Genomic DNA, 55,039 nt, shown 5'->3' with positions numbered 1-55,039 from the left:
GAGACGGAGGAGGCGCTCGAGGCCGGCGCCGACGAGATCGACCTCGTCCTGCCCTGGCGTGCCGTCCTGGCCGGGCAGCTCACCGCAGCGGGCGCCATGGTCCGCAACGTCAAGATGGGTTGCGGCGACAAGCTGCTGAAGGTCATCCTCGAAACCGGCGAATACCCCGATCTCGACAAGGTCCGGGTCGCTTCAGAGCTCGCCATTGCCGCCGGCGCCGATTTCATCAAGACCTCGACGGGCAAGACCGCGCGCTCGGCCAGCATCCCGGCGGCGCGCGCCATGCTGGGCGTGATCGGCATGACGGCGCGCCCGGTCGGGCTCAAGCCCTCCGGCGGCATCCGCACATTGGCCGACGCGAAGAGCTACCTTGCTCTCGCCGATGCGATGATGGGGCCGGACTGGGCGACGCCCGCGACTTTCCGTTTCGGCGCGAGCGGCCTCTATGCCGCTCTCGTCGAAGAGATCGGCGGCGCTGCGCCCGGGGCGCAGCTGTCCGGGAGCTACTGAATGCGCCTGACCCAGGAAATCATCGCCGCCAAGCGCGACGGGGCCGAATTGCCCGATGCCGATATCCGCCAGATCATCGCAGGATTGACTGACGGCTCGGTAACCGAAGGACAGGCGGCGGCCTTCGCCATGGCGGTCTATTTCAACGGCATGAACGAGAAGGAGCGCGTCGCACTCACCCTCGCCATGCGCGATTCCGGCACCGTGCTGCGCTGGGACGATCTGCCCGGTCCGGCCCTCGACAAGCACTCGACCGGCGGCGTCGGCGACACGGTCAGCCTGCCGCTCGCGGCTGCGGTCGCAGCCTGCGGCGGGTATGTCCCGATGATCTCCGGGCGCGGCCTCGGCCACACCGGTGGCACGCTCGACAAGCTGGATGCGGTGCCGGGCTATGTCACCCAGCCGGGCATCAACCTGTTCCGCAAGGTCGTGCGCGAGACCGGCTGCGCCATCATCGGCCAGACCGCGGATCTCGCTCCGGCCGACAAGCGGCTTTATGCCATCCGCGACGTGACGGCGACGGTGGAAACCATTCCGCTGCTGGTCTCCTCGATCCTGTCGAAGAAGCTCGCTGCCGGCCTCCATGGCCTCGCCATGGACGTGAAGTTCGGCTCCGGCGCCTTCCTGCCCGATTATGCCAAGGCCCAGGCTCTGGCCCAGGCCCTGGTCAGCGTCGCCAACGATTCCGGCCTGCCGACGCACGCGCTGCTGACCGACATGGACGAGCCGCTTGCCTCGGTCGCCGGCAACGCGCTCGAGGTCGCCTATGCGCTCGACCATCTGACCGGCCGCCGCCGCGAGGAGCGCTTCCACGAGGTCACGGTCGCGCTGGGCGCCGAGATGCTGCTGCTCGGCGGGCTTGCCGCCGATCTTGAGGCGGCGCGCGCGAAGATCGAGAGTGCTTTCGCCTCGGGCGCGGCGGCCGAGCGCTTCGCCCGGATGGTGGTGGCGCTTGGAGGACCGGCGGATTTACTGGAAAAGCCGGCAAAGCACCTCGCCGCCGCGCCGATCGTGAAGCCGGTCTTCGCGGAGACCGCTGGGTCTGTCGTCGCGGTCGACACGCGCGCGGTCGGGCTTGCGGTCGTCGCGCTCGGTGGCGGTCGCGTCCGCCCACAGGATCCGATCGACCATGCCGTTGGCATCGTCGAACTGGCTGGCATCGGTGAAGCGGTTGGCCCGGAGCGTCCGATCGGGATCGTTCACGCCCGCGACGAGGCGCACTTCGCTGCGGCGAGTACGCGCTTGCGCAAGGCTTATCGGATCGGCGAGGGTGCGGCGCGCGGCCCGCTGGTCGCCGAACGGATCACGGAGAGGGTGTCGGCATGAGTTTGCTTCTGGCCATGACGGGCTGGCATGTCGAGGATTGGCGTGCCCGGTTTCAGGCGATGCTGCCTGAGATGCCTATCGTGGTTCTCGGCGAGCCCTTCGACCGCCGCGCGGTCCACTATGTCGCGAGCTGGAAGCACCCGGCCGGCAGCCTGACAGGCCTGCCCAATCTCGCCGCGATCTTCTCGCTTGGCGCCGGCGTGGACTTTCTCTTCGCCGACGACAAGCTGCCGGCCGTGCCGATCGCCCGCGTCGTCGATCCCGATCTGACCACGCGGATGAGCGAGTACGTCGTGCTGCACTGCCTGATGTATCTGCGCCAGCAGCACCGCTACATCAGCCAGCAGCGCGAGAAGCTCTGGGAGGATGACCGTAACCAGCCGGCGGCCCGCTCGGTTCGTGTCGGCATCATGGGGCTCGGCGAACTCGGATTGGATGCGGTGGCCAAGCTCAAGGTCATCGGCTTCGACGTCGCCGGCTGGAGCCGCTCGCCGAAGCACATCGAGGGGCTGCGCACCTTCTCGGGCGAAGAGGGCATGAAGGACTTCCTCGCGCGGACGGACATCCTCGTCTGCCTCGTGCCGCTCACGCCGGAGACGCGCGGCATCATCAATGCCGCGCTGATCGCTGCCCTGGCCCAGAATGGTCGCCTCGGCGGTCCGTTCGTCATCAATGCCGGGCGCGGTGGGTTGCAGGTCGAAGAGGATATCCTGGCGGCACTCGACGCGGGGACATTGAAGGGCGCGACGCTCGATGTCTTCGAGACCGAGCCGCTGCCGACCGCCTCGCCGCTCTGGAGCCATCCGGGCGTGACGATCACGCCGCATAACGCGGCGATGTCGGAGCCGGAAGCGATCGCTTCGCTGATCACGGCGCAGATCAGGCGGCTGGAAGCCGGCGAGCCTCTGCAGCACTTGGTCGATCCGGCCAGAGGATACTGAGCGCCTGCGCTGCGACCGTCACCGAACGGTCGCAGCGCTGTCGTTGGGTCGCAATCCCGGCGCGCGAAGCGGACTGGTCTTTTCCAGTCCGGAGGATTTCATGCGCTCGTCGCTCGCCATTGCCCTGCTTCTGTCCTCGACCATGCTCGCCGGGGCCCAGGACGCCCAGAAGGAATTTCCGTCCAAGCTCGTCGGCCAAGCCCTGCTGCCGGCAAACACGATCATTCCGGCGCCCGCCGATGCGCCGGCCGATCTCAAGGTGTCCGGCAAGTTCGTCACGCCGGGCAAGCGCGTCGAAGCCGTCGGCACGGTGGTGGGCACCTCGGGCGGCCGCCCGACCGGCCTTTCCACCCCCTTCGCCGGCCAGCCGGTCCAGGGTTTCTCCGGCATCCGTTCGCTCGGCAACGGCGAGTTCCTCGTGCTGACCGATAATGGCTTCGGCACCAAGGTGAACTCGCCCGACGCGATGCTGTTCTTCCATCGTCTCAAGGCCGATTTCGACAAGGGCGCGATCGAGCGTCTCTCGACCACCTTCCTGCACGACCCCGACAAGAAGGTGCCGTTCCGCATCGTCCATGAAGGCACGGAGAAGCGCTATCTGACCGGCGCCGACTTCGACCCGGAATCGATCCAGGCGATCGGCGGCAAGTACTGGATCGGTGAGGAGTTCGGGCCCTACCTCATCCGCGTCGATGCCAACGGCAAGGTCGAGGCGGTGTTCGAGACCACGGTCGATGGCAAGCCGGCCCGCTCGCCCGACCATTACGCCGTGACGACGCCCGGCGCACCGAACCAGTCCGTCGAATTCAATGTCCGCCGCTCCAAGGGCTATGAGGGCATGGCGCAGTCTCCCGACGGCCGCTTCCTCTATCCGCTGCTGGAGGGGCCGCTCTGGAACGCCGAGACCAAGGGCAATGAAGAGGTCGACGGCAAGGAAGTGCTGCGCATCCTCGAGTTCGATGTCGCCAACGAGAAGTGGACCGGCCGCTCCTGGTTCTTCCCGCTGGAGCAGAAGGGCCTCGCCATCGGCGACTTCAACATGATCGACGCCACGACAGCGCTGATCATCGAGCGCGACAACGGCGAAGGCACGGCCGACAAGGCCTGCGCCGCCAGCCAGAAGGGCCCGGACTGCTTCCACGACCTCGCCAGGTTCAAGCGCATCGTGAAGATCGAGATGACCGACGCCAATGTCGGCAAGCCCGTGCGCAAGATCGGCTTCATCGACCTGATGAAGATCGCCGACCCCGACAAGAAGGCGAAACAGGGCGCCATCGACGGCGTGCTGCCCTTCCCCTTCTTCACCATCGAGAACGTCGATGTCGTCGATCGCGCCAAGGGCATCATCGTCGTCGGCAACGACAACAATCTGCCGTTCTCCTCCTCGCGTGATCCCAAGAAGGCGGATGACAACGAACTCGTCCTGCTCTCTGTGAAGGAACTGCTCGACGCGAAGTGAGATCGCCCGCACCGCCGGCTGGGTGGGGCGCGGCCGTGCGGCTCACATTATTCTGGCCGGCAGCCGGTTGGACCGGTTGCCGGTCGTTCTTATTCTGTTCTTGAACTATTGCTACCCTGAGCATATAATAAAAACAGCCAAGCGCCTCGTGTGCGAGGCGTAGTGGTTGGATGATCGTCACCGATGGAGGTGATCATGTTGACCGTGAATACGAACGCCAGGCGACCACAGGACTGGTGTAATCTGATTCTGGCCGGGCTGCTTTTCTTCTCACCATGGTTCATGGGCTTCGTCGGCGACTTCCTGCCGACGCGCAATGCCTGGATCGTCGGCATGGCTCTCGCCGTGATTGCGGTCGCCGCGCTTTCGGCGTTCGCCGAATGGGAGGAATGGCTGAATCTCGCGCTCGGGCTCTGGCTGGTAGCCTCTCCCTGGGTGCTCGGCTTTACCGGTAACCTCCGCGCCTTCTGGCCTCATATGGTCGTCGGCCTGCTGACTGCGGCGATCTCGGCCTGGGCGGTCTGGGATTATCGGCACGAGCCGCATGCGACGGCCTGAGGAGCCTTGCGCTCCTGCCGCTCCAGAAGGCTCCGGTGCGGTCTAGCTACGCAGCGCGCCGGGGCCGGCCACAGCGGCCGGCGGGCATTTGCCCGAGATGATCATGCCCAGCACCTCGTCCTGGGTGACGTCGGCGGTGCGCGCCGTGCCGACCACCTTGCCGTTCTTCATTACCGTGACGCGGTCGGCGAGGTCGAAGACATCGTGCAAGTCATGGCTGATCAGGAAGATGCCGATCCCCTGCTTCTTGAGCTGCAGGATCAGCTCGGCGACCTGCTTCGTCTCGGCTGGGCCGAGGGCGGCCGTGGGCTCATCCATGATCAGCACGCGCGCGTTGAAATAGATGGCGCGGGCGATCGCGACCGATTGGCGCTGGCCGCCCGACAGCGCCCTCACCGGCTCCTTGAAGCGGCGGAAATGCGGATTGAGCCGGCCCATCACCTTGCGGGTTTCCGACTCCATCGTCGCGTCGTCGAGCGTGCCCCAGCCGGTCAGGAGTTCGCGGCCGAGGAAGATGTTTGCGGCGGCGTCGACATTATCGGCGAGCGCGAGCGTCTGGTAGATTGTCTCGATACCGTGACGCTTGGCGTCGCGCGGGCTCGCTATTGCGGCCTCCTCGCCATTCACGTGGATTGTGCCGGCGTCGGCGCGGTAGGCGCCCGACAGGATCTTGATCAGCGTCGATTTGCCGGCTCCGTTATGGCCGAGCAGGCCGACGACCTCGCCCGGCATCAGGTCGACGCTGGCTCCATCGACCGCCTTGATGCCACCGAAGGCGATCGAGATGTCGCGCATCGCGATCAGCGGCGTCCCCTGGCCGGGATGCGTCTCGGCGAGATCAGTTGGTTCCGCGATGCTCATCGCTCCCTCCTCAGCTCAACCGCTTGCGGTAGACGCCGTCGAGCCAGACCGCGAGGACGAGCACGATGCCGACGACGATGTTCTGCAGCGGCGCATCGACGCCGATCAGCACCATGCCGGACTGCAGCGACTGCATCACCAGCGCCCCTAACATCGCGCCGGCGATGGTGCCGACGCCGCCGGCCAGCGAGGTGCCGCCGATCACCGCGGCAGCGATGACATAGAGCTCGTCGAGCGTGCCGGCGGAGTTGGTCGCGGCGTTGAGGCGCGCCGTCGAAATACAGGCGGAGATGCCGACGAGCACGCCCATTAGCCCGAAGACCAGCATCAGAACCTTGCGGGTGTTCACCCCGGAAAGCTGCGCCGCCTCGGGATTGCCGCCGATCGCGAAGACATAGCGGCCGAAGCGCAGGCGATTGGCGAGGAAGGTGATGACGACGCCGACGCCGAGCGCCATCAGCACCGGCACGGCAAGCCCATGGCCGATGATGAGGCCGCCCGCCGGCCAGGTTCCGCCCTTCGCCTCGGTAAGGCGCCGGGCGATGCCGGCCGGCAATGCATAGGCATTCGCCACCATCACCATCGCCAGCACCGCGGCGCAGCCGAGGCCGGCGATCGCGATCTCGGCCCAGAGCGGGCGCAGCACGAAGCCGAAGCGCTTGCGCCGGCGCCGGATCAGCGCCGCGCCGGCGCAGATCGCCGCGCAGAGCGCGATGCCGATCGCCCAGGAGGCGCTCGTGCCGATGGCGCCCTCGACGCCGCCGCCGAGCGGCCGGAAGCGCGAATCCATCGGCGCGATGGTCTGGCCTTGCGTGACCCACCAGGCGGCGCCGCGCCAGACCAGAAGCCCGCCGAGCGTGACGATGAAGGAGGGGATGGCGAGATAGGCGATCAGCGCGCCCTGCAGCAGGCCGACGAACCCGCCGAGGCACATCGCGACGAGCAGGCTGACCAGCCAGGTCAGCGGATGTTCGAAGCCCCAGATCTCGGGCAGGACGCGGACCTGCACCAGCCCCACCACCATGCCGACGAAGCCGAGCATCGAGCCGACCGAGAGATCGATATTGCGGGTGACGATGACCAGCACCATGCCGCAGGCCATGATCGCGATCGAGGCGGTCTGGACCAGCAGGTTCCACAGGTTGCGCGGCGTCAGGAAGGCGCCGTCCGACAGCCAGTTGAAGCCGAGCCAGATCACCGCGAGCGCGGCGACCATGCCGATCATGCGCGGATCGAATTCGATCTCGCGCAAACGATCGGCAAGGCTGCGCTCATCCTGCACCGGACTGGCCGGCGCGGGGGTGGCTTCAGTCACAGGCCTTGACCTTGCCCGCCGCCACGCCCTGGCACACCGCCGATTTCGGCGCCCAGCCGGCCTCGATCACGACGCCGAGGTTGTCCTTCGTCACGGGCACGGGCTTGAGGAAGAGCGCCGTCATCTTCTGCTTGGAAGGGCCCTGATCCCAAGCGGCCGAACCCGGAATCTCGGAGAGCTTGGCGCCGCCGGCGAGCTTGAGCGCGATCTCGGCGGCATTGCGCCCGAGCTCGCGCGCATCCTTCCAGATCGTCACGGTCTGCGTGCCCAATGCGACGCGGTTGAGCGCCGCGCGGTCGGCGTCCTGGCCGGAGACCGGCACGGAGCCGGAGAGGCCCTGCGCATCCATCGCCGCGATGGCGCCGCCGGCGGTGCCGTCATTCGCGGCGATCACCGCATCGACCTTGTTCTGGTTGCGCGTCAGGATCTGCTCCATGTTGCGCTGGGCGTTGGCCGGCAGCCAGCCATCGGTGAAGGCTTCGCCGACATTCTTGATCTTGCCGCCGTCGATCGCCGGCTTCAGCACCTCGATCGAGCCCTGGTAGAGGAAGTTGGCATTGGGATCGGAGCTCGAGCCCTTGATGAAGACGTAGTTGCCCTCCGGCTTTGCCTTCTGGATCTCGCGCGCCATCATCCGGCCGACCTCGACATTGTCGAATGTCAGGTAGAAGGCCTGCGGGATTTCGATCAGCCGGTCATAGCCGACTACCACGATGCCCTCGTTCACCGCCTTCTCGACGGCCGGGCGAATGGCCTGCGCGTCCTGCGCCAGCACGATGATCGCCTTGGCGCCGCGCGCGATCAGGCTCTCGACATCGGTGAGCTGCTTGGCCGGCGAAGACTGCGCATCCGCCGAAAGATAGGTGCCGCCCGCCTTCTCGACGGCCGCCTTGATCGCGGCTTCGTCGGTTTTCCAGCGCTCTTCCTGGAAGTTCGACCAACTGACCCCGACGACCGGGCCTTTCGATTGCGCGAAGGCGCTTGCGTGAATGGAAATGGCTGCAACGGCGATGCTCGCCGCGAGGACGAAACGCTTCATCTCGATGACCTCCTGAGCTTCCTCTGCCGCAGACTCTCAGGCTTCTCCGAGCCCCCAAGGCATCCGGCCCACGAAGCTCAGCCCAGCGGTGGAAGGCTGTCAAGCCGACCAGGGATCAAGCCGGAGGTTCAGACGACGCGCTTGTCGGGAGAGTCGCAGAGATCGTTCTGGATGCAGCGCCCGCATTCGGGCCTCAGCGCCTTGCAGGTGTAGCGCCCGTGCAGGATCAGCCAGTGATGGGCATGCCGGCCGAACTCCTCCGGTATCGCCTTCTCCAGCCCGAGCTCGACCTGCAGCACATTCTTGCCGGGCGCGAGCCGGAGCCGGTTCGAAACGCGGAAGACATGGGTGTCGACGGCGTGGGTGATTTCGCCGAAGGCGATGTTGAGCACGACATTCGCCGTCTTGCGGCCGACGCCCGGCAGGCTTTCCAGCGCTTCGCGTGTCGTCGGCACCTCGCCTCCGAACTCGGCGATCAGCTTCTCGCAGAGCGCGACGACGTTCTTCGCCTTGTTGCGGTAGAGGCCGATCGTCTTGATGTAGTCGCGGACCTTGTCTTCGCCGAGCGCCAGCATCTTCTCCGGCGTGTCGGCGATGGCGAAGAGCGGGCGCGTCGCCTTGTTGACGCCGGCATCGGTCGCCTGCGCCGAGAGCACGACGGCGACCAGCAGCGTGAAGGCGTTCACGGATTCCAGCTCGCCCTTGGGCTCGGGGTTGGCGGCGCGGAAGCGCTCGAATATCTCGCGGATCTCGGCCGGCTTGCGGGCACGCGGCAACGTGATGCGTTTCGCCGGGGCGCGGGCACGCGCGGGCCTGTTCTGCTGATCCATGACGGCGTTATAATGCCACTATGGACCCCGGCAAGAGCCCAGTCAGCGACAGCGCAGACGCCGCGCGGCGGCCCGTATTCGACGCGACGATCACACCGCATCGTTCGCTCGGCCGGAATGGTCTGCGCATCGTGATGACGCTGGTCTGCCTGGCGAGCGTGATCTCCTCGATTCCCTTCGTCGTGCTCGGCGCCTGGCCGGTCGCCGGCTTCTTCGGCGTCGACGTGTTGGCGTTGTTCATCGCCTTCCATGTCAATTTCCGTCATGCGCGCGCCTTCGAGCGCATCGTGGTGACGCCCTTGGAGGTCTTGCTGCGCAAGGTCTCGCATCACGGCCGCGAAGCGGTCTGGCGCTCCAACCCTGCCTGGACGCGGCTCGAACGCCAGACCGATGAGGATTACGGCCTGCTCGGCCTTACGCTGGTCTCGCGCGGCCGGAGTGTCGCGGTCGCGACCGCGCTCTCGCCGCAGGAGCGCGCCGGTTTCGCCGATGCGCTGGGAAAGGCACTGGCGAGCGCGCGGCGAGGCCCCGATTACGGCGCAACCTGAGACGATCAGCCCTTGCGGGCGAGCCAGATCGTGTGACCGCCGCAGCTTGCATCCTCGACGACATGCGCGACGACGGAAAAGCCATGCTCCGCCAGAAGCGCGCGATACTCCTCCGGCGCCAGGCTGCCGTGATAGAGCGGCTCGCCCTCGAAGGAGCCAGTCGCTTCGCCATCCGACGGCCCGCTGGTGAACATCAGCGCTGCAGTCGCGGCGGCGTGCGCGGCAAAGACCGGGAACATCGCCCGCTGATCTTCCGGCGTCAGGTGGAAGAAGCTGTCCCAGGCGATCAGCCCGTCGAAACGGCGGCCGAGTGTGAGGTGGCGCATGTCCTGCACATGCCATTCGGCCTGCGGGAAACGTTGGCGGCAGAGTTCGATCAGAGAAGGGGCGGAGTCGATGCCGGTGACGGCGTGACGCTTTGCGAGGACATGGCGCGCGATCGGCTCGCCGGAGCCGCAGCCGATGTCGAGGATCGTGGCATGCTCCGGAACAAGCGCGAGGAAACGGTCCAGCCATGCGCCCTCGAACAACGTCTTGCCGCGCAGCCGGTCGAAGGCCGCGGCGTGGCGTTCGTAGAGATCGACGATGGCGCTTGCGGCAGTCGGCATGGTCAATCCGGTTCGGTCTCGCTGCTCGGGGCAGGAAAGATATAGCGGAGGCAAGCCCGCCCTTGCCAGCTTTCGGGTGGGAACGGCATGGTCGGCGCCCTAGATTCGCATCATGACGAATGATGCGAGGTTTCAAGCCATGAACGCTCATGCTCCGATGAAAACGGCGATGACCCCGACGCGCTTTTCCAATGCGGTGCTGGCGCGGGCCGCCGAAGCCATGCCGAGCGAAGCCGATTTCCCGGCCGTGGCGCCTGGCTCGGATTACGATACCGTCCGCCGCATCCTGGCCTTCATCACCCATAACTGGCGCGAGCAGCCGACGATCGAGGCGATCGCGGATGCGGCCGGCGCCACCCCGACCGATGTCCACCATCTCTTCCGGCGCTGGTGCGGCCTGACGCCCAAGGCCTTCCTGCAGGCGATCACGCTCGACCACGCCAAGGGCCTGCTCGCCTCCTCCGCCAGCATCCTCGACACCGCGCTCGAAGTCGGGCTTTCCGGTCCCGGGCGGCTGCACGACCTCTTCGTGACGCATGAGGCGATGTCGCCCGGCGAGTGGAAGCTGGGCGGAGAGGGGCTGAAGCTCTCCTACGGCTTCCATGCCTCTCCCTTCGGGGAGGCGCTGATCGTGGTGACAGACCGCGGGCTCGCCGGGCTCGGCTGGGTTTCGAACAGCGTCGATGGCGGCAAGGTCGTCGGCGGGCGCGCCGAGGCTCTGGCCGACATGATGCGCCGCTGGCCCCATGCCGACTATCGCTACGATCCCATGCTGACGGCGCCCTATGCCGGCCGCATCTTCGAGCCCAAGGCCTGGTCGGCGGAGACGCCGCTGCGCGTCGTGCTGATCGGCACCGATTTCGAGGTCAGGGTCTGGGAGACGCTGCTGCGGATCCCGGTCGGCTGCGCGACGACCTATGGCGACGTCGCCAACCACATCGGCAAGCCGAGCGCGGCGCGGGCCGTCGGCATGGCCGTCGGCAAGAACCCGATCTCCTTCGTGGTGCCTTGCCATCGCGTCATCGGCAAGTCCGGGGCGCTCACCGGCTATCACTGGGGCCTGACGCGCAAGCGCGCCATCCTCGGCTGGGAGGCGGGCCAGGCTACGGCCGGCTGAGCCTGCTGCTACTCAACGCGTCATGCTCGTCCTTGTGGCGAGCATGACGCGTCTTGAACACAGCCTTCGACGAAGCGAAGACGTGGATGGCCGGGGCAAGCCCGACCATACGGGTCTGTCGCGGACTGCGCTCAGAGCAGCCCGCGTTTCGCCAGATGGCGCATCAGATGCGAGGCGCCGAAGGTCCAGGGCTCGCAGGCATCGGTGCGCTTCATCCGGTTGACCAGGCTGCCGAGCTCGGGCGCCGCGATGGTGACGATGTCCCCGTATTTGTGGGTGAAGCCGCCGCCCGGCGCATCGCGATCCTTGATCGGCGCGAACATGGTGCCGAGGTAGAGCGCCGCTCCGTCCGGATACTGATGGTGCGGGCCGATCATCTGCGCCGCGAGGTCGGCCGGGTCGCGGCTGATCTTGGCGATCGAGGACGAGCCCTCCAGCGTGAAGCCGTCCTCGCCCTCGACCGTCAGGGTCACTGTCGTCTTGCGGACATGATCGAGCGTGAAGCCGGCGTCGAAGAAGCGGATGAAGGGGCCGACCGCGGCCGCCGCATTGTTGTCCTTCGCCTTGCCGAGCAGCAGGGCCGAGCGGCCCTCGACATCGCGCAGGTTGACGTCGTTGCCGAGGGTGGCGCCGACGATGCGCCCATCCGAGGCGACGATCAGGACGATCTCGGGTTCCGGGTTGTTCCAGCTCGATGCCGGATGCAGGCCGGCGTCAGTGCCCGTGCCGACCGTCGACATCGCCGGGGCCTTGGTGAAGATCTCGGCATCCGGCCCGATGCCGACTTCGAGATACTGGCTCCAGGCGCCCTGCGCGATCAGCACCTCTTTGAGATGCATCGCCTCGGCCGAGCCCGGCTTCAGCTTGGAGAGGTCGTCGCCGATCAGCTTGCCGATCTCCTCGCGGATGGTCGCGGCCGCAGCCGGGTTCCCGCGCGCCTTCTCCTCGATGACGCGCTCCAGCATCGAGACCGCGAAGGTGACGCCGGCCGCCTTCACGGCCTGCAGGTCGAGCGGCGACAGCAGCCAGGGGCGCTTCGGATCGCGGCCGTCCACAGGCGTGTTGGCAAGGATCTCGGCGAGCGAGCCGAGTGCCTCGCCTTTCGTAGCGCGCAGTGCGGCCGCCGGATCGGCGCTCTCGCAGAGGTCGCGGCTGGTCGGGAAGGTGGCGGTGATGTCGACGAACTGCCCGTCGCGCAGCGTGACCACCGCCGGGCCGCCGAGATCGGGGCGCCAGACGCGGCCGGCCAGCGCGGCGGCACCGGCATCCTGCGGCAAGGTCGTTGAGACGGAAAGGGCGAGGCTCGTCATGATGCGGTCCGGAAAAGGCGAGTCAGGATGCGCAGATCAGCTGTTTATGCGTGAATGCGCAAGCCGGGCCGCGGCCATAAGTGCCTTGCAAAAACTGTCATCGTTTTGTCATTGAAATGTCGCCTGCGCTTCATGCTAGCTTGCGCACCAACGACAAGAACCGCGGCGCCCGCCCGCCCGCGGAAGGGAGACACTCCATGAGCATCAAATCGCGCATCCTGATGTCGGTCGCCGCCTTCGCGCTCGTCGGCGCTTCGCCGGCCCTTGCGCAGACCGAAATCCAGTGGTGGCACGCCCTGACGGGCGCCAACAACGACGTGGTGGTCAAGCTCGCTGAGGACTTCAACGCCTCGCAGAAGGACTACAAGGTCGTCCCGGTCTACAAGGGCTCCTATCCCGACGCGCTGAACGCCGGCATCGCCGCTTTCCGCGCCGGCCAGGCGCCGCACATCCTGCAGGTCTTCGAGGTCGGCACCGGCACGATGATGTCGGCCAAGGGCGCGATCAAGCCGGTTCACGAGGTGATGAAGGAAGCCGGCGAGAAGTTCGATCCGAACGCCTATCTCCCCGCCATCACCGGCTATTATTCGACGGCTAAGGGCGACATGCTCTCGATGCCGTTCAATTCGTCCTCGATGGTGATGTGGTACAACAAGGACGCCTTCAAGAAGGCGGGCCTCGACCCGGCGAAGCCGCCGAAGACCTGGCCCGAGACCTTCGAGGCCGCCAAGAAGCTGAAGGCTGCCGGCTACGACAAGTGCGCCGTCTCGAACGCCTGGGCGACCTGGGCCAATATCGAGCAGTTCGGCGCCTGGCACAACATCCCGCTCTCGACCAAGGTCAACGGCATGGCCGGCTTCGACGCCGTGCTGAACTTCAACAAGAGCCCGGCCTTCCTCAAGCACTGGACCAATCTGGTCGAGCTGCAGAAGGACAAGACCTACGATTATTCCGGCCGCACCAACAACGGCGAAGGCCGCTTCACCTCGGGCGAGTGCCCGATCTTCCTGACCTCCTCGGGCTTCTTCGGCAACGTCAAGGCGAATGCCAAGTTCGACTGGGGCAATGCGGCGATGCCGTATTATCCGGATGTGCAGGGTGCGCCGCAGAACTCGATCATCGGCGGCGCCTCGCTGTGGGTGATGGGCGGCAAGAAGGCGAACGAGTACAAGGGCGTCGCCAAGTTCTTCACCTTCCTCTCGGATGTCGACCGTCAGGTGAAGCTGCATACCGAGTCGGGCTATCTGCCGATCACCAAGGCCGCCTATGAGAAGGTCAAGGCGTCCGGCTTCTACAAGGACAAGCCCTATCTCGAGACGCCGATCCTCGAGCTGACCAACAAGACCCCGACCGACAACTCGAAGGGCCTGCGCTACGGCAGCCTCGTCCAGATCCGCGACATCTGGTCGGAGGAGCTGGAGGCGGCGCTGAACGGCCAGAAGTCGCCGCAGGCGGCGCTGGACGCGGCGGTCGAGCGCGGCAACCAGATGCTGCGCCAGTTCGAGCGCACGGCCTCGCGGTAAGCGCGTAGGCTCTTGCATCTCTAGGGCCATCCCGGACAAATGCGTCCGGGATGGCCGTTTCGTTCAAGGAAGCCGATGCAGAAGAACGCGTACTTCAAGGGGCTGACCATCCCCTTCCTGCTGCTGCTGCCACAGCTCGCAATCACCATCGTGTTCTTCTACTGGCCGGCGAGCCAGGCGGTCTGGCAGAGCTTCCTGCTTGAAGATGCCTTTGGTACTTCGACCGAGTTCGTCTGGTTCGAGAACTATCAGCTGCTCTTCGCCGACCCCGGCTATCTCAAGGCCTTCATCAACACCGCGGTGTTCTCGACCTTCGTCTGCATCTTCTCGCTGTCGATCGCGCTGCTCTTCGCGGTGATGGCCGACCGGCAGGTCCGCGGCGCCGAGATCTACAAGACGCTGCTGATCTGGCCCTATGCGGTGGCGCCCGCCATTGCCGGCGTGCTCTGGCTGTTCATGTTCGACCCCTCGCTGGGCATGCTTGCGCGCGGGCTGCAGGTGCTCGGCATTCCCTGGAATCCGCGGCTCAACGGCAACCATGCCATGCTGCTCGTCATCCTGGCCGCGACCTGGAAGCAGATCAGCTACAATTTCCTGTTCTTCCTCGCCGGCCTGCAGTCGATCCCGAAGAGCGTGATCGAGGCGGCGGTGATCGACGGCGCCCGGCCGATGCGCCGTTTCTGGACCATCGTCTTCCCGCTGCTCTCGCCGACGACCTTCTTCCTGCTCGTCGTCAACATCGTCTACGTCTTCTTCGACACCTTCGGCATCATCGACGCGGTCACCGGCGGCGGCCCCTCGGGCGCGACGGAAACGCTGGTCTACAAGGTCTTCGCCGACGGCAAGGGCGGCTCGAATCTGGGCGGCTCGGCGGCGCAGTCGGTGATCCTGCTGGTCATGGTCATCGGCCTCACCGCGGTCCAGTTCCGCTTCATCGAACGCAAGGTGAGCTACTGATGGCCTCCGTCCTCTGGCAAGACCTCACCGCCGAGGAGCTGCGCGCCAAGGCGGCGAAGGATACGATCGTCGTGCTCCCCGTCGCCTCGATCGAGCAGCATGGGCCGCATCTGCCCGTTGGCGTCGACACCATTCTTTGCAGCGGCGTCTGCAAGGCCGCGGCCGAGCGGGCCGGTGATGTCGAGGTGGTCGTCGCGCCGACGCTGTGGTGCGGCATGGCCGAGCATCACATGGCCTTCGGCGGGACCTTCACCTTCGACATCCCGACCTATCGCGCGGTGCTGCTCGCCTTCCTTGGGAGCATCGAGCGCCACGGTTTCCATCGCGTGTTGATCGTCAACGGCCATGGCGGCAACATCGCCGCGCTGACGGCCTTCCTGCCCGACTTCGCGCGCGAGACGCGGCTGCATGTCGATGCGACCACCTATTTCCTGCTGGCGCATGACGCGCTCGGGCCGCTGCTGGAGGATCAGCGGGGCGTGCAGCATGCCTGCGAGGTCGAGACCTCGATGATGATGGTGCTGGCACCGGGCTCGGTCCGCGAAGCCCGCCTCGGCGAAGCGTTCGGCGCCCGCGACGGCCTGCCCGGACGCCCGACCGTGTCGCGGCATCGTTCCTTCCGGGAGATGACGGAGACCGGCGTGGTCGGTGATGCCCGCCGCGCGACGCTGCAGAAGGGGCAAGCCTGCCTCGACGCCTGCGCCGAAGCGCTGGCCGGGCTGCTGCGCGAGATGGGCAAGGGGGGGATCTGATGGTCGAGGACCGCCGCCTGGGCGACGCGATCGCCTATGTCATCCTGACGATCGGCGTGCTGATCGTCGCCTTCCCGGTCTGGCTGACCTTCGTCGCCTCGACCTGGGATGCCGCCACCGTGATCAACGGCCAGATGCCGCTCTATCCGGGGCCGTATTTCCTGGAGAACTACAACCGCATTCTCTTCGTCGGAACCTCCGGCACGACGCGCGAGCCGGTGATCGGGATGATGCTCAACTCCTTCATCATGGCGATGGCGATCGCGCTCGGGAAGATCTTCATCTCCGTGCTCTCGGCTTATGCGGTGGTCTATTACCGCTTCCCGTTCCGCATGGCGGCGTTCTGGATCATCTTCATCACGCTGATGCTCCCCGTCGAGGTCCGCATCTTCCCGACATTCAAGATCGTCTCCGATCTCAACATGCTCGATACCTATCAGGGCCTCGCGGTCCCGCTCATCGCCTCGGCGACAGGCACGCTGCTCTTCCGCCAGTTCTTCATGACGATTCCCGACGAATTGCTGGAAGCTTCCAAGATCGACGGCGCCGGCCCGTTCAAATTCTTCAAGGACACGCTGCTGCCGCTCTCGATCACCACGATCGCGGCGCTGTTCGTGATCCAGTTCATCTATGGCTGGAACCAGTATCTCTGGCCGCTCCTGGTGACGACCAAGGACTCGATGCAGACCATCGTCATCGCCATCAAGAAGATGATCGTCACCGCCGACGCGCTGACCGAATGGCAGCTCGCCATGGCCACGGCCATGCTGGCGATGCTGCCGCCCGTCTTCGTCGTCATCGTCATGCAGAGGCTCTTCGTGAAGGGCCTGGTCGAAACCGAGAAGTAATCCGCGAATGGCCCAGGTCACTCTCAACAGCGTCAAGAAGGTCTATGCCGGCGGCGTCGAGGCCGTGAAGGGCGTCTCCTTCGACATTCCCGACGGCGGCTTCTGCGTGCTGGTCGGCCCCTCCGGCTGCGGCAAGTCCACGCTGCTGCGGATGGTCGCCGGTCTGGAGACGATCTCCTCGGGCGAGGTCGCGATCGGCAGCCGCGTCGTCAACCAGATCGAGCCGGCCGACCGCGACATCGCGATGGTGTTCCAGAACTATGCGCTCTACCCGCATATGAACATCTACGACAACATGGCCTACGGCCTGCGCAATCGCGGCACGCCCAAGGACGAGATCGACAAGCGCGTGAAGGAGGCGGCGCGCATCCTCGCGATCGAGCCCTTCCTCGAGCGCCGGCCGCGGCAGCTTTCCGGCGGCCAGCGCCAGCGCGTCGCCATGGGCCGCGCCATCGTGCGCAAGCCGCAGGTCTTCCTCTTCGACGAGCCGCTCTCGAACCTCGATGCCAAGCTGCGCGTCCAGATGCGCGTCGAGATCAAGAAGCTGCAGCGCGCGCTCGGCGTCACCTCGATCTACGTCACCCACGATCAGGTCGAGGCGATGACGCTCTCCGACAAGCTCGTGGTGATGAATGCCGGCCAGGTCGAACAGATCGGCGTGCCGGCCGAGGTCTACCGCAAGCCGGCCAGCAAGTTCGTCGCGACCTTCATCGGCTCGCCGCCGATGAACATCCTGCCCGGCCTGGTCGACGGCCCCGGCATCGTCGCGCTCGGCGACGCCATCATTGAGGTCCGCGACCTGCGCGAGGATCTGGCGGCGCAGGCGCTGGTCGAGGTGGGCCTGCGGCCCGAGGATGTCGAGATCGCCTCGGAAGGCCAGGCGGGCTCGTTGCCCTTCGACGTCGAGTTCATCGAGGAGCTCGGCGCGACCCAGCTCTTCCACGGCAAGCTCGCGGGCCAACCCTTCGTGATGCAGGCGGCGACCGGCGACGTCGCGGCGCAGGAAGGCCGGCTCTGGATCACCGTCGATCCCGACAAGGTCCACGTCTTCGATCCGAAGACGGGGGTGAGGCTGGGCAAGAGCTGAGCGGCTTTCCGACGCTCTCCGTCATGGTCGGGCTTGTCCCGATCATCCACGTCTTCGCTGGTCGAGGGACGTGTTCAAGACATGGATGCTCGCCGCAAGGGCGAGCATGACGGCGGGGGTTTCCGCGAAAGCCGGCGAACCTCAGGCCGCCAGATCGGCCACCAGCGCGTCGAGCAGTAGCGCGCCATCCGGCGTCGCAGCGAGCCGGCCGCCATGCCGGTGCATCAGGAGCTTCTCGTCGATCAGGCTGGCGACGCGCTTGGCGTTGAGCTCGCGGCCCGCCAGCGCCTTGAACACGGCCGGGTCGATGCCTTCGACGAGCCGCAGCCCCATCAGCAGGTATTCGTCGCCCTGCGATTCCTCGCTCAGCCGCTCGTCCTCGACCAGGGCGTGGCCTTCAGCTTCGACCCGCTCCAGCCAGATTTCCGGTCGCTTCTCGGTCGAATGCGCCATGCGGCCCTGCGTCGTCACCAGCCTGCCATGGGCGCCGGGGCCGACGCCGGCATATTCGCCATAGTGCCAATAGACGAGGTTGTGGCGGCATTCCGCGCCCGGCCGCGCGTGGTTCGAGATCTCGTAGACCGGCAGGCCGTGCTTGGCTGTCACCTCTTGCGTGATCTCGTAGAGCGCCGCGCCGGCATCATGGTCGGGAATCGCGAGCTTGCCGGCCCGGAACAGCCGCTCGAAGGCCGTGCCCGGCTCGATGGTGAGCTGGTAGAGCGAGAGGTGCTCGGCCGCATGGCTGATCGCCAGCTCCAGCTCGGCGCGCCAGAGCGCGGGCGTCTGCATCGGCGAACGGGCGTAGATCAGGTCGAAGGAATAGCGCTCGAAATATTTCCGCGCGATCGCGACCGCCGCCAGCGCTTCCTCGGCGGAGTGCATGCGGCCGAGCGCCTTGAGATCGGCGTCGTTCAGCGCCTGCACGCCGAGCGAGACGCGGTTGACGCCCGCAGCCCTGAAGTCGCGGAAGCGCCCGGCCTCGACGCTGGTCGGGTTCGCCTCCAGCGTCACTTCGCACTTCGGATCGACTGCCCAGTGCTCCCCGATCGCATCGAGGATCGCGCCGACCGTGCGGCCTTCCATGAGCGAGGGCGTGCCGCCGCCGAAGAAGATCGAGGAGACCGTGCGGCCGGGCACCAGCGCGGCGCGATGCGCGATCTCGCGGCGGAAGGCTGCGATGTAACGGGCCTGGTCCGGCGGTTGCAGCCGGACATGGCTGTTGAAGTCGCAATAGGGGCATTTGGCCAGGCAGAACGGCCAGTGCACATAGACGGCGAAGCCCGCATCTGTTGTCGGATGCGGGGCGGTGGGCCGCTCCGCAAGGGCGGCCGCGGTGCTCATGCCGGTTTCCTCAGGCAGGCGGCGGCAAGGACATGGAAGGCGCGCGCCCGGTGGGACAGGCCGGGGGAGCCATCGGCCGGGATGCCGTGCTTCTCGGCCGCTGTCATCTCGCCGAAGGTCTTCGCGTGCCCGTCAGGCAGGAAGATCGGGTCGTAGCCGAAGCCGCCCGCGCCACGGACCTCATGAGTGATCGTGCCGAAGACGCGACCCTCGAACAGCTCCTGATGGCCGTCCGGCCAGGCGATCACCAGCGCCGAAACGAAATGCGCCCCGCGCTTGTCGGGCGTGGCGGCGCCGCGCTTGGCCAGTTCGATCTGCACGCGCGCGATCGCGGGGGCGAAATCCTTGCCCGGACCGGCCCAATTGGCAGAGAACAGGCCGGGTGCACCGTCGAGCGCGTCGATGCAGACGCCCGAGTCGTCGGAGAGCGCAGGCAGGCCGCTCGCCCTGGTCGCGGCGACCGCCTTGATCGCCGCATTCTCCGAGAACATGGTGCCGTCCTCGACCGGCTCGGGCAGGCCGAGCTCCCCGGCCGAGACGAGCTCGATGCCGTAGGGAGCCAGAAGCTGTCGCATCTCGCGCAGCTTGCCCTGGTTGTGGGTCGCGATCACGACCTTGCCGGTGAGGAGGCGGTGCTGGCTCATCGTCAGGCCACAGCCGCCTTCTGGAGGGCGACCAGCTTGGAAACGCCGCCCTTGGCGAGCTTGAGCAGCGAAAGCAGCTCCTCCTCCGAGAACGGCGCGCCTTCCGCCGTACCCTGCACCTCGACGAGGCCGCCCGTGCCGGTGATGACGAAATTCGCGTCGGTCTGCGCGCCGGAATCCTCGACATAGTCGAGGTCGATCACCGGCTGGCCGGCGACGATGCCGCAGGAGACGGCGGCGACATGGTCCTTCAGCGGGTTGGTGCCCTTGAGGAGCCCGCGGCCTTCCATCCATTTCAACGCGTCGTGCAGCGCCACCCAGGCGCCGGTGATCGACGCCGTCCGGGTGCCGCCATCGGCCTGCAGCACGTCGCAGTCGACGACGATCTGGCGCTCGCCGATCGCGGTCAGGTCGACGACGGCGCGAAGCGAGCGCCCGACCAGTCGCTGGATCTCCTGCGTGCGGCCGGAGGGTTTGCCGGAGGTAACCTCGCGGCGCGTGCGCTCATGCGTGGCGCGCGGCAGCATCGAGTACTCGGCGGTGACCCAGCCCTTGCCGGTGCCGCGCAGCCACGGCGGGCCCTTTTCCTCGACGGTGGCGGCGCAGAGCACCTTGGTCTCGCCGAACGTCACCATGCAGGAGCCCTCGGCATAGCGCACCACGCCGCGTTCGAGCGTGACCTTGCGCATCTCGTCGGCGGCGCGTTTGGAGGGTCGCATGAAATGATCCTGTCTTGCGGAGAAGTGGCGGCTTTTAGGCTCTCCCGCCCGGTACGGCAAGGCAGGGGGGCTTTCTACCCCTTGATCCATGCGCATCGCGTGACGACAATAGGACAGAGGAACGGTTCGCCCGTAAAGGTTCATGAGCGCCCACACGCCCCGCCCCGAGACGATAAGCAGCCTGGTCGAGACCGATCAGCGCTCGCGCGAGATATTCCGCCAGATCGTCGACGGCTTTCTGACGACCGGCGAGCCGGTCGGCTCGCGCAACATCGCGCGCCTGTTGCCGATGTCGCTCTCGCCGGCGACGGTGCGCAACGTCATGACCGATCTGGAGCTGGCCGGGCTGATCTACGCGCCGCACACCTCTGCGGGGCGCCTTCCCACGGAAAGAGGCCTGCGCTTCTTCGTCGATGCGATGATGGAGGTCGGCAACCTCACCTCCGACGAGCGCAAGCGCATCGAGGCGCAGATCAGGGCTGCCGCGACGAACCGCAGCCTCGACCAGACGCTGACCGAAGCCTCGGCGCTGCTCTCCGGCCTGTCGCGCGGCGCTGGCGTCGTCGTCACCACCAAGGCTGATCCAAGGCTCAAGCACATCGAGTTCGTCCGGCTCGATCCCGCCCGTGCGCTGGTCGTGCTCGTCGCGGAGGACGGCACGGTCGAGAACCGCCTGCTGGCGCTGCCGCCCGGCCTGCCGGCTTCGGCGCTGAGCGAGGCCGCGAACTTCCTCAACGCGCGCATCATCGGCAAGACGCTCGCCGAATTGCGCGGCGAGATCGCGACCCAGCGCACCCAGATGGAGCGCGAGCTCGATGCGCTGACCGCCCGGCTGGTCGAGAACGGCATCGCCACTTCGTCGGGCCCAAGCAGCGACCGCCACCTGATCGTCCGCGGCCAGGCGAACCTGCTCGAGGACCTGAAGGCGCAGGAGGACCTCGAGCGCATCCGCCTGCTCTTCGGCGATCTCGAGACCCAGACCGACGTGATCGATCTTCTGTCGCGAGCGGAGGATGGCGACGGTGTGCGCATCTTCATCGGCTCGGAGAACAAGCTGTTCTCGATGTCGGGCTCCTCGATGGTGGCGGCGCCCTTCCGCGATGCCGAGCAGCGCATCGTCGGCGTCGTCGGCATCATCGGCCCGACGCGTCTGAACTATGCCCGCATCGTCCCGATGGTCGACTACACCGCCAAGGTGGTCGGCAGCCTGCTCGACGGCGAACGCTGACGCGCAGCATCTGTTTGAGGAAATACGCCGTTGTTCCGGGCGTGGCCCGCAAGCCATCGGAGAAAACCGGAGCCCTGCGACGGCTTCCGGATCGGCGCGGTTTCGCCGCTCGTCCGGAATGACGACGCGTTTCCATCTTGAAGAATTTGGCTTCCGTCGCGGATGAGGCTATCTCCGCGCGAAAGCGCCCCCGAATCCACAAGAGCCAAGGCCCATGTCAGACCAGCTTCCCGACCGCCTCTCCGTCAACCCGGACAGCCCGTTTTACGACGCCGAGGTGCTGGCGCGCGACATCGGCATCCGTTTCAAGGGCGTCGAGAAGACCAATGTCGAGGAATATTGCGTCTCCGAAGGCTGGGTGAAGGTCGCGGCCGGCAACGCCAAGGATCGCTTCGGCCGCCCGATGACGATCACGCTGAAGGGCCCTGTCGAGCCCTATATCCGCGGCGAGGCTCAGGCCGAAGGCTGATCGCGGCCTTCTGCAGGGCTGCGGAAACGAGGCGCCGGGCAGTGGCCGGTGCACTGCCGGGCCTCTGTCGTTAACGCAGTTGCCGCTGCGGCATTGCGTCGGGGAGGCGCATATGCATTGATCATGCAACCATAAGTTGTGTGAGGTGCGCATGTTGGCTCCGTGGTGGCTGATCGCGAATACCCTCCGGGGCATCACCGAATACAAGGGCGCAGCAGCGGAACCGCGGATTTTGGAGATGTTCCGCCTGTCGGGACACGGCCAGGTCCGCAGCGACGAGCACGCGTGGTGTGCGGCTTTCGCCGGCGCCTGCCTCGTGCTTTCCGGCTACGCCTCGAGCCGCTCGCTTATGGCCCGCAGCTATCTCAACCTCGGCGTGAAGCTCGAAGAGCCACGCGAAGGTTGCATCGTCGTCCTCTCTCGCAACGAGGCGAACAGCTCTTATGGTCATGTCGGCTTCTTCCTGCGCGAGGATGATGAGCACCTGTTCGTGCTCGGCGGCAATCAGGGGGACAGCGTCAAGGTCTCCAGCTATCCGAAATCCCGGCTGCTTGGTTATCGTTGGCCAACCGAGCGCGCTCCGGTTGCGGCCAGCGGCCTCTTGCCGAATATCTTGCAGCTCGGCGTACCGGACGATCAGATCACGACGGAGGCGCTGGAGGATGAGCAGCGCGGGGTGCTCGGCGCGATCGATGGGGGGCAAGGGCTCCTCGAATTCTTGCCGCTCCGCCCCGGCGCAAATCCCGATTCCGTCGATCAGATCAAGGCCGTTCAGGGGCTCCTGAACGATCAGGGCTATCCGGCAGGAAGAGACGACGGCGACTATGGGCTGCGGACGATGACGGCCGTCTTCTCGTTCCAGCAGGCCAATGGCATTGCGCCCACCGGCATCGTCGACGCGCGGACGTGGTTCCAGCTTCGCAGGGGCGAACCGATGCCACTCTGGCCGGAGCGGCGCAACGAGACGGCGCGGGATCTGAAGCGGGAGGGCTCCGAGACGATCGCGCTGACCGACCGCGGTCGCTGGCTGGCGCTCGCGACCGCCCTGTTCGGCATATTGGGGCTGACCGATGCGCGAACCGACCTCTTCGAGAGGACGGGTCAGTTGGCCACCCGGGCCGAAGCGGCTTCAACGCAGATCGTGCAATCGCCATCCGTGACGGATTGGGTCATGCCTGCAGCCGTTGCCCAGGAGGCGGGAAGCCCCCTGCCTACGATCTTGCCGGTCCTTCTGGGGGCCAAGGGCGGGGTCTGGCTCGTCTTGATCGGGCTTGCCGTCATGCTCTGGCGCAACGCGCAGGCGACCACCGCCCAGCGTGTCGATGAACACCGCACAGGCGCGAATCTGCGTTTCTGATCGAAGGGGGGAGCCTATGGTCGATTTCACGCAGGACATCGTCAACGAGATCACGCGGCTGGCCCAGACACAGGGGCTGGAGCCCGCCGTGGCTCTCGCCGTCGTCGAGGTCGAGAGCAATGGTCGCGCTTTTGAGGCTGACGGCATCACGCCAGTCTTCCTGTTCGAGAAGCATGTCTTCCATCGGCTGTTGCGCGAGGCCGCGCCGTCTCTCCTGGCGCGGGCGGAAGCGGAAGGCCTCGCCATCCCGAGCTGGCAGCGCTCCTCCCAATATGCCGATCAGGGGCGTGCGGGCCGTTTGGGCTTGCTGCAGCGCGCCCGGGCGATCCACGAGGAGCTCGCCAATCGCTCCGCCTCCTGGGGGCTTGGTCAGATCATGGGCTTCAACGCGGTTGCGCTGGGCTATGCATCGGCCACCGATATGGTCGCGAGCATGGCGACGGGCGCGACCGCGCAGATCGAGGCGATGCTGCACTTCATCGCGGCGAATCCAGCGATGATGCAGGCCTTGCGGAGCCGCGACTGGGCGGGTTTCGCGTATCGCTACAACGGCAAGGGCTACGCTGCGAACCGCTACGACACGCGGCTGGAAACAGCCTACGGGGCCTGGGCCGCGCGGCTACGCATGCCTGGAGCCGTCGCAACGACGCTCTCGCCCTCGGTCACGCGCGGGAGAACCGAGATGGAGCGCGTCCAGGAGCATCTGGCCCGTCTGGGCTATTCCGTGGGCAAGATCGACGGCCTCTTCGGTCCAATCACCTCCGGCGCCCTCTTCGCCTTCCAGGTGCAGAACGGCCTGTCGGCGACAGGACAGCCCGACGATGCGACCTTGCTCGCTCTGGCGGGCGGGTTGCCGATGCCTGTCGCGCCGGCGCGCGCGCAGGCGACGCCGGGAGACCTGTATGACGACGGCGTGCCTGCAATCGTGGCCGCCGACAATAACCGCAAGGCCGCCATCGGCGTCGGCGCTGCCGGTATCCTCGGTGGTCTGGGAGCGATGCCCGGTGTCGGCCAGGCGGTCGAAGGCATCTTCAAAACCATGTTCACGCCGGCGTCCGGAGCTGGTGATGTGGCGAAATCTCTCGGCGACCTCGCTGTCGGCGCCCTGCCATATCTCGGGTCCGCCGGCCTCGTGCCGGCTGCGGCCGTCGGGGCCGGGTTGTTTCTGTTTCGCAGCATCGCGGGGATTGCGGAGGAGCGCGTCGCCGACCGCCGCAAAGGCTTCGAGAGGAATTCACCGTCGCGCGCGGTCTTCGCGCCGGTCGAGCACTGGAGGGGATGATGCGAGGCAGATCCATGCGAATGGCGTGCCGCGGCATCGCAGTCTGCGGGGTTGTTTCCGCCGTGATCGGGCCTCTCGCAGCGGCACCCGTCCTTTCGGATCTCAAGGGCGACTGGGTTCTCCTCGCCGAGCGCGAAGGTCATCTCGGCCTGGCCATCGATGTTGTCGGCCAGGAGGTGATGCTGAGGGAAATGATCCGCGTGGGCTATGCCGAATGCATGCTGACAGGCAGCGGCTCCCAGATCGGCGCCACCGCAAGCGCAAAGGTCAACAGCTTCGTCGTTCACTGCAGCGGCAAACGCATGTTCGGCCACCCGCGGGATTGCACGTTCAAAGCCGGCCAATTCGCGGATATCGCCGAGGTCTCCTGCAGTAGGGGCAAGCAGGTGGGTCCCACCGTCATGCTGCGCAGGGTGCGCAAGAGCTGACGGCAGGGGCGCTCCGTCAGCGCAGATCCTTGTAGAAGAAGGTCGATCCGCAGTCGGCCCCGCCGGGCATCAGCGCAAAGCGCGGGATCGTGCCGGCCTCCGTCCAGCCGAGGCGGTTGTAGAGCCTGCGCGCCGCGCCGTGTTCGTCGGTGTCGAGCATGAGGAGGTCGCGGCCTTTTTCCCGCGCGATGGCCTCGGCGCGCTGCATCAGCGCCTCGCCGATGCCTTGACGGCGGGCGCGCGAATGCACCAGCACCTTGGCGATCTCGGCCCGGTGCGGCTGGTTCGGTTTGCCGATCAGATGCAACTGCGCCGTGCCGACGATGCCGTCGTCATTCCGCGCGGCCAGCAGAATAACCTGCCCGCTTGCGACGCTGGCCGCGACATCGCGCCAGAAGCGCTCATAGTCGGCCGAAGTGTTCCAATCCATGAAGCCGACGGAGGCGCCATTGGCGACGCAGTCGCGCAGGATATCGGTGAGCGCGGGGATGGCGGCCTCAGTTGCTTCGACATCGAGCGTCTCGAGGGCGACGGTGAGCGTGGTCGCGTTCATGCGATATGTCCTGGATAGGTGCCGCTTCTGGCGGCGAGGATGACGGCGTAGCGAACGGGTGCGCTGCCCGGATTGCGGTAGATGATCGCGCCGCGCAGATGCATCTGCAGGCAGTCGCCCTCGGCGAGTTCGTGGCGGATCCCTTCGACCGTCAGGTCGAGCCGGCCCTGCAGCACCCAGACCTGCTGATCCAGTGCCGGGGTGCCGGTCGCGTTGTCGAGGCGGACCTCAGCTCCTGCCGGCAACTCGACCTCGACGATCTCGAAGCCTGAGCCCGTTCCGCGCGGTGAGACATTGCGGCGCAGGTAGCCGCTTGCCGGATCGCGCCAGACCGGCTGGGCGCCGTGGCGGATGAGCGGCCCGCTTCCTGCATCCTCTTCCAGCAGCGCCGAGAGCGAGAGGCCGAGCCCCGAGCCGAGCCGGACGAGCAGCGCGGCCGTCGGGCTCGATTCGCCGCGCTCGACGCGCGAGATCATGGCGCGGCTGACGCCGCTACGCTCGGCAAGTGCCTCGAGCGTTAGGCCATAGCGCTGGCGGGCCGCTTTCAGCCGCTGCCCGAGCCGCCGGTCGATTTCGGTATCGCTTTCGAACTCCATGAATGGAGAATAAATCTTATATATTAGAATTTGCAAGAGAGATGCGTTTAGGCGCGCCCTGCGACAACGCCTCTGCTACGATCCCGGCTTGGCCCCGGGGGCATCGCGGGCTCCGGAATTCCACGGTGGACCCCGGATCTCCGCTTCGCTCTGTCCGGAATGACGCGGAGGTCCCGGGAAAAACAACACCCCGGAGCTGCCTTGGAACAGCCCAGCCGCTTGGCGCCAAGCGGCTTCACTGCTATGGCGCGCGCATGAGCACCCGCACCATCGACAATATCCGCAACTTCTCGATCGTCGCGCATATCGACCACGGCAAGTCGACGCTGGCAGATCGCCTGATCCAGCAGACCGGCACGGTCGCCGCCCGCGACATGAGCGAGCAGATTCTCGACTCGATGGATATCGAGAAGGAGCGCGGCATCACCATCAAGGCGCAGACGGTGCGGCTGGATTACCGGGCGAAGGACGGCAAGGATTACGTCCTCAACCTGATGGACACCCCCGGCCACGTCGACTTCGCTTATGAGGTCTCGCGCTCGCTGGCTGCCTGCGAGGGCTCGCTCCTGGTCGTCGATGCGTCGCAGGGCGTCGAGGCGCAGACGCTCGCCAATGTCTATCAGGCGCTCGACGCCGGCCATGAGATCGTCACCGTCCTCAACAAGATCGACCTGCCGGCTGCCGATCCCGAGCGGATCAAGGAGCAGATCGAGGACGTGATCGGGCTCGACGCCTCCGACGCGGTGCCGATCTCGGCCAAGACGGGCCTCAACATCGAGGGCGTGCTGGAAGCCATCGTCGAGAAGCTACCGGCCCCGAAGGGCGATCCCGAGGCGCCGCTCAAGGCGATGCTGGTCGACAGCTGGTATGATGCCTATCTCGGCGTCGTCGTGCTCGTGCGCATCATCGACGGCGTGCTGAAGAAGGGCATGACCATCCGCATGATGCGCGCCAACGCCTCCTATGGCGTCGACCGCGTCGGCGTGTTCAAGCCCAAGATGCTGGAAGTGAAGCAACTCGGCCCCGGCGAGGTCGGCTTCTTCACCGCCTCGATCAAGGAAGTCGCGGACACCGCCGTCGGCGACACCATCACCGACGAGAAGAAGCCGATCGCCGAGCCGCTGCCGGGCTTCAAGCCGGTGCAACCGGTGGTGTTCTGCGGCATCTTCCCGGTCGATGCCGCCGATTTCGAATTGTTGCGCGGCGCCATGTCGAAGCTGCGGCTGAACGACGCCTCGTTCTCCTACGAGATGGAGACCTCGGCCGCCCTCGGCTTCGGTTTCCGCTGCGGCTTCCTCGGGCTCCTGCATCTGGAGATCATCCAGGAGCGGCTGGAGCGCGAGTTCAACCTCAACCTGATCTCGACCGCGCCCTCCGTCGTCTATCACCTGCGGCTGCGCGACGGCTCGACGCTCGAACTGCACAATCCGGCCGATATGCCTGATGTGATGAAGATCGAGGCGATCGACGAGCCCTGGATCCGTGCCACCATCTTCACCCCGGACGAGTATCTCGGCTCCGTGCTGAAGCTCTGCCAGGACCGCCGCGGCCTGCAGATCGACCTCGGCTATGTCGGCTCGCGCGCCAAGGTCGTCTACGATCTGCCGCTCAACGAAGTCGTGTTCGACTTCTACGACCGCCTGAAGTCGATCTCGAAGGGCTATGCCTCGTTCGACTACCAGATCACCGATTACCGCGAGGGCGACCTCGTCCGCATGTCGGTCCTGGTCAATGCCGAGCCTGTCGACGCGCTCTCGATGCTGGTCCACCGTACGCGGGCCGAGTCGCGCGGTCGCGCCATGTGCGAAAAGCTCAAGGAGCTGATTCCGCCGCACATGTTCCAGATTCCGGTGCAGGCGGCGATTGGCGGCAAGATCATCGCTCGCGAGACCATCCGGGCGCTGCGCAAGGACGTCACCGCCAAGTGCTATGGCGGCGACGCCACCCGCAAGCGCAAGCTTCTGGAGAAGCAGAAGGAAGGCAAGAAGAAGATGCGGCAGTTCGGCAAGGTCGAAATCCCGCAGGAGGCCTTCATCGCCGCCCTCAAGATGGACGACTGAGCGGGCGAGACCCCAAACATCCGTCCTTTCAGAATGGGGGGCGGTCATCCCGGACAAGCCGCGCCAGCGGCGCCGATCCGGGATCCATGCCTGAACCGTTCCGGAATGGATCCCGGGTCTGCGCTTCGCTCCGCCCGGGATGCCGCCCAGGATTGCGCTCGATCAGAGCATCTCCGCGCTGAGCGTCGCCTGCCAATGGGCGAGGCGCTCCTTCAGCACGCGATCCCGCACATAGACGATATCCTCGTCCTCCAGCCTTTCGAGCGCCTCGAACTGGAAGGCCTCGGGGCCATGCGTATTCCATGCCGCCTGCAAACTGCGCTGCCGGTGATTGCCCTGGCGCAGCGTGAAGCGCAGGCGGTTCTCGATCGTCGCCAGATCGGGCGCGCGGCCGACCCAGCTCTGGCCGCTCGCCTCGCAGCGGAAGGCATAGATGCCCGCCACCGATTTCCGTTCCTTGTAGGCGGCCGTTGCCGCCTTTCTATCCGCGATCTGCATCGGTCCAACCCATCCTGTTCGACGGGCGCTCAATAATACCCGGATTTTAATAAGGCAATATTTTATCCGGGTATTTTATGTTCTGCGGCATTTTTCGATGAACAATGGCGCTGCTGACGCGTTGTTTTCTCGAATCCACTCTCAAACGAGGAGGTCCCGATGGACTGGAACCGCGTCGAAGGAAACTGGAAGCAGCTCAAGGGCAAGGTGAAGGAGCAGTGGGGGAAGCTGACCGATGACGATCTCGACATCATCGCCGGCAAGCGCGACCAGCTCGAAGGCAAGATCCAGGAGCGCTACGGCCTCGCCAAGGACAAGGCCCGCAGCGATGTCGATGCCTGGTACGGCCGACAGACCTGGCAGTAATCAGGCAGCCGCCGATCGGTGGTGACGAAGTAAGGAGCCCCGGCGTCCCGCGCCGGGGCTCTTCGACGTTTGGCGCCTTGATCACCGCCGGTAACCGGCCGAGACTTAGCCGTGTTCGAAACGGGATGCCGGATGTTCGAGGATCTCTCAGGAAGGAGCGCCCTGGTGACGGGAGCCTCCGGTGGGCTGGGGCTGCATTTCGCCAAGCTGCTCGCGCGCCATGGCGTCGAGGTTACGCTCGCCGCGCGCCGGCAATCTGCGCTGGATCAGGCATGTGGCGAGATCGCTGCCGCGGGCGGCACTGCGCAAAACATTCTGCTGGATGTCGGCGATGCCACTTCCATCACCGATGCGCTCGCCGGCCGGCATTTCGACATCCTCATCAACAATGCCGGTGTCAGCGGCGCCGGTCCGGCGGCCGACCTTTCCGAAGCGGATTGGGATGCGGTGCTCGACACCAATCTCAAGGGCGTCTTCCTCGTCGCCCAGGCCGTGGCGCGCGGCATGCGCGAAGCCGGGCGCGGCGGAGCCATCGTCAACATCGCTTCGATCCTCGGCCATCGCGTCGCCGGCGGCGTCAGCGCCTACGCGGCCTCGAAGGCGGGCGTCATCCAGCTCACCAAGGCCCTGGCGCTCGAATGGGCACGCGACGGCATTCGCGTGAACGCCCTTTGCCCCGGTTATATCGAGACCGACATCAACCGCGATTTCTTCGGCAGCGAAGCCGGGCAGCAGCTGATCAAACGCATCCCGCAACGCCGGCTGGGGCGGCCGGAAGAACTCGACGGCGCGTTGCTGCTGATGGCCTCGGCCGCCGGCAGCTACATCACCGGCGCGACCATCGAAGTCGATGGCGGCCATCTCGTTTCGTCTCTGTGAGGACGGCCATGGATTTCGAGATTTCTGCCCGCATCGAGGATTATCGCGCCCGCATCGCCGCATTCGTCGAGCGCGAAATCATACCGCTGGAGGCGGACCGGGCTTCCTATGACGCGCATGGCAACATCGCGCTGCCCCTGCTGGAGACCGTGCGCGCCAAGGCCCGTGCGGCTGGGCTCTGGTGCCTGCAGCTCAAGCCGGAAACCGGCGGGGCCGGGCTTGGCAAAATGGGCATGGCGGTCGCCTATGAGGAGATGAACCGCTCGATCTTCGGCCCCGTCGTCTTCAATTCGGCTGCCCCCGACGATGGCAACATGATGGTGCTGGAGGCGCTCGGAACCCCCGATCAGAAGGAGCGTTGGCTGAAGCCCATCGTCGAGGGCAAGGTCCGCTCGGCCTTCGCCATGACCGAGCCCCACCCCGGCGGCGGCTCCGACCCTTCGATGATCCTGACCAAAGCCGAACGGCGGGGCGACACGTACATTGTCAGCGGCCGCAAATGGTTCATTACGGGGGCGGAGGAGGCGAAGCACTTCATCCTGGTCGCCCGCACCTCGGACGATCCGCGCAGCGGCCTCACCGCCTTCCTCTTCCATGCCGACCAGCCGGGCTGGCGCATCCGGCGCCGCATCGAGATTATGGGGCCGGAGGAGCATGGCGGCCATTGCGAGCTGGAATTCGACGGCCTGGAGATTCCGGTCGAGGATGTGCTCGGCGGCGAAGGCAGGGGCATGAAGGTGACGCAGGTCCGCCTTGGCCCGGCCCGCCTGACGCATTGCATGCGCTGGCTTGGCCTCTCCAGGCGCTGCGTCGAGATCGCGCAGGCCTATGCCGCCGAGCGCTACGGCTTCGGCCAGCGCCTCGCCGATCGCGAGAGCATTCAGCTCAAGCTCGGCGACCTCGCCATGCGCATCGAGATCGGCCGGTTGCTGGTGATGAAGGCGGCCTGGGAGCTCGATCGTGGCGGCTTGGCCCGCAAGGAGGTCTCGATGGCCAAGGTCCAGGTTGCGAATGTCCTGCACGATGCCGCCGATGTCGCCATCCAGATCAACGGTGCCCGCGGCTATTCCAAGGACACTGTGCTGGAGTGGATCTACCGCTACGCCCGCCAGGCGCGGCTGGTCGACGGCGCAGATGAAGTCCACAAGATGGTGCTGAACCGCTTCCTGACCGAGGAAGGCCGCGATTTCTGGCGCTGGCCCGTCGCCGGGCGGGCACAAGGCTGAGGCGTCGCGATGACCGGGCAGGGCGGCGAGGCTCCAAGCGGCAAAGCCGATTTCGACCCCGCCGCGCTGGCGGGTTTCCTGGACGAACGCTTCGGTCCGGGCGCTCTCTCGATCGAGCGGATCGGCGGAGGCCAATCCAATCCGACCTATTTCGTCGATCATGGCGGGAAGCGGCTGGTGCTGCGCAAGCAGCCGGCGGGACCGATCCTGCGCGGCGCCCATGCGATCGACCGCGAGTTCCGTGTTCTTGAAGCGCTGGCGCAAACGAATGTGCCGGTGCCCCGCGCGGTGCTCTTCCATGCCGAACCCGAGCCGCTTGGCACGCCCTTCTATCTGATGGAGCGGCTCGATGGCCGCGTCTTCCATGATTGCGCCTTGCCCGGCCTCGCGCCAGCCGAGCGCCGCGGCCTCTATCTCGGCATGGCCGAGGCCCTGGCGAAGCTCCACTCCGTCAGGGCCGACGCCGTCGGTCTCGGCGACTTCGGCCGACCGGGAAATTATTTCGAGCGCCAGATCGCGCGTTGGACCAGGCAACTGCGGGAATCGCCGGGCGAGGGGATCGCGGAACTGGAGGCGGTCGCCGATTGGCTACCGGCGCATCTCCCTCCCGATGACGGTCAGGTCTCGATCGCCCACGGCGATTTCCGGCTCGGCAACCTGCTTTTTCACCCCGAGAAGCCCGAGGTGATCGGCATCCTCGACTGGGAGTTGTCGACGCTCGGCCATCCGCTTGCCGATCTCGGCTATTGCGCCATGCCCTGGCACACGGCGTCCGACGAATATGGCGGCATCATCGGCCTCGACCGGGCCGCGCTCGGCATTCCCACAGAGGCCGAGTTTCTCGCGCATTATTATGCCCATGCCGTGCCGACGGCGCCGCTCACGCGCTTTCATCTCGCCTTCGCGCTGTTTCGTTTCGCCGTGATCTTCGTCGGCATTGCCGATCGCGTCAGGGCGGGCACGGCTGCGGCTGCCAACGCTGCGGAGTTAGCGCCACTGGGGCGACGCTTCGCCGTGCGGGCGCTCGAAGCCATGGACGGTCCCGACAAGCTGCTCTGATCGGGTGCCGCGTGTTCAGATCGTGTCGGAGGCGAGGCGGGCGGTGGTGTTGCTCGCACTCTCGTCCTTCAATGCGACGCCGGAGAGCCCGCGCGCGAACGAGGCCTCCACCAGCCAGGCAGCGCGCGTTGCGGCTTCGGCTGGCGCCAGACCTGCGCCATGGATGTTCGAGACGCAGTTGCGCTCGCCATCGTTGCGCCCGGGGCGCGGGGCGTAGGTGATGTAGAGCCCCAGGCTGTCGGGGCAGGACAGGCCCGGCCGTTCGCCGATCAGCAGCAGCGTCAGCCTTGCGCCGAAGAGCATGCCGATCTCATCGCCGATGGCCACCCGGCCTTGCGAGACGATGACGGCCGGCGACAGCGACCAGCCGCTGCGCTCCGCGAGCGGCAGGAAAGCTGCGACGAAGCGAGCGGCATGGGCCTGCACGGCCTGTGCCGACAGGCCGTCGGCGATGACGAGCGCGATATCGCAGCCGCCGCTGCCGCCGGACGCGACAGCGGCGTGGCTTTCCGCGGCAAGGCTGCGGCCGAGATCGGGGCGCAGCAGGTACGAGGCGCGCCCGGCCGCCCGGCTGGCGACCTGAAGGGAGGCGAGCCCAAGCGACCGCAGCTCGGCGGCGAGCGCGGCCGTGTCGAGTTCCGCGTGGACGGCGTCGCGGGCCTGCGCATGGGCGAGGGCGAAGCGCAGGGTTTCGTGCGTGCCGAGGCCCGATCCGGCACGGCCGATGCCGATGCGCGCTGGCGTCAGTGCGGAAAGGCGCCGCCAGGGATCGGGAGTGCTCACGACACCATCTCCGCCAGTGACGTCACGAGGCGCGGTGCACCAGCCTGGGCCAGGAGCCGGCCATCTGTGCCCGTCAGGCCCTGTTCCTGCAGCCAGCGCTCGAACTCGGGCGCGCGCTTCAGGCCGAGCAGGTCGCGAATGTAGAGTTGGTCGTGGAAAGAGGTCGACTGATAGTTCAGCATCACGTCGTCGGCGCCCGGCACGCCCATCACATAGGTGACTCCGGCCGTCGCAAGCAGCGTCAGCAGGGCGTCCATATCGTCCTGATCGGCTTCCGCATGGTTGGTGTAACAGACGTCGCAGCCCAGCGGCAGGCCCATCAGCTTGCCGCAAAAGTGGTCTTCCAGCCCTGCACGGGTGATCTGCTTGCCGTCATAGAGATATTCCGGTCCGATGAAGCCGACGACGGTGTTGACCAGCAGGGGATCGAAGGCCCTGCAGACGGCATAGGCACGCGCCTCGAGCGTCTGTTGGTCAACACCGTGATGGGCCTCTGCCGAGAGCGCCGAGCCCTGGCCGGTCTCAAAATACATCAGGTTTTGCCCGAGCGTGCCGCGCTTCAGCGAGAGCCCGGCCTCGTAGCCTTCACGCAGCACGGAAAGATCGATGCCGAAGGAGCGATTGGCCGCCTCAGTGCCGGCGACGGACTGGAAGACGAGGTCGACCGGCGCGCCACGCGCGATCAGCTCGATCGATGAGGTGACATGGGTGAGCACGCAGCCCTGCGTCGGGATGGCGTAGCGCTGGATCACCTCGTCGAGCAGCTTGAGCAGGTCCGAGAGCACGCTGAGATTGTCGGAGACCGGGTTGATGCCGATCACGGCATCGCCGCAGCCATAGGAGAGCCCGTCGATGATCGAGGCGGCGATGCCGCGCGGATCGTCGGCAGGGTGGTTCGGTTGCAGGCGCACGGCCATGGTGCCGGGCAGGCCGAGCGTGTTGCGGAAGCGGGTCACCACGCGACATTTCCGCGCCACGGCGATCAGGTCCTGCAGGCGCATGATCTTCGAGACGGCGGCTGCCATTTCAGGCGTGACGCCCCTGGCGAGCCGGGCCAGCGCTTCGCTCGACGCCTCGTCCGAAAGCAGCCAGTCGCGGAAGCCGCCGACCGTCAGGCCCGCGACCGGCGCAAAGGCCGCCGCGTCATGCGTGTCGAGGATCAGGCGGGTGATCTCGTCGATCTCGTAGGGAATCAGCGCTTCGGTGAGGAAGGTCTTGAGCGGCAGATCGGCCAGCGTCATCCGGGCTGCCACGGCCTCCTCCGCCGAGGCGGCCGCAAGTCCCGCGAGTTGATCGCCCGAGCGCGGCGGTGTGGCCTTGGCCATGAGGTCGCGCAGGTCTTCGAAGACATAGCTCCGCAAGCCGATGACATGGCGGTAGGCCACGGACCCTATCCTTTCCGCTGCTGCCGGCTTGTGGGCCGACCATTGTCGATGTGATTTCGAGCACAATTCATGCCGTGCGGCAAAGGCTCATCGCACCTCGGCGCGGCAAGCATGGAGCTCTGGTCTTCGGTGAGCGCGGGATGTTTTTCGAACCTAATGTTCCGCGATCGGATGCTGTCCGTTTACAAGAAAACTGCAGTATTCATTTCTTTAGAATAATTAAAAGATGCAGATTTGCTTTGTCTACTGCCGGAGGATTGTGTTAGCGCGAAGCGCTTTTCTCGATACGGTCGGCTATCATGTTCGCTCTGTCCCGCCTGACGCGCCTTCTTCCTGCTGCCGCATTGGCTCTGGCGGTGTTCTCCGCACCGTCCGCCCGCGCCGAGACGATCGAGGTCACTGATCTCGCCGGGCGCGTCGTCAACGTCACGCGCGATCCGTCGAAGATCGTGCTGAGCGAGGGCCGCCAGCTCTACACGCTGGCGATGCTGGACCGCGACGACCCGTTCAAGCGCGTCGTCGGCTGGGGCAACGACCTGATCCAGAACGATCCCGGTGCCTGGCAGAAATATCTGGCGAAGTTCCCGAAGGCGAAGGACGTCGCCGATATGGGCAACCCCTATGCCGCCGATGTCAGCATGGAGAAGATCGCCGCGCTCGGCACCGAGGTCTACATCCTCGACCTCTCCAACTACTTCAAGGCGCAGGAGACGGGCCTGCTCGGCAAGCTCGAGAAGGCCGGCATCGCCACGATCTTCGTCGATTTCCGCCAGGATCCGACCCAGAACGTGCTGCCGAGCGTGCAGCTGCTGGGCCGCGTCCTCGGCCGCGAGAAGGAGGCGGCTGCCTTCACCGACTATTATCTCCGCCAGACCCGCCGCATCTATGCGCGTGTCGGCGCCATCCCCGACAAGAAGAAGCCGATGGTTTTCGTCGAGCGGGCCGCCGGGCTCCTGCCTTGCTGCGCCACCTTCGGCCCCTTCAACTTCGGCCGCTTCATCGAGGAAGCCGGCGGGCGCAACTGGGGCAGCCAGTACTTCTCAGCTTTCCAGGCCGAAGCCGCGCAGGAGAAGGTGCTCACCGACAACCCGGATGTCTATTTCCTGACGGGCGCCAACTGGTACGGCAGCAATCCCGGCAGCAACGCCGTCAGCCTCGGCTATGACGCCACCCCCGAGAAGGTGCAGAAGGAAATCTCGGCGCTGATGCAGCGGCCGGGCTTCCAGCAGCTCAAGGCAGTGCAGGGCAAGAAGGTGATGGCCTTCTACCACCAGTTCTACGACGCGCCCTATTACTTCGTCGCCGAGCTCGCCATGGCCAGGGAACTCTATCCGGACCTGTTCAAGGACATCGATCCAGAGGCGGTGTTCAAGGAATTCCATGAGAAATTCCTGCCGATCTCCTATTCCGGCGTCTTCTGGGCCAAGCTCCAGTGATCGCGGCCTGAAGCGATGACGGCAGTCCTGCCCGTGGCGGCGACCGCGACCGCGGATTACCGCAAGCGCAACGCGAAGCGCCTGAAGCTCGTTCTGCTCGGCGTGCTGGCGTTGCTCTTTGCGGTGGCGCTCGACGTCTCGATCGGGCCCGGCAACCTGCCGCTCGCCGATGTGCTGCGCACGCTCGTCGACCCGCAATCGGCCTCGCCGCGATTGTCCGTCATCGTCTGGGATCTGCGCCTGCCGATCGCGCTGATGGCGCTCGCCGTCGGCGCCATGCTCGGCCTGAGCGGGGCGGGCATGCAGACCATCCTCGCCAATCCGCTGGCCGATCCCTTCACGCTCGGGGTCTCCGCCGCGGCGACGGTTGGCGCCTCCGTGGCGATCGTCTTCGGCTGGAGCGTCGTGCCCGGCGCCGGCCCCTTCATCGTCACGGCGAATGCCTTCGTCTTCGCACTCGCCGCTTCGCTCGTGCTGTTCTTCATGACCAAGCTGCGCGGCGTCAGCGCCGAGACGATGATCCTGGTCGGCATCGCGCTGCTCTTCACCTGCAACGCCTTCACGGCACTGCTGCAGTACCGCTCGAATGAGGTCCAGCTTACCCAGATCGTGTTCTGGACGCTGGGCAGCCTCGCCCGCGCCACCTGGGGCAAGGTCGCTGTCGCAGCGCTGCTGATCGCGCTGGCGTTGCCCTTCTTCCTGATGCGCGGCTGGGCGCTCACCGCGCTCCGGCTCGGCGACGACCGGGCGGAGAGCCTCGGCGTCCGCGTCGATCGGCTGCGGCTGGAGATCCTGATCGCGACATCGCTGCTGGCGGCCGTTTCGGTCTCCTTCGTCGGCGGCATCGGCTTCATCGGGCTGGTCGGGCCGCATATCGCGCGGCTCCTGGTCGGGGAGGACCAGCGCTTTTTCCTGCCCGTCGCGACGATCGCGAGCGCGGTCCTGCTTTCGCTCGCCTCCAGCGTGTCGAAGGCGATCACACCCGGCGTGATCTATCCGATCGGCATCATCACAGCGCTGATCGGCGTGCCTTTCTTCTTCAGCTTGGTCATGTCGATCCGCAACAGGGGAGCCTGAGCCGTGGCGCTGCTCATCCGCGATCTCGATTTCCGCTATGGCGCCACGCCCGTGCTGCAAGGGCTCGGCACCGGCGAGTTGCCACGCGGCGAACTGGCTGCATTGGTCGGTCCGAACGGCTCGGGCAAGTCGACGCTGTTCCGCTGCGCGGCTGGCCTGCTTGCCCCGCAGGCAGGCATGGTCAAGCTCGATGATCGCGATCTGGCGATGCTCCCGGCACGGGAACGTGCGCGCAAGGTCTTCTATCTCGCGCAGAATACCGAGGCGCGCGTCGCGCTGTCGGTCTTCGACATCATCCTGCTCGCCCGCAAGAGCCTGCATCGCGGGTTTGCTCTCGCGGCCTCCTCCGAGGACATGCGCGCCGTCGAGGCGGTGATTGCGGAGCTGGGTCTCGCTCCCTTCGCCTCGCGCGACATCGCCACGCTCTCCGGAGGCCAACGCCAGCTTGCGGCGATCGGCCAGGCGCTTGTGCGCGAGCCCGACGTGTTGCTGCTCGACGAGCCGACGAGCGCGCTCGATGTCCGCCGTCAGCTCGACGTCATGGCGACGATTCGCGAGGCGACCCGCAGGCGCGGCATCGTCACCGTCGTGGCCATCCACGATCTCTCGCTCGCGGCACGCTTTGCCGACCGTGTCCTCGTCATGAATGGCGGGCGCATCGCCCAGGCCGGCGCGCCGGTCGAGGTGCTTGCGCATCCGGCGGTTTCGGAGACATATGCCGTGGGTGTGCATCTGGAGCATTCGGCCCGCGGCACGCTTCTGGTCGAGCCCTATATCCAGGTCCATTGAGCCATGTCCGCTCCCGCTTCGCACGACAATTTCACCCTGAAGGAAGAGATCCGGGCCTATTGGTCGTCGCGTGCCGAGAGCTTCGATCTCTCCTTCGGCCATGCGATCAAATCCGACCGGGAGCTGCAGGCGTTCCAGCGCCTGATTCGCGATTCCTTCGGCCCGGCACCGCTCGATGTGCTCGACCTCGCCTGCGGCACCGGCGAAATCACCCGCGCGCTGCTCTCGCTCAAGCACCGCGTCACGGCGCTCGACTTCTCCGAGGCGATGCTGGAGCGCGCCCGCGCCAAGCATGGCAAGGCGGCACGCTTCCGGCTCGGCGATGCCGAGCATCTGCTCGACGACGAGGCCAGCTATGATGCGGCGATCACCCGCCATCTCGTCTGGACGCTGACCGATCCGGAAGCGGCTCTGAGCGAGTGGTTCCGCGTCCTGCGCCCCGGTGGCCGCCTGCTGGTGATCGACGGTGACTGGGTGAACCGCACGCGCTGGCAGGCGCTGGTCAACCGCTTCGGCAACTGGCTGCGCGACAGGCGCGGTGCGCCCGTCCATCAGATCGATGCGGACACCCATGCCTCGATCACCAAGCGCTTCTACTTCAAGGACGGTCTTAGCCGGCAGCGTCTCGAGGATATGCTGAAGGCTGCAGGCTTCGTCGATATCGTGCCGGCTGACTATATCCAGGTCGTTCGCGAGCAGCAGCGGGCCGCCCCGCTGCACGATGCGATCCGGCTGGCTTCCTCGACCCGTTTCGCCCTGCTTGGCCGGAAGCCTTCCGCATGACTGCAAAGCCTGACTGGGATGCCGCGCAATATCTGCGCTTCGAGGACGAGCGGACACGCCCCTCGATCGACCTCCTCGCCCGCGTGCCGCTCAGCGCTCCACAGCGCTGCGTCGATCTCGGCTGCGGCCCCGGCAACAGCACCGAACTGGTCGCGCAGCGGTTTCCCGATGCCCTGACCCAGGGGCTCGATTCCTCGCCGGACATGCTGGAGAAGGCGCGCAAGCGCCTGCCGAACCTGTCCTTCGTGCTGGGCGATGTCGCAACCTGGTCCGACGCCGCCGGTTACGACCTGGTCTTCGCCAATGCCGTGCTGCAATGGCTGCCCGACCATGAAGGCCTGTTTCCGCGGCTGGCGCGCTCGCTCAAGCCGGGCGGTTGCCTCGCCGTGCAGATGCCGAACAATCTCGCGGAACCTTCGCATGTCGCGATGCGCGAGGTCGCCGCGGAAGGGCCATGGGCAGAGCGGCTCGCCACCGCCAAGGCGGAGCGCTCCGCAATCGGCTCCTTCGGGGATTACCGCCGCTGGTTGATGGCTGCCGGATGCCGGGTCGACATTTGGCAGACGACCTATGTGCATGCGCTCGCCGGCGTCGAGGCCATCGCCGAATGGTTCAAGAGCACGGGCCTCAAGCCCTATCTCGACCGGCTGACGGCCGAGGAGCGCGAGCCTTTCATGGCGCGCTATCTGGAGCGCATCGCGCCGCATTACCCGGTCGAGAGCGACGGCAAGGTGCTGCTGCGCTTCCCGCGCCTGTTCATCGTCGCGGTTCGCGAGGGCTGAAGCGCTGCGCGCCGAAGGCGGTGCTGCCTAGAGATAGGGCGGCGTGCAGGCGCTGACGACGATGCAGCGCTCCGTGCCGATGTTGCGGAAGCGATGCGGAACGCGGCTGTCGAAGAGATAGGCGTCGCCCGGCATCAGCACCTTGATCTGGTCGCCGACGGAGACTTCGAGTTCGCCCGACAGCACCACCCCGCCCTCATGCGAATCGTGCTTCAGCATCGCGATTCCCGTATCGGCGCCGGGCTCGTAGGATTCGTGCAGGATCTGCAGGTTGTGCGCCTGCGCGTCGCCGACCTGCCGGAAGGACATCTGCCCCCGGCTTTCGCCGCCATTGACCTGATGCAGCCGCGAGGTGAGATCGAGCAGGTCCGGGGCCTCGAAGAAGACCTTGTCCTTCGGGGTCCGGGCCTCGTCAAAAAAATTCACCATGCTCATCGGGATGCCGTCGAGGATCTTGCGCAGCGAGGCGACCGACGGACTGTTCCGATTCTGCTCGATCAGCGAGATCAGGCTGTGCGTGACGCCCGAGCGGGCGGCCAGTTCGCGCTGGGAAAGCCCGGCCGCGAGCCTGATTTCCTTCAGCCTTCCGCCGACATCAAAGCTCATCGCTGCTCCGCCTCCCCGTTTCGCGCGCCTTGTCTTTTTTGCGCGTCATGCAGGGCGCGCCTGCTCGACGGCCCTTGCCATGCTCAATATTCTGAGCAATGCTGCCAGAAAGCCAATAAGAAAATTGTGTCATGGGGAACAGGCGGATTGGAATAGTTTTCGCGATCAGAACGTACCGTCCAGACTAAAATCCCAATCCCCTCCGATAGGGCTGCGTGGAAGCGATATCTCGCTTTCGCGCGACGGTCGATGCTTGCCGAATACTGCCTATTTGCCAATGCCTGCGGCGAGAATTCAACAGAGAAAACAGGGTAAGCAGGGGCGATGACGCAAGCCGAAACCGTTTTGTTGAATGGCCGCATCTTCTGCGGCTTGGCGGAAGGCTTCGCGGAAGCCCTGGCGATCGCTGGCGGCAAGGTGCTGGCGGCGGGGTCGGCGGCGGAGATCGCCGCGCTTCAGGGGCCTGGCACCAAGGTCGTCGATCTCGCCGGTCGCGTCGCCATTCCCGGTCTCAACGACGCGCATATGCATCTGCTGCCGCTCGGCCTCGCCATGAGCGAGGTCAATCTGCGCCCCGAGGAAGGCGTCAACAGCATCGGCGAGGTTCTGCGCCGCGTTGCCGCGGCCGTGAAGGGCAAAAAGCCCGGCGAATGGGTGATCGGTCGCGGCTACGACCACAACGAACTTGCCGAGGGGCGTCATCCCACGGCCGAGGAGCTCGACCGTATCGCCCCGGACAATCCCGTCTACATCAAGCGCACTTGCGGCCATGTCGGCGTCGTCAACAGCCGTGCCATGGCGGCTGCAGGCATCGGCCACAACACGCCGAGCCCGGCCGGCGGCCTGATCGAGCGGCGCGACAACAAGCTCACCGGCCTGCTGGCGGAGAGCGCGATGCGGCTGATCGTCGAGGCGATGCCGCAGGCTAGCGTCGCCGAGCTGAAGGCGGCGATCGAGAAGGCCGGGCACTACATGCTCGCGCAGGGCTTCACCAGCGTGATGGATGCCGGCGTCGGCATGGGCGCGGGCATGGCCGAGATCGAGGCCTATGAGGAGCTCGCCCGCGCCGGCACGCTGCCGGTCAGGACCTGGGTCTGCATCTACGGCAATGCTGACGGCATCGGTGACGAGGCTTACGCCGCCGGCTACCGCTTCGGCCGCGAGACCGGCCTGCTGCGCTACGGCGCGATGAAGGTGTTCGGAGACGGTAGCGCCGGCGGCCTGACCGCGGCGATGAGCGAGCCCTACCTCGTCGGCGATCCCGATAACCGCGGCATCTTCATCTATCCCGACGAAGATATGCACCGCTATCTCGCGCATTATCACAAGCTCGGCTACCAGCTCGCCATCCACGCGATCGGCGACGCCGCGATCGAGCAGGTGCTCTCGGGCATCGAAAAAGCCGACAGCGCCGAGCATCCGATCCGCGGGCGGCGCCACCGCATCGAGCATTGCGGCTTCCTCACCGACGGCCAACTCGCCCGCATGGCGGCGGCGGGGATCGACCCCGTGCCGCAGCCGGCCTTCATCTACGAGTTCGGCGATCTCTACGTGATCAATCTCGGCGAGGCCCGCGCCGGCGCCTCCTATCCGATGCGCAAATGGCTCGATGGCGGGCTCCATGCCGCGGCGAGCTCGGATGCCCCGGTCTGCGCCACCGACCCGTTCAAGAACCTTTTCACGATGGTCACCCGCCAGACCAAGCGCCACACCGAGATCGGGGGCGCCGAGCGGCTGAGCATGGAAGAGGCGGTGCATGCCTATACGCTGCTCGGCGCCTACACCCAGTTCGCCGAGGACAAGCTCGGCCGTCTTGTCCCCGGACAGCTCGCCGACATCGCCGTGCTCTCGCACGACATCTTCTCGGTTCCGGTCGAGCAGGTCGAGAACGAGGTGCGCTGCGACCTGACGCTGCTCGGCGGCGAGGTCGTCTTCGACCGGCACGGCCAGCTCGCGGCTGCCGCTCAATAAGCCGGGAACCTCTTCATGCTCCGACATACGCTGCAAAGGCTGCTGCTGGTCCTTCCGGTCCTGCTCGGCGTGCTGCTGATCGGCTTCCTGCTGATGCAGGTCGTGCCGACAGATCCGGCGCAGGTGCGCGCCGGCCCGACCGCGACCCAGGATGTCGTTCAGGCCATCCGCCAGGAACTGGGACTCGACCAGCCGCTCTGGAAGCAATTCGTGATCTATATCGGGCGCCTGGCGCAGGGCGATCTTGGCGTTTCCATCATCAACAACGTCCCCGTCGTGCAGGAGCTCGGCAACACCATCGGCCCGACGCTCGAATTGATGTTCGCCTCGCTGGTCTGGGCCATTCCGCTGGGCATGCTGCTCGGCACGCTCGGCGCCTATTTCCGCGGTTCGCTCATTGACCGCGCGATCATGGCGGTCTCGGTCGCCGGCGTTTCGCTGCCGGTCTTCTTCCTCGGCCTCGGGCTGATCTGGCTCTTCGGCTTCAAATATCCGATCCTGCCCTTCACCGGCCGCACCGGTCCGCTCTGGACCTGGGAAGGCATTCAGGGCGTCATCCTGCCGGCGCTCACGCTGGGGGGGGTCTTTGTCGGCCCGGTCGCCCGCATGACCCGTACCTCGGTGCTCGACGAGCTCGGCGCCGACCATGTCCGCACCGCCCGCGCCAAGGGGCTGGCTGAATGGGTCGTGTTGATCAGGCACACCTTGCGCAACGCGTTGGTGCCGGTCGTCACCCTGATCGGCCTGCAGATCGGCTTCCTGCTCGGCGGCGCCGTCGTCACGGAAACCGTGTTCTCGTGGCCGGGCATCGGCCGGCTCGCCGTCGGCGCCATCCTGTCGAGCGACCTGCCGATGGCGCAGGGCACGATCATCGTGTTGTCGCTCGGCTTCATCCTGGTCAATCTCGCGGTGGACGTCCTCTACGCCGTGCTCGATCCGCGTGTGAGGGGCGCCTGATGAGTTCCGCCAAAAGCGCTCTCCTGCCCGGTGCCAAGGCGGTGGAAGCCGCCGTGAGCGTCGCCGCCGCCACGCCTGTCCGCCGGAAGACGGTCCTCAGGATGCTGCTGTCCGATGTCGGCGCCTGCATCGCTCTCGGCCTGGTCGTCCTCGCCATCCTCTGTGCGGTGTTCGCCCCCTGGCTCGCCCCGACCGATCCTTACGGCAACGATCTCGCCAACACGCTGAAGCCGCCGGGCGAGGCCGGGCTGCTCGGCACGGACGGGCAGGGGCGCGACATGATCACCCGCCTGCTCTTCGGCCTCAGGACGACGCTGCTCATGGGCGGTGCCTCGGTGATCTTCGGCTGCGTGATCGGTGGCGTGATCGGTTTCGCTGCCGCCTATTACCCGAAGCTCTCCGGCATCCTGATGCGGTTGATGGACGTGCTGCTGTCCTTTCCGGCCATCCTGTTCGGCCTCGCCATCGCGGCGATCTTCGGCCCCGGGCTGACAGCGGTCATCATCGCGCTTTCGATCGCGACCGTGCCGCTGATGGCGCGCGTCGTGCGCGGCTCGGCGCTGGTGGTGCTGCAGCAGGGCTATATCGAGGCGGCCCGCTCGCTCGGCCTCAGCGATCTGCGCATCATCCTGCGCTACGTCCTGCCGAACTGCCTCTCGGCGATGTTCGTCTTCGTCACCCTGCGCTTCGGCCAGGTCATCCTGCTTGGCGCCGCGCTCTCCTTCCTCGGGCTCGGCGCGCAACCGCCGACCGCCGAGCTGGGAGCCATGGCCGCCGACGGCCGCAACTTCCTGTTTTTCGCGCCGCATGTCTCGGTCCTGCCGAGCCTCGTGATCTTCGCGGTCGTGCTCGCCTTCAACGTCCTCGGCGATGCGCTGCGGGACGCTCTCGATCCGAAGCTGCGGAAGTAAGCCGCTCATACCGCCCAAGAAACGTCAAAAGGGGACCAGCTCGATGACCAAACTCTCCACCCTGCTTCTGGCCGGCGCCGCCGTGGCGACGTTCGCCGCCCTGCCGGCGGTCGCGCAGCAGAAGGCGCCGCTCTCGATCCTGCGCGTGATCGACGCCGACAATTACGACCCGATCCGCACCACCGCCACGGCCGCTGCCGAGGTGCTCTACATGATGGCGGATACGCTGGTGACGGTCGACTTCGACATGAAGACGATCAAGCCGGGCCTCGCGAACAGCTGGACGGTCTCGCCGGACGGCATGACCTACACCTTCAAGCTGCGCAACGACGTCAAGTTCTGCGACGGCCGCCCGATGACGATCGACGACGTCGTCTATTCGCTGAAGCGCTGGACCGACCCCGCCAACAAGTCGCCGGTCTCCTTCCGCGGCGGCCCGGTCAAGGACATCCGCGCCGACGGCGATTCCACGCTGATTTACGAGCTCAAGGAGCCCTACAGCGACCTGCTGTTCCAGATGGCGCTGTCCTTCGCCTCTGTCGTCGACAAGAACACGGTCGAGAAGCTCGGCCCGAACTTCGGCGTGCAGGGCTTCAACGGAACCGGCCCGTATTGCTGGTCGAAATGGACCCCGCGCCAGGAGCTCGTCCTCAAGAAGAACCCGCACTACAGCTGGGGCCCGCCGATCTACAAGGACCCGAAGCCGCAGATCGACGAGATCGTCTGGAAGGTTATTCCCGAGTCGAACACGCTGATGGCCGCGATCCAGGCCAAGCAGGCCGACGTGACCTATTACATGCCCTATATCGCGCTCGACACGATGCAGCGCATCCCGGGCATGACGGTGCAGCGGCAGGAAAACTACATCTACGACATCTTCATGGGCTTCAAGGTCGACAAGCCCGTTTCGAAAGATGCGGCGATCCGCGAAGCGGTCAACATGGCCGTCGACAAGCAGGCCATCGCCAAGGCGATCTTCTTCGGCAAGGGCACCGCGCTGCCTTCGCTGCTCAACCCGGCCGTGCTCGACTACGACAAGGATTCGGCCGGCAAGATGCCCAAGCATGACGCCGCCGGCGCCATCAAGGTGCTGGAAGCGGCCGGCTGGAAGCCGGGCTCCGACGGCATCCGAGAGAAGGACGGCCAGAAGGCGACCTTCGTCGTTTACGGCATCCGCAACGACGTGAACCCGCGCATCTCGGAGGCGATGCAGGCCGATCTGCGCAAGGTCGGCATCGACCTGAAGATCCAGCTCTGGGATGCCACCGTCGCCTGGGGCAAGCTGGCGACGCAGGAATTCGACGCCTTCTACATGTCCTACCCCTATGTGACGGCGACCGAGGCGCTGAACCTCTACTTCGCCAGCCGCCAGGCTCCGACGCCGAACCGGATGAACTGGAAGGACCCGAAGACGGACGAGTTGCTCAAGACGGCGGCGACCGCCGTCGATGCCGACAAGCGCAAGCAGGCGATCGGCGCGGTCCAGACCCAGCTCACCGAGGCGAATGTCTGGGTGCCGCTGGCCTCGCAGCCGCTCTGGGTGGTGGCGGGCGACCGTGTCGAGGGCGCACGAGCCCACGGCATCTACGGCGCGGGCCTCTACAAGGGCCTCGACATCAAGCTGAAGCGCTAAGCTTCCTCAGCGCCGCGTGGCCCAGGCCGCGCGGCGCTTTTTCCATGTCTACTGCTTAGGGAGGAAACGTCATGACGATCACGGTCATCAAGAACGCCGAAATCGTTGTCGCCTGGGACGCGGAAGCCTCCCGGCATGTCTATCTGCACGGAGCCGATGTCGCCTTCGAGGACGGCACGCTGCGCTATGTCGGTGCTCGCTATGAGGGGCAGGCCGACGAGACCGTCGACGGAAGTGGCCGCATGGTCATGCCCGGTCTGGTCAACATCCATTCGCATCCCTCGAGCGAGGCGCTGAACAAGGGCTTCCTCGACGAGCTTGGCTCGCCTGCGCTCTATAATTCCTCGCTCTACGAGTTCATGCCGATCCTGCGGCCGGACGCTGAGGCGGTGCCCGATTGCGTGCGTGTCGCCTACTCTGAACTGTTGCTCTCCGGCGTCACCACGCTCGCCGACATGTCGGTCGCTCATCCCGGCTGGCTGGACCTCGCCGCCGATAGCGGCCTGCGCGTCTGCCTATCGCCGATGTTCCGGTCGGCCCGCTGGTACACCAAGAACGGCCATGTCGTCGAATACGAGTGGGACGAGAAGGCCGGCGTCGCGGCCATGGAGCAGGCTTTCGCGGTCATCGAGCAGGCGCAGAAGCATCCGTCCGGCCGGCTCTTCGCGATGGTCTCTCCCTCGCAGATCGACACCTGCAGCGAGGGCCTGATCAAGGACAGCTATGCTGAAGCGAAGCGCCGTAACCTGCCCTGGCAGATCCATGCGGCTCAATCGACGGTCGAGTTCCACGAGATCACCCGCCGCCATGGCGTGACGCCGATCCAGTGGCTGGAGAAGCTCGGCGTGCTCGGCGACACCAGCATCGTGGGGCACGGCATCTTCCTCGACGATTACCCGCGCGTCGCCTGGCACAGCCGGCGCGACCTCGCGCTGCTGGCCGAGACCGGCACGATGGTCGCCCATTGCCCGACGGTCTTCATGCGCCGCGGCATCGCCCTCGACGATTTCGGGCGCTATCGCCGCGCCGGCGTCCGCATCGGCCTGGGCACCGACACCTATCCGCACAACATGCTCGAGGAGATGCGCCATGTCGGCTATGTCGCCCGCATGATGGCGGAGAACCCGCGCACCCTGACCACCACCGACATCTTCGAGGCCGCGACAACGGCCGGCGCCGCAGCGCTCGGCCGCGACGACATCGGGCGCCTGGAAGCGGGCTGCAAGGCCGACCTCGTCATGGTCGACCTCAAGCATCCGATGATGCAGCCGCGCCGCGACCCCGTGCGCAGCATGGTCTATGCCGCGGCCGAGCGCGCCGTCGACCGGGTCTATGTCGACGGCAAGCTCGTCGTGCGCGACGGCACCGTGCTGACGATGGACTATCCCGCTGCGGCGCTGCGGCTCCACGAGGCCCAGAAGCGAACCGAAGCGGCAGCGCCCGGCAATGACTGGGTCAAGCGCCCGGTGACGGACTATTCCCCGCTCACCTTCCCGGTGAAATAAGCGGAACCTCCGCCGTCATGCTCGGGCTTGACCCGAGCATCTCATGAAGGAGAAGTCTCAGAGCCATTTACTGCAAGAGATTCTCGGGTCTGCGCTTCGCTTCGCCCGAGAATGACGCTCGACAGTGTTCTGGCTTCGGGGCTCTTCGCTGACGCGAAGCCCCGGAATGACACCGCGGTTCCAAGAATTAATCGCGCTCCAAGGCGCATCGCCGCATCGTGAGTCCCTGCGTCACGCCGCCCGCTTTCGGACGAGGTCGCGTGACGATAGGATGTTGGAATGGTGCAGGTGGATCCGACAGCGCAAGCCGAGGCGGGCTCTTCGAGCCGCAACGGACTCCTGTTGCTCGGCGGCGGCTTCTTTGGCCTGCTGCTGGCCGGGTTGCTGCTGTGGTGGCGCGAGGGGGACCGGCTTTTCACCGACGGGCTCATCGCCGCCATCGTCGCTTGCTTCTAGGCATCGGCCCGAAAAGTGGGAACCGGTTTTCTGAACCAGCCGATGCATGACCATCCTCCAAAGCATAGCGGCTACCGCGCCGCTCCGTCGGGAAGCTCTCCGTGAATCGCCGCATCGTCCTGCCCCTCGTCGTGTTCCTTGCCGGTGCGCTTGCGCTGGCGGCTGCCGCGATCCTCACCTTCTCTCCCGGCCGCCAGGGCGGCGGCACCGGCACGGCCAGCGTCGGCGGCCCCTTCACCCTCACGACGCAGGACGGCAAGCCGCTCTCGGACGCCGATCTGCGCGGCTCACCCTTCCTGGTCTTCTTCGGCTTCACCCATTGCCCGGACGTCTGCCCGACCAAGCTCTTCGAGATTTCCGAGGCGCTGCGCGCCGCTGGTGACGGCGACAAGGCCAAGCAGCTCAAGGCGCTGTTCATCACCGTCGATCCCGAGCGCGACACGCCGGAGACGATGAAGAGCTATCTCGCCTCCTTCGATTCGCGCATCGTCGGCTTGAGCGGCGATCGGCCTGCGGTCGACGCCGTGATCAAAGCCTACCGCGCCTACGCCAAGAAGGTGCCGCTGAAGGACGGGGACTACACGATGGATCACACCGCTTTGGTCTATCTGATGGGCAAGGACGGCAGCTTCATCGGTGCCTTCAACATCGAGCAACCTCCGGCGCAGGCCGCGGCGGAATGGTTGCGGCACTCGTAGCAGGTTTCAACGGGTGCACGCCGGCGTGCCAGCCCGTGCTCTGTCTTGTTCCAGACGAAGCGCCGGTTGAAGTAGTCGTAGAGCGCCATCCAGGCCGCGACCGAGACCAGCGCATAATAGAGCGGTAGCAGCGGCACCAGCAGGAGCAGACCGGGCGAGCCGCGGCGGAGCGCGCCGACGGCCGGCGGCGCGAAGAGTGCGACGCTGCCCAATAGCCAGACGCAGAGCGCGATCGTCGAGGTGACGGTCGCGAGAGCACTCTCCGGCGCGAACAGCGATCCGTCCCAACAGGCTAGCAATGCGGCGACGGCGAAGACTGGATAGCCCAGCGCGGTGGCGACCGTGCCGAAGGCCAGCGACAGGAAGGCGAATGTCGCGCCGATACCCGCTTCGCGCAGGAGCCGGATCGGCTCGCGCGAATGCGTCACCAGCGTCTGGATGTAACCCTTGATCCAGCGCGAGCGCTGCTTGAGCCAGGCCGGGATGGAGAGAGGTGCTTCCTCGCGCGTGATCGACGGCAGATCGCCGATGCGATAGCCGGCGCGCACGAGGCGCAGGCCGAGATCGGCATCCTCGGTGACGTTCCAGGCATCCCAGCCACCGACGGCACGCAGCACCTCCGTCCGGAAATGGTTCGAGGTGCCCCCCAGCATGATCGGCAGCTGGAACTGCAGCAGGCCGGGATTGAGCACCTCGAAGAGCCCGGCATATTCGAGCGCGAAGAGTCCGGGGAGCGTGCCTTCCTCGGCATGGTCGATGACGAGCCGCGCCTGCAGGCAGGCGAGGTCCGGTGGCCCGCTGAGAAAGCGTGCCGCCGCCATGCGCAATTGCTGCTGGTCGGGAATATCCTCGGCATCGAAGATGGTGAAGAACGAGCCACGGGCCTCGAGCAGCGCGAGATTGAGCGCCCGCGGCTTGGTGCGCGGGGCGCCGGGCGGCACGACCGTCACAATGAACTGGGATGGCAGCGACATCTTGGCCAGCGCCGCCCGCATGCCGGCATCGTCCTCTTCGATCAGCAGGCGGATGTCGAGCTTGGCGGGCGGGTAGTCGAGGGCGCAGAGCGCATCGGTCAATTGCTGCAGGACCGCCTCTTCGCGGTACATGGGCACGGCGACGGTGTAGACCGGGAGGCGCGCATCGTCGATGCGCCAGCGATGGCTTGCCCAGAGATCGGGTGTCGCGCGTTCGATCGTGGTCGCGAGGCGCAGCAGAATGAGGCCGAGAAAGAGCGGCCCGAGCAGCAGGGCGAAGGCAAAGAAGGTTTCGAGCGGCGCGATGACACTGCCGATCGCTGCTGCGGCGAGGCCGATGCCGGCTGCGATCACCTGGCCGCGGCTGGCGCCGGTGCGGGCACTGTCGCGGGCGAGCCCGGCCTCGTCGAGGCCGGCGGCATGGCGCGCCAGCTCCTCGGCGTTGGAACGGCGCAAGGCCTCGGCGAAGCGGAGCGGTGTCGTCACCGCGATATTGTCGCGCCGCCGTGGGCCGGCCTCGAGCATCCGGCGCAGTGCCGGCCCTTCCGGGGCGAGTACGGTGCGGAGCGAGGCCCCTTCCAGCGTGGGCGCGATGCCCTGGCGCAGCATCGCGCGATATCTGCCGCCTGGCTGCAGTGACGGGGGCGCGTATTGGAACGGCAAGCCCATCTCGTCCGCCAACGCACGGTAGAAACCGACTTCGTCGATCAGGCCGAGCGCCATGGCCTGGCGCGCGGGATCGGTGCGGTTGCGCATGGCGTGCTCGGCTGCCTGCGCGAGCGCGGAAAGGTCTACACCGTGCCGTGCGAGAAAAGCGATCTCGACCGGCAAACCCGCAGCCGCGGGTCCGGGATCGCTCGAACGACTGTCGCTACCGCTGCCCCCCAATGGCCCCGGTCTCACCCTAAGCAATAACCTCGGCGCGGGCGCGCCAGAGCAACCCATGGTTGCCGATTATATGCCGGGAGTCGAGGGCTTCGGGGCGAGAATGTCGGGTGTTCCCGGCGGCGATCAGCGCGCCGCCAGGATCTCCGCAACCTGCGGGATATCCTTGTCGCCGCGGCCGGACAGGTTGACGACCATCAGATGGTCCTTCGGCTTCTGCGGGGCGAGCTCGGCGACGCGGGCGAGGGCGTGGGCCGATTCCAGCGCCGGAATGATGCCTTCCAGCCGCGAGATCAGCTGGAACGCCTCGAGCGCCTCCTCGTCGGTGGCCGAGAGGTACGTCACCCGGCCGACATCGTGCAGCCAGGAATGCTCCGGGCCGATGCCGGGATAGTCGAGCCCGGCCGAGATCGAGTGGGCGTCCTTGATCTGCCCGTCATCGTCCATCAGCAGGAAGGTGCGGTTGCCGTGCAGCACGCCGGGGCGCCCGCCACTCAGCGATGCCGCGTGCAAACCGCTCGGGATGCCGTGGCCGGCGGCCTCGACGCCGTAGATCTCGACGGATGGGTCGTCGAGGAAGGGGTGGAACAGCCCCATCGCATTCGAGCCGCCGCCGATGCAGGCGATCAGCGAATCCGGCAGGCGGCCTTCGGCTTCCTGCATCTGCTCGCGCGTCTCCTTGCCGATGATCGACTGGAAGTCGCGCACCATCGCCGGGTAGGGATGGGGGCCGGCGACCGTGCCGATGCAGTAGAAGGTCGTCGCGACATTGGTCACCCAGTCGCGCAGCGCCTCGTTCATAGCGTCCTTCAGCGTTTTGGTGCCGGATTCGACCGGCACGACGGTGGCGCCGAGCATCTGCATGCGGAACACGTTCGGCGCCTGCCGGGCGACGTCGACCGCGCCCATATAGACGATGCATTCCAGGCCGTAGCGGGCGCAAAGCGTCGCGGTCGCGACGCCGTGCTGCCCGGCGCCGGTCTCGGCGATGATGCGCTTCTTGCCCATGCGCCGCGCCAGCAGGATCTGGCCGAGCACGTTGTTCACCTTGTGCGAACCGGTGTGGTTCAGTTCCTCGCGCTTGAGGTAGACCTTCGCCCCGCCGAAGTGCTCGGTCAGGCGCTCTGCGAAATAGAGCGGCGACGGGCGGCCGACATAGTGCTTGAGCCCATGGGCCATCTCGGCGTGATAGGCCGGATCGGCCTTGGCTTCGTTATAGGCCTGCTCCAGCTCGAGGATGAGCGGCATCAGCGTCTCGGCGACGAAGCGGCCGCCGAAAATCCCGAAGCGGCCGTTCTCGTCCGGGCCGTTGCGGTAGCTGTTCGGGTGGGAGGGGGCGTTCATGCGCTCGAGCCTTCCTGTATTGCCGCAGCGGCCTTGCGGGCCGCCGCGATGAATTCCGCGATCCGGGCCGGGTCCTTGACCCCCGGCGCGCTTTCGACGCCTGATGATACGTCGACACCGGCCGGACGGGTCACCTGGATCGCCTCGGCGACATTCGCCGGATCGAGCCCGCCCGATAGCATGAAGCGCTGGGAACGGTCGATGCCGGCGAGCAGGCTCCAGTCGAAGGGTTTGCCGTGCCCGCCGGGGAAGGCGGCGTCCTTCGGCGGCTTGGCGTCGAGCAGGATGAGGTCGGCGGCATCGCGATAGGTCGCGACGGCCTTGAGGTCTTCGGCTGTGGCGATGCCGAGCGCCTTCATCACCGGCCGGCGAACGGCACGGCGCAGCGCCGCGGTCTGCTCGGGAGTCTCGCGGCCGTGGAACTGGAACCAGTCGGGCTTCAGCGCCTCGACGAGTTCCGCTGCCTGCTGCTCGCTCCAGTCGACGACGAGCGCCACGATCTCGGTCCTTCCGCGGGCGATCGCCGCCAATTCTTTGGCCCGCTCCAGCGTGACGTAGCGCGGGCTCTTCGGGTGGAAATTGAGCCCGATCATGTCGGCGCCGGCCGCGAGCGCAGCTTCCAGCGTCTCGGGCGTCGAGAGACCACAGATCTTGATCAGGAAGGGCGAACCATTGGACATGGCGCGGCGTTTAGCACGGTCCGTGCGCCGGTGCATGCCGTACTTGCGACATGATGGCGAAGGAAGTCATGCTGAACGGGGCGAAGAAGGGGGCAAGGATTGGTCCGGCTGGGCATGGGCAGGCGCGGTCTGGCGGTTCTGGCGGGTTTGCTCGCCATGTCCGGCCTCGCCGCGGCGGTGTTTTACTATGTCAGCCAGCCGCGTACGCTGCGCCTGGCTGTCGGCCCCCTCGGCTCCGAGGACGCGCGCATGGCGGCCGCCTTCGTCCAGGGGCTCAACCGCGACAAGGCCGCCATCCGCCTGCGCCTCATCCTGACGGAAGGTTCCGAGGACAGCGCGAAGAAAATCGATGCCGGACAGGCGGATCTCGCCATGCTGCGGGCCGACATCGCCATGCCCTCGACCGCCGACACGGTGCTGATCACCCGGCGGACCTTTCCTTTCTTCATTACGACCAAAGAGAGCGCCGTCGGCCGCATCGCCGATCTGCGCGGTCGCAAGGTCGGCGTGATCCGCAATCCAGCGGGGAATCTCGTCCTGCTCAAGCGCGTCCTGGCGCAGTACGAGGTACGGCCGGAGGACGTCGAGATCGTCGCCCTGTTGCCCGACGAGGTAATCCCGGCGGTGAAGGAGCAGCGCATCGAGGTGTTTTTTTCGATCAATGCCGTCGGTTCGCACACCAACAATGACGGTTTGCGCCGGCTGCGCGAGGCCTGGGGCGAGGACCCGGTCCTGATCCCCGTCCGCGAGGCCGACGCTCTGGCCGCTCACTATCGCGCGATCGAATCCGGCGAGATCGTTCGCGGCGCGCTGGGCGGCGACCCGCCCCGGCCGGCCGAGAGCCTGCAGACCATCTCGATCACCTCGCGGCTCGTCGCTTCGCAGAATCTCGACGACAATCTCGTCGGCGAACTGACCAAGGACATCCTCGGCTTGAGGCTGACATTGGCGACGGAGGTGCCGGCCGTGCAGGCGTTGGAGACCCCCTCCACCGACAAGGACGCGCCGTTGCCGGTTCACTCGGGCGCGGCCGCCTATATCGACGGAGAGCAGGAGAGCTTCTTCGATCGCTATGGCGACTGGTTCTATATCGGCGCGATGGTTCTCTCCGCGGTCGGCACGGGGGGAGCCGCGCTGCTGAGCCGCGAGAGCGCCAACCGCCGCCGCCGCGCCATGTCGGGCCTCGACGAGCTATTGGAGCTGCTTACCGTGATCCGCTCCTGCGAGGACGAGGCGGAACTCGCCCGGCTGGGGAGCGAGGCGGACCAGATCCTGACCCGCGTACTCGCCGACTATGCCAAGGGCGACCTCGACACTGCCGCTCTGGCCGCCTACCGGCTTGCCATCGATCAGGTCGGGCGGGCCGTGGCCGAACGGCAGCGGGCTTTGGCCGAAGACTGAACGCGCTCACCTTTCGGCAGCCTCAGCGGTTGCCGAAACGCCTTCCAACGTTTATGTGCAGCGCAACGAATTCCAGATTCACGTGAAACAGGCTGCGCCGGCAGGGCTTCGAACCTGACCGGCTCGTGGCCTTGAAAGCAAGGCCCTACCCGCATGTCCATGCGCAATATCGCCATCATCGCGCACGTCGACCACGGCAAGACCACGCTCGTCGACAAGCTGCTGCAGCAGTCCGGCACCTACCGCGACAACCAGCGCGTCATCGAGCGCGTGATGGACTCCAACGACCTCGAGAAGGAGCGCGGCATCACCATCCTGGCCAAGGCGACCTCGGTCGTCTGGAAGGATACGCGCATCAACATCGTCGACACCCCCGGCCACGCCGATTTCGGCGGCGAGGTCGAGCGCATCCTGAATATGGTCGACTCTGCCATCGTGCTGGTCGATGCGGCCGAAGGCCCGATGCCGCAGACCAAGTTCGTGGTCTCCAAGGCGCTGAAGCTCGGCCTTCGTCCGATCGTCGCGATCAACAAGGTCGACAAGCCCGACGCCCGCACCACCGAAGTCATCAACGAGGTCTTCGACCTCTTCGCCGCGCTCGACGCCACCGACGAGCAGCTCGATTTCCCGATCCTCTACGGTTCGGGCAAGCAGGGCTGGATGGCTCATTCGCCGGAAGGTCCGCAGGACCAGGGCCTGGCGCCGATGTACGACCTCATCCTGAAGCACGTGCCGGAGCCGACGGTCGAGGAAGGCCCGTTCCGCATGATCGGCACGCTGCTGGAGGCGAACCCCTATCTCGGCCGCATCATCACCGGCCGCGTGACCTCGGGCACGGCCAAGCCGAACCAGACTGTGAAGGTGCTCTCCGGTGACGGCTCGACCGTCGAGACCGGCCGCATCTCGAAGATTCTCGCCTTCCGCGGCCTTGAGCGCCAGCCGATCGAGGAGGCCGTCGCCGGCGACATCGTCTCGATCGCAGGCCTGGTGAAGGGCTCCGTCGCCGACACCTTCTGCGACCCTAGCGTCGAGACTCCGATCAAGGCGCAGCCGATCGATCCGCCGACGGTGTCGATGACCTTCATGGTCAACGATTCCCCGCTCGCCGGCACCGAGGGCGACAAGGTCACCACCCGCGTCATCCGCGACCGCCTGTTCAAGGAGGCCGAGGGCAATGTCGCGCTGAAGATCGAGGAAGCCTCCGACAAGGACAGCTACATCGTTTCCGGCCGCGGCGAATTGCAGCTCGCGATCCTGATCGAGACCATGCGCCGCGAGGGCTTCGAACTCGGCGTCTCCCGTCCCCGCGTCGTGCTGAAGCGCGGCGAGGACGGCCAGCTCCTGGAGCCGATCGAGGAAGTCGTGATCGACGTCGACGAGGAGCATTCCGGCGTCGTCGTGCAGAAGATGTCGGAGCGCAAGGCCGACATGCTGGAGATGCGTCCCTCCGGCGGCAATCGCCTGCGTCTCGTCTTCCACGCCCCGACCCGCGGCCTGATCGGCTATCAGGGCGAATTGCTGACCGACACGCGCGGCACCGCGATCATGAACCGGCTGTTCCATGACTACCTGCCCTACAAGGGCGAGATCGGCGGGCGCCGCAACGGCGTGCTGATCGCGATGGAGACCGGCGAGGCCGTGGCCTACGCGCTGTGGAACCTCGAGGACCGCGGCCCGATGATGATCGAG

Annotated in this window: 54 protein-coding genes (2 of these 54 cut by a window edge); 36 read left to right on the top strand and 18 right to left on the bottom strand. The window is 66.4% G+C overall.

The window, feature by feature from the left end; all coding sequences use genetic code 11:
* The 5 genes from deoC to AC1DIN_RS16625 all read left to right on the top strand — a co-directional run.
* Positions 1-510 carry the 3' portion of a deoxyribose-phosphate aldolase gene (deoC, locus tag AC1DIN_RS16645; RefSeq protein WP_476810583.1) on the top strand. 252 nt of this gene lie to the left of the window's left edge, so only the last 510 of its 762 coding nucleotides appear in the window; its start codon lies off the left edge, out of view; it ends in the stop codon at positions 508-510.
* Positions 511-1,836 (top strand): thymidine phosphorylase, encoded by a 1,326-nt coding sequence (gene deoA, locus AC1DIN_RS16640; RefSeq protein WP_476810582.1) that lies wholly within the window; start codon positions 511-513, stop codon positions 1,834-1,836. It begins immediately after the preceding gene.
* Positions 1,833-2,777, top strand: a complete 945-nt coding sequence (locus AC1DIN_RS16635; RefSeq protein WP_476810581.1) for a 2-hydroxyacid dehydrogenase — start codon at positions 1,833-1,835, stop codon at positions 2,775-2,777. The genes deoA and AC1DIN_RS16635 overlap by 4 nt, the downstream gene beginning before the upstream one ends.
* A 100-nt stretch (positions 2,778-2,877) precedes the next feature.
* Positions 2,878-4,236, top strand: a complete 1,359-nt coding sequence (locus AC1DIN_RS16630) for an esterase-like activity of phytase family protein (RefSeq protein WP_476810580.1) — start codon at positions 2,878-2,880, stop codon at positions 4,234-4,236.
* Positions 4,237-4,431: 195 nt separating this feature from the next.
* Positions 4,432-4,794 carry an SPW repeat protein gene (locus tag AC1DIN_RS16625; RefSeq protein ID WP_441471154.1) on the top strand — a complete coding sequence of 121 codons (363 nt, stop codon included), beginning with the start codon at positions 4,432-4,434 and terminating at the stop codon, positions 4,792-4,794.
* Positions 4,795-4,836: 42 nt separating this feature from the next.
* On the opposite strand, the gene AC1DIN_RS16620 is transcribed toward AC1DIN_RS16625, so the two are convergent.
* From AC1DIN_RS16620 to nth, 4 genes are all read right to left on the bottom strand, one after another.
* Positions 4,837-5,655 (bottom strand): ATP-binding cassette domain-containing protein, encoded by an 819-nt coding sequence (locus AC1DIN_RS16620; RefSeq protein WP_476810579.1) that lies wholly within the window; start codon positions 5,653-5,655, stop codon positions 4,837-4,839.
* Positions 5,656-5,665: 10 nt separating this feature from the next.
* The gene (locus AC1DIN_RS16615) at positions 5,666-6,970 is read right to left on the bottom strand and encodes a sugar ABC transporter permease (RefSeq protein WP_476810578.1); all 1,305 of its coding nucleotides are present in this window, start codon (positions 6,968-6,970) and stop codon (positions 5,666-5,668) included.
* Entirely contained in the window at positions 6,963-8,009 is a 1,047-nt protein-coding gene (gene xylF, locus AC1DIN_RS16610) for a D-xylose ABC transporter substrate-binding protein (protein WP_441471157.1), read from the bottom strand. The genes AC1DIN_RS16615 and xylF overlap by 8 nt, the downstream gene beginning before the upstream one ends.
* Before the next feature lie 128 nt (positions 8,010-8,137).
* Positions 8,138-8,839: an endonuclease III gene (nth, locus tag AC1DIN_RS16605; RefSeq protein ID WP_476803839.1), complete on the bottom strand. Its 702-nt coding sequence runs from the start codon at positions 8,837-8,839 to the stop codon at positions 8,138-8,140.
* A gap of 20 nt (positions 8,840-8,859) precedes the next feature.
* On the opposite strand from nth, the gene AC1DIN_RS16600 reads away from it, so the two are divergent.
* Positions 8,860-9,387, top strand: coding sequence for a DUF2244 domain-containing protein (locus AC1DIN_RS16600; protein WP_441471159.1), 528 nt, complete (start codon positions 8,860-8,862; stop codon positions 9,385-9,387).
* 5 nt (positions 9,388-9,392) lie between these two features.
* On the opposite strand, the gene AC1DIN_RS16595 is transcribed toward AC1DIN_RS16600, so the two are convergent.
* Positions 9,393-9,995, bottom strand: coding sequence for a class I SAM-dependent DNA methyltransferase (locus AC1DIN_RS16595; RefSeq protein WP_476810577.1), 603 nt, complete (start codon positions 9,993-9,995; stop codon positions 9,393-9,395).
* A 220-nt stretch (positions 9,996-10,215) separates the two neighbouring features.
* Between AC1DIN_RS16595 and AC1DIN_RS16590 the strand changes: the two genes are divergently transcribed.
* Positions 10,216-11,112 carry a methylated-DNA--[protein]-cysteine S-methyltransferase gene (locus AC1DIN_RS16590; RefSeq protein ID WP_441471345.1) on the top strand — a complete coding sequence of 299 codons (897 nt, stop codon included), beginning with the start codon at positions 10,216-10,218 and terminating at the stop codon, positions 11,110-11,112.
* A 131-nt stretch (positions 11,113-11,243) separates the two neighbouring features.
* Here AC1DIN_RS16590 and AC1DIN_RS16585 read toward each other — a convergent pair whose 3' ends face one another.
* Positions 11,244-12,422, bottom strand: a complete 1,179-nt coding sequence (locus AC1DIN_RS16585; RefSeq protein ID WP_476766704.1) for a fumarylacetoacetate hydrolase family protein — start codon at positions 12,420-12,422, stop codon at positions 11,244-11,246.
* Between the two features lie 203 nt (positions 12,423-12,625).
* On the opposite strand from AC1DIN_RS16585, the gene ugpB reads away from it, so the two are divergent.
* The 5 genes from ugpB to AC1DIN_RS16560 all read left to right on the top strand — a co-directional run bounded on the left by ugpB (position 12,626) and on the right by AC1DIN_RS16560 (position 17,589).
* A complete protein-coding gene (gene ugpB / locus AC1DIN_RS16580; RefSeq protein ID WP_441471346.1) occupies positions 12,626-13,945 on the top strand; it encodes a sn-glycerol-3-phosphate ABC transporter substrate-binding protein UgpB in 1,320 nt (439 codons plus the stop codon).
* Between the two features lie 75 nt (positions 13,946-14,020).
* On the top strand, positions 14,021-14,902 hold the full coding sequence (gene ugpA, locus AC1DIN_RS16575) for a sn-glycerol-3-phosphate ABC transporter permease UgpA (protein WP_441471162.1): 882 nt from the start codon (positions 14,021-14,023) through the stop codon (positions 14,900-14,902).
* The gene (locus AC1DIN_RS16570; RefSeq protein WP_476810576.1) at positions 14,902-15,654 is read left to right on the top strand and encodes a creatininase family protein; all 753 of its coding nucleotides are present in this window, start codon (positions 14,902-14,904) and stop codon (positions 15,652-15,654) included. The genes ugpA and AC1DIN_RS16570 overlap by 1 nt, the downstream gene beginning before the upstream one ends.
* Positions 15,654-16,502: a sn-glycerol-3-phosphate ABC transporter permease UgpE gene (gene ugpE / locus AC1DIN_RS16565; protein WP_476810575.1), complete on the top strand. Its 849-nt coding sequence runs from the start codon at positions 15,654-15,656 to the stop codon at positions 16,500-16,502. Before AC1DIN_RS16570 ends, ugpE begins: the two co-directional genes overlap by 1 nt.
* A gap of 7 nt (positions 16,503-16,509) precedes the next feature.
* The gene (locus AC1DIN_RS16560; RefSeq protein WP_476810574.1) at positions 16,510-17,589 is read left to right on the top strand and encodes a sn-glycerol-3-phosphate import ATP-binding protein UgpC; all 1,080 of its coding nucleotides are present in this window, start codon (positions 16,510-16,512) and stop codon (positions 17,587-17,589) included.
* Positions 17,590-17,730: 141 nt separating this feature from the next.
* Here AC1DIN_RS16560 and hemW read toward each other — a convergent pair whose 3' ends face one another.
* The 3 genes from hemW to rph are packed head-to-tail and all read right to left on the bottom strand — an operon-like array spanning position 17,731 to position 20,293.
* Positions 17,731-18,930, bottom strand: coding sequence for a radical SAM family heme chaperone HemW (gene hemW / locus AC1DIN_RS16555; protein ID WP_476810573.1), 1,200 nt, complete (start codon positions 18,928-18,930; stop codon positions 17,731-17,733).
* A complete protein-coding gene (gene rdgB / locus AC1DIN_RS16550) occupies positions 18,927-19,574 on the bottom strand; it encodes an RdgB/HAM1 family non-canonical purine NTP pyrophosphatase (RefSeq protein WP_441471167.1) in 648 nt (215 codons plus the stop codon). The genes hemW and rdgB overlap by 4 nt, the downstream gene beginning before the upstream one ends.
* Before the next feature lie 2 nt (positions 19,575-19,576).
* Positions 19,577-20,293, bottom strand: coding sequence for a ribonuclease PH (rph, locus tag AC1DIN_RS16545; RefSeq protein ID WP_441471168.1), 717 nt, complete (start codon positions 20,291-20,293; stop codon positions 19,577-19,579).
* Positions 20,294-20,435: 142 nt separating this feature from the next.
* Between rph and hrcA the strand changes: the two genes are divergently transcribed.
* The 5 genes from hrcA (at position 20,436) to AC1DIN_RS16520 (ending at position 25,057) form a co-directional block, all read left to right on the top strand.
* Positions 20,436-21,521 carry a heat-inducible transcriptional repressor HrcA gene (gene hrcA / locus AC1DIN_RS16540; protein ID WP_441471169.1) on the top strand — a complete coding sequence of 362 codons (1,086 nt, stop codon included), beginning with the start codon at positions 20,436-20,438 and terminating at the stop codon, positions 21,519-21,521.
* A 214-nt stretch (positions 21,522-21,735) separates the two neighbouring features.
* The gene (locus tag AC1DIN_RS16535; RefSeq protein ID WP_441471170.1) at positions 21,736-21,990 is read left to right on the top strand and encodes a DUF3297 family protein; all 255 of its coding nucleotides are present in this window, start codon (positions 21,736-21,738) and stop codon (positions 21,988-21,990) included.
* A 151-nt stretch (positions 21,991-22,141) separates the two neighbouring features.
* Entirely contained in the window at positions 22,142-23,347 is a 1,206-nt protein-coding gene (locus tag AC1DIN_RS16530) for a C40 family peptidase (RefSeq protein WP_476810572.1), read from the top strand.
* Positions 23,348-23,363: 16 nt separating this feature from the next.
* Positions 23,364-24,629, top strand: a complete 1,266-nt coding sequence (locus tag AC1DIN_RS16525; protein WP_476810571.1) for an N-acetylmuramidase domain-containing protein — start codon at positions 23,364-23,366, stop codon at positions 24,627-24,629.
* Between the two features lie 62 nt (positions 24,630-24,691).
* Complete coding sequence (locus AC1DIN_RS16520) at positions 24,692-25,057, top strand: hypothetical protein (RefSeq protein ID WP_476810570.1); 366 nt, start codon at positions 24,692-24,694, stop codon at positions 25,055-25,057.
* A gap of 16 nt (positions 25,058-25,073) precedes the next feature.
* Here AC1DIN_RS16520 and AC1DIN_RS16515 read toward each other — a convergent pair whose 3' ends face one another.
* Complete coding sequence (locus tag AC1DIN_RS16515) at positions 25,074-25,610, bottom strand: N-acetyltransferase family protein (RefSeq protein WP_476810569.1); 537 nt, start codon at positions 25,608-25,610, stop codon at positions 25,074-25,076.
* Positions 25,607-26,206 carry a helix-turn-helix domain-containing protein gene (locus AC1DIN_RS16510; protein ID WP_476810568.1) on the bottom strand — a complete coding sequence of 200 codons (600 nt, stop codon included), beginning with the start codon at positions 26,204-26,206 and terminating at the stop codon, positions 25,607-25,609. The genes AC1DIN_RS16515 and AC1DIN_RS16510 overlap by 4 nt, the downstream gene beginning before the upstream one ends.
* Before the next feature lie 254 nt (positions 26,207-26,460).
* Here AC1DIN_RS16510 and lepA point away from each other — a divergent pair, with 254 nt between their 5' ends.
* On the top strand, positions 26,461-28,266 hold the full coding sequence (gene lepA / locus AC1DIN_RS16505) for a translation elongation factor 4 (RefSeq protein ID WP_441471175.1): 1,806 nt from the start codon (positions 26,461-26,463) through the stop codon (positions 28,264-28,266).
* Positions 28,267-28,428: 162 nt separating this feature from the next.
* Here lepA and AC1DIN_RS16500 read toward each other — a convergent pair whose 3' ends face one another.
* Positions 28,429-28,764 (bottom strand): GIY-YIG nuclease family protein, encoded by a 336-nt coding sequence (locus tag AC1DIN_RS16500; RefSeq protein ID WP_476810567.1) that lies wholly within the window; start codon positions 28,762-28,764, stop codon positions 28,429-28,431.
* Positions 28,765-28,923: 159 nt separating this feature from the next.
* Between AC1DIN_RS16500 and AC1DIN_RS16495 the strand changes: the two genes are divergently transcribed.
* From AC1DIN_RS16495 to AC1DIN_RS16480, 4 genes are all read left to right on the top strand, one after another.
* Positions 28,924-29,130 (top strand): CsbD family protein, encoded by a 207-nt coding sequence (locus tag AC1DIN_RS16495; protein ID WP_476810566.1) that lies wholly within the window; start codon positions 28,924-28,926, stop codon positions 29,128-29,130.
* A gap of 132 nt (positions 29,131-29,262) precedes the next feature.
* Complete coding sequence (locus AC1DIN_RS16490; RefSeq protein WP_476810565.1) at positions 29,263-30,009, top strand: SDR family NAD(P)-dependent oxidoreductase; 747 nt, start codon at positions 29,263-29,265, stop codon at positions 30,007-30,009.
* An 8-nt stretch (positions 30,010-30,017) separates the two neighbouring features.
* A complete protein-coding gene (locus tag AC1DIN_RS16485; protein ID WP_476810564.1) occupies positions 30,018-31,235 on the top strand; it encodes an acyl-CoA dehydrogenase family protein in 1,218 nt (405 codons plus the stop codon).
* Between the two features lie 9 nt (positions 31,236-31,244).
* Positions 31,245-32,294 (top strand): phosphotransferase family protein, encoded by a 1,050-nt coding sequence (locus AC1DIN_RS16480; protein WP_476810563.1) that lies wholly within the window; start codon positions 31,245-31,247, stop codon positions 32,292-32,294.
* Between the two features lie 15 nt (positions 32,295-32,309).
* Here the strand turns inward: AC1DIN_RS16480 and eutC are convergent, their stop codons facing one another.
* Entirely contained in the window at positions 32,310-33,077 is a 768-nt protein-coding gene (eutC, locus tag AC1DIN_RS16475) for an ethanolamine ammonia-lyase subunit EutC (RefSeq protein WP_476810562.1), read from the bottom strand.
* Entirely contained in the window at positions 33,074-34,462 is a 1,389-nt protein-coding gene (locus AC1DIN_RS16470) for an ethanolamine ammonia-lyase subunit EutB (protein ID WP_476810561.1), read from the bottom strand. The genes eutC and AC1DIN_RS16470 overlap by 4 nt, the downstream gene beginning before the upstream one ends.
* 299 nt (positions 34,463-34,761) lie before the next feature.
* On the opposite strand from AC1DIN_RS16470, the gene AC1DIN_RS16465 reads away from it, so the two are divergent.
* The 5 genes from AC1DIN_RS16465 to tam are packed head-to-tail and all read left to right on the top strand — an operon-like array spanning position 34,762 to position 39,329.
* The gene (locus AC1DIN_RS16465; protein ID WP_476810560.1) at positions 34,762-35,898 is read left to right on the top strand and encodes an ABC transporter substrate-binding protein; all 1,137 of its coding nucleotides are present in this window, start codon (positions 34,762-34,764) and stop codon (positions 35,896-35,898) included.
* A gap of 15 nt (positions 35,899-35,913) precedes the next feature.
* On the top strand, positions 35,914-36,975 hold the full coding sequence (locus AC1DIN_RS16460) for a FecCD family ABC transporter permease (RefSeq protein WP_476810559.1): 1,062 nt from the start codon (positions 35,914-35,916) through the stop codon (positions 36,973-36,975).
* A 3-nt stretch (positions 36,976-36,978) separates the two neighbouring features.
* A complete protein-coding gene (locus AC1DIN_RS16455; RefSeq protein ID WP_476810558.1) occupies positions 36,979-37,764 on the top strand; it encodes an ABC transporter ATP-binding protein in 786 nt (261 codons plus the stop codon).
* Positions 37,765-37,767: 3 nt separating this feature from the next.
* Positions 37,768-38,547 carry a class I SAM-dependent methyltransferase gene (locus tag AC1DIN_RS16450; protein ID WP_476810557.1) on the top strand — a complete coding sequence of 260 codons (780 nt, stop codon included), beginning with the start codon at positions 37,768-37,770 and terminating at the stop codon, positions 38,545-38,547.
* Positions 38,544-39,329 carry a trans-aconitate 2-methyltransferase gene (tam, locus tag AC1DIN_RS16445; RefSeq protein WP_476810556.1) on the top strand — a complete coding sequence of 262 codons (786 nt, stop codon included), beginning with the start codon at positions 38,544-38,546 and terminating at the stop codon, positions 39,327-39,329. Before AC1DIN_RS16450 ends, tam begins: the two co-directional genes overlap by 4 nt.
* 27 nt (positions 39,330-39,356) lie before the next feature.
* Here tam and AC1DIN_RS16440 read toward each other — a convergent pair whose 3' ends face one another.
* Positions 39,357-39,935 (bottom strand): cupin domain-containing protein, encoded by a 579-nt coding sequence (locus AC1DIN_RS16440; RefSeq protein WP_441471187.1) that lies wholly within the window; start codon positions 39,933-39,935, stop codon positions 39,357-39,359.
* Between the two features lie 324 nt (positions 39,936-40,259).
* On the opposite strand from AC1DIN_RS16440, the gene AC1DIN_RS16435 reads away from it, so the two are divergent.
* The 7 genes from AC1DIN_RS16435 to AC1DIN_RS16405 all read left to right on the top strand — a co-directional run bounded on the left by AC1DIN_RS16435 (position 40,260) and on the right by AC1DIN_RS16405 (position 48,066).
* Positions 40,260-41,906: an amidohydrolase gene (locus AC1DIN_RS16435; RefSeq protein ID WP_476810555.1), complete on the top strand. Its 1,647-nt coding sequence runs from the start codon at positions 40,260-40,262 to the stop codon at positions 41,904-41,906.
* Positions 41,907-41,921: 15 nt separating this feature from the next.
* Positions 41,922-42,863, top strand: a complete 942-nt coding sequence (locus tag AC1DIN_RS16430) for an ABC transporter permease (protein ID WP_476810554.1) — start codon at positions 41,922-41,924, stop codon at positions 42,861-42,863.
* Positions 42,863-43,774 carry an ABC transporter permease gene (locus AC1DIN_RS16425; RefSeq protein ID WP_476810553.1) on the top strand — a complete coding sequence of 304 codons (912 nt, stop codon included), beginning with the start codon at positions 42,863-42,865 and terminating at the stop codon, positions 43,772-43,774. The genes AC1DIN_RS16430 and AC1DIN_RS16425 overlap by 1 nt, the downstream gene beginning before the upstream one ends.
* A 43-nt stretch (positions 43,775-43,817) precedes the next feature.
* A complete protein-coding gene (locus AC1DIN_RS16420) occupies positions 43,818-45,407 on the top strand; it encodes an ABC transporter substrate-binding protein (protein ID WP_441471191.1) in 1,590 nt (529 codons plus the stop codon).
* 71 nt (positions 45,408-45,478) lie between these two features.
* Positions 45,479-46,912: an amidohydrolase family protein gene (locus AC1DIN_RS16415; protein ID WP_476810552.1), complete on the top strand. Its 1,434-nt coding sequence runs from the start codon at positions 45,479-45,481 to the stop codon at positions 46,910-46,912.
* A gap of 279 nt (positions 46,913-47,191) precedes the next feature.
* Positions 47,192-47,368 carry a hypothetical protein gene (locus AC1DIN_RS16410; protein WP_441471193.1) on the top strand — a complete coding sequence of 59 codons (177 nt, stop codon included), beginning with the start codon at positions 47,192-47,194 and terminating at the stop codon, positions 47,366-47,368.
* A 101-nt stretch (positions 47,369-47,469) separates the two neighbouring features.
* A complete protein-coding gene (locus AC1DIN_RS16405) occupies positions 47,470-48,066 on the top strand; it encodes an SCO family protein (protein WP_441471194.1) in 597 nt (198 codons plus the stop codon).
* Here the strand turns inward: AC1DIN_RS16405 and AC1DIN_RS16400 are convergent.
* From AC1DIN_RS16400 to AC1DIN_RS16390, 3 genes are all read right to left on the bottom strand, one after another.
* Entirely contained in the window at positions 47,973-49,796 is a 1,824-nt protein-coding gene (locus tag AC1DIN_RS16400) for a glycosyltransferase family 2 protein (protein ID WP_476810551.1), read from the bottom strand. The genes AC1DIN_RS16405 and AC1DIN_RS16400 overlap by 94 nt on opposite strands.
* A gap of 255 nt (positions 49,797-50,051) precedes the next feature.
* A complete protein-coding gene (gene trpB / locus AC1DIN_RS16395) occupies positions 50,052-51,269 on the bottom strand; it encodes a tryptophan synthase subunit beta (protein WP_476810550.1) in 1,218 nt (405 codons plus the stop codon).
* On the bottom strand, positions 51,266-51,949 hold the full coding sequence (locus AC1DIN_RS16390) for a phosphoribosylanthranilate isomerase (protein WP_441471197.1): 684 nt from the start codon (positions 51,947-51,949) through the stop codon (positions 51,266-51,268). The genes trpB and AC1DIN_RS16390 overlap by 4 nt, the downstream gene beginning before the upstream one ends.
* Before the next feature lie 114 nt (positions 51,950-52,063).
* Here AC1DIN_RS16390 and AC1DIN_RS16385 point away from each other — a divergent pair, with 114 nt between their 5' ends.
* The gene (locus AC1DIN_RS16385) at positions 52,064-53,350 is read left to right on the top strand and encodes a TAXI family TRAP transporter solute-binding subunit (RefSeq protein WP_441471198.1); all 1,287 of its coding nucleotides are present in this window, start codon (positions 52,064-52,066) and stop codon (positions 53,348-53,350) included.
* Between the two features lie 153 nt (positions 53,351-53,503).
* A protein-coding gene (gene typA, locus AC1DIN_RS16380) for a translational GTPase TypA (RefSeq protein WP_441471199.1) crosses the window boundary here: on the top strand, positions 53,504-55,039 show its 5' portion. Its footprint extends 288 nt past the window's final position; 1,536 of the gene's 1,824 nt are visible here — the first part of the coding sequence; its start codon is at positions 53,504-53,506; the stop codon falls past the right edge of the window.

This window comes from Allobosea sp. 05T438, assembly GCF_056396025.1.
This window is presented reverse-complemented; position numbering and strand designations above follow the sequence as displayed.

Bases quoted from the DNA above. Each gene is read 5' to 3' on its own strand.
- deoA (WP_476810582.1), top strand. From the start codon at position 511: ATGCGCCTGACCCAGGAAATCATCGCCGCCAAGCGCGACGGGGCCGAA.
- AC1DIN_RS16635 (WP_476810581.1), top strand. From the start codon at position 1,833: ATGAGTTTGCTTCTGGCCATGACGGGCTGGCATGTCGAGGATTGGCGT.
- AC1DIN_RS16630 (WP_476810580.1), top strand. From the start codon at position 2,878: ATGCGCTCGTCGCTCGCCATTGCCCTGCTTCTGTCCTCGACCATGCTC.
- AC1DIN_RS16625 (WP_441471154.1), top strand. From the start codon at position 4,432: ATGTTGACCGTGAATACGAACGCCAGGCGACCACAGGACTGGTGTAAT.
- AC1DIN_RS16620 (WP_476810579.1), bottom strand. From the start codon at position 5,655: ATGAGCATCGCGGAACCAACTGATCTCGCCGAGACGCATCCCGGCCAG.
- xylF (WP_441471157.1), bottom strand. From the start codon at position 8,009: ATGAAGCGTTTCGTCCTCGCGGCGAGCATCGCCGTTGCAGCCATTTCC.
- nth (WP_476803839.1), bottom strand. From the start codon at position 8,839: ATGGATCAGCAGAACAGGCCCGCGCGTGCCCGCGCCCCGGCGAAACGC.
- AC1DIN_RS16600 (WP_441471159.1), top strand. From the start codon at position 8,860: ATGGACCCCGGCAAGAGCCCAGTCAGCGACAGCGCAGACGCCGCGCGG.
- AC1DIN_RS16595 (WP_476810577.1), bottom strand. From the start codon at position 9,995: ATGCCGACTGCCGCAAGCGCCATCGTCGATCTCTACGAACGCCACGCC.
- AC1DIN_RS16590 (WP_441471345.1), top strand. From the start codon at position 10,216: ATGCCGAGCGAAGCCGATTTCCCGGCCGTGGCGCCTGGCTCGGATTAC.
- AC1DIN_RS16585 (WP_476766704.1), bottom strand. From the start codon at position 12,422: ATGACGAGCCTCGCCCTTTCCGTCTCAACGACCTTGCCGCAGGATGCC.
- ugpA (WP_441471162.1), top strand. From the start codon at position 14,021: ATGCAGAAGAACGCGTACTTCAAGGGGCTGACCATCCCCTTCCTGCTG.
- AC1DIN_RS16570 (WP_476810576.1), top strand. From the start codon at position 14,902: ATGGCCTCCGTCCTCTGGCAAGACCTCACCGCCGAGGAGCTGCGCGCC.
- ugpE (WP_476810575.1), top strand. From the start codon at position 15,654: ATGGTCGAGGACCGCCGCCTGGGCGACGCGATCGCCTATGTCATCCTG.
- AC1DIN_RS16560 (WP_476810574.1), top strand. From the start codon at position 16,510: ATGGCCCAGGTCACTCTCAACAGCGTCAAGAAGGTCTATGCCGGCGGC.
- hemW (WP_476810573.1), bottom strand. From the start codon at position 18,930: ATGAGCACCGCGGCCGCCCTTGCGGAGCGGCCCACCGCCCCGCATCCG.
- rdgB (WP_441471167.1), bottom strand. From the start codon at position 19,574: ATGAGCCAGCACCGCCTCCTCACCGGCAAGGTCGTGATCGCGACCCAC.
- rph (WP_441471168.1), bottom strand. From the start codon at position 20,293: ATGCGACCCTCCAAACGCGCCGCCGACGAGATGCGCAAGGTCACGCTC.
- hrcA (WP_441471169.1), top strand. From the start codon at position 20,436: ATGAGCGCCCACACGCCCCGCCCCGAGACGATAAGCAGCCTGGTCGAG.
- AC1DIN_RS16535 (WP_441471170.1), top strand. From the start codon at position 21,736: ATGTCAGACCAGCTTCCCGACCGCCTCTCCGTCAACCCGGACAGCCCG.
- AC1DIN_RS16530 (WP_476810572.1), top strand. From the start codon at position 22,142: ATGTTGGCTCCGTGGTGGCTGATCGCGAATACCCTCCGGGGCATCACC.
- AC1DIN_RS16525 (WP_476810571.1), top strand. From the start codon at position 23,364: ATGGTCGATTTCACGCAGGACATCGTCAACGAGATCACGCGGCTGGCC.
- AC1DIN_RS16515 (WP_476810569.1), bottom strand. From the start codon at position 25,610: ATGAACGCGACCACGCTCACCGTCGCCCTCGAGACGCTCGATGTCGAA.
- AC1DIN_RS16510 (WP_476810568.1), bottom strand. From the start codon at position 26,206: ATGGAGTTCGAAAGCGATACCGAAATCGACCGGCGGCTCGGGCAGCGG.
- lepA (WP_441471175.1), top strand. From the start codon at position 26,461: ATGAGCACCCGCACCATCGACAATATCCGCAACTTCTCGATCGTCGCG.
- AC1DIN_RS16500 (WP_476810567.1), bottom strand. From the start codon at position 28,764: ATGCAGATCGCGGATAGAAAGGCGGCAACGGCCGCCTACAAGGAACGG.
- AC1DIN_RS16495 (WP_476810566.1), top strand. From the start codon at position 28,924: ATGGACTGGAACCGCGTCGAAGGAAACTGGAAGCAGCTCAAGGGCAAG.
- AC1DIN_RS16490 (WP_476810565.1), top strand. From the start codon at position 29,263: ATGTTCGAGGATCTCTCAGGAAGGAGCGCCCTGGTGACGGGAGCCTCC.
- AC1DIN_RS16485 (WP_476810564.1), top strand. From the start codon at position 30,018: ATGGATTTCGAGATTTCTGCCCGCATCGAGGATTATCGCGCCCGCATC.
- AC1DIN_RS16480 (WP_476810563.1), top strand. From the start codon at position 31,245: ATGACCGGGCAGGGCGGCGAGGCTCCAAGCGGCAAAGCCGATTTCGAC.
- AC1DIN_RS16465 (WP_476810560.1), top strand. From the start codon at position 34,762: ATGTTCGCTCTGTCCCGCCTGACGCGCCTTCTTCCTGCTGCCGCATTG.
- AC1DIN_RS16460 (WP_476810559.1), top strand. From the start codon at position 35,914: ATGACGGCAGTCCTGCCCGTGGCGGCGACCGCGACCGCGGATTACCGC.
- AC1DIN_RS16450 (WP_476810557.1), top strand. From the start codon at position 37,768: ATGTCCGCTCCCGCTTCGCACGACAATTTCACCCTGAAGGAAGAGATC.
- tam (WP_476810556.1), top strand. From the start codon at position 38,544: ATGACTGCAAAGCCTGACTGGGATGCCGCGCAATATCTGCGCTTCGAG.
- AC1DIN_RS16440 (WP_441471187.1), bottom strand. From the start codon at position 39,935: ATGAGCTTTGATGTCGGCGGAAGGCTGAAGGAAATCAGGCTCGCGGCC.
- AC1DIN_RS16435 (WP_476810555.1), top strand. From the start codon at position 40,260: ATGACGCAAGCCGAAACCGTTTTGTTGAATGGCCGCATCTTCTGCGGC.
- AC1DIN_RS16430 (WP_476810554.1), top strand. From the start codon at position 41,922: ATGCTCCGACATACGCTGCAAAGGCTGCTGCTGGTCCTTCCGGTCCTG.
- AC1DIN_RS16425 (WP_476810553.1), top strand. From the start codon at position 42,863: ATGAGTTCCGCCAAAAGCGCTCTCCTGCCCGGTGCCAAGGCGGTGGAA.
- AC1DIN_RS16420 (WP_441471191.1), top strand. From the start codon at position 43,818: ATGACCAAACTCTCCACCCTGCTTCTGGCCGGCGCCGCCGTGGCGACG.
- AC1DIN_RS16415 (WP_476810552.1), top strand. From the start codon at position 45,479: ATGACGATCACGGTCATCAAGAACGCCGAAATCGTTGTCGCCTGGGAC.
- AC1DIN_RS16410 (WP_441471193.1), top strand. From the start codon at position 47,192: ATGGTGCAGGTGGATCCGACAGCGCAAGCCGAGGCGGGCTCTTCGAGC.
- AC1DIN_RS16400 (WP_476810551.1), bottom strand. From the start codon at position 49,796: ATGCGCAACCGCACCGATCCCGCGCGCCAGGCCATGGCGCTCGGCCTG.
- trpB (WP_476810550.1), bottom strand. From the start codon at position 51,269: ATGAACGCCCCCTCCCACCCGAACAGCTACCGCAACGGCCCGGACGAG.
- AC1DIN_RS16390 (WP_441471197.1), bottom strand. From the start codon at position 51,949: ATGTCCAATGGTTCGCCCTTCCTGATCAAGATCTGTGGTCTCTCGACG.
- AC1DIN_RS16385 (WP_441471198.1), top strand. From the start codon at position 52,064: ATGGGCAGGCGCGGTCTGGCGGTTCTGGCGGGTTTGCTCGCCATGTCC.